This is a genomic window from Pseudothioclava nitratireducens, from assembly GCF_029210495.1.
GTDB lineage: Bacteria > Pseudomonadota > Alphaproteobacteria > Rhodobacterales > Rhodobacteraceae > Pseudothioclava > Pseudothioclava nitratireducens.
In genome coordinates, this window is record NZ_JARGDK010000004.1 from 113451 (window position 1) to 169918 (window position 56468).

Annotated in this window: 53 protein-coding genes (2 of these 53 cut by a window edge); 18 read left to right on the forward strand and 35 right to left on the reverse strand. The window is 65.5% G+C overall.

Features of this window, described 5'->3' with window-relative positions; genetic code table 11:
- From nuoG to P0X85_RS06255, 17 genes are all read right to left on the reverse strand, one after another.
- Window positions 1-1188, reverse strand: partial view of an NADH-quinone oxidoreductase subunit NuoG gene (nuoG, locus tag P0X85_RS06175; protein ID WP_275810137.1) — the 5' portion only. Its footprint begins 810 nt before the window's first position; only the first 1188 of its 1998 coding nucleotides appear in the window; its start codon is at window positions 1186-1188; its stop codon lies beyond the left edge, outside the window.
- 72 nt (window positions 1189-1260) lie between these two features.
- Complete coding sequence (locus P0X85_RS06180) at window positions 1261-1530, reverse strand: hypothetical protein (RefSeq protein WP_275810140.1); 270 nt, start codon at window positions 1528-1530, stop codon at window positions 1261-1263.
- 23 nt (window positions 1531-1553) lie between these two features.
- Window positions 1554-2849, reverse strand: a complete 1296-nt coding sequence (nuoF, locus tag P0X85_RS06185; protein WP_275810143.1) for an NADH-quinone oxidoreductase subunit NuoF — start codon at window positions 2847-2849, stop codon at window positions 1554-1556.
- 10 nt (window positions 2850-2859) lie between these two features.
- Window positions 2860-3075 (reverse strand): DUF5337 domain-containing protein, encoded by a 216-nt coding sequence (locus P0X85_RS06190; protein ID WP_275810146.1) that lies wholly within the window; start codon window positions 3073-3075, stop codon window positions 2860-2862.
- A 6-nt stretch (window positions 3076-3081) separates the two neighbouring features.
- On the reverse strand, window positions 3082-4026 hold the full coding sequence (locus P0X85_RS06195; RefSeq protein WP_275810150.1) for a hypothetical protein: 945 nt from the start codon (window positions 4024-4026) through the stop codon (window positions 3082-3084).
- Window positions 4027-4054: 28 nt separating this feature from the next.
- On the reverse strand, window positions 4055-5305 hold the full coding sequence (locus P0X85_RS06200; RefSeq protein WP_275810153.1) for an NADH-quinone oxidoreductase subunit E: 1251 nt from the start codon (window positions 5303-5305) through the stop codon (window positions 4055-4057).
- Window positions 5305-6546: an NADH-quinone oxidoreductase subunit D gene (locus P0X85_RS06205; protein WP_275810157.1), complete on the reverse strand. Its 1242-nt coding sequence runs from the start codon at window positions 6544-6546 to the stop codon at window positions 5305-5307. Before P0X85_RS06205 ends, P0X85_RS06200 begins: the two co-directional genes overlap by 1 nt.
- A gap of 54 nt (window positions 6547-6600) precedes the next feature.
- Window positions 6601-7200 carry an NADH-quinone oxidoreductase subunit C gene (locus P0X85_RS06210; RefSeq protein ID WP_275810160.1) on the reverse strand — a complete coding sequence of 200 codons (600 nt, stop codon included), beginning with the start codon at window positions 7198-7200 and terminating at the stop codon, window positions 6601-6603.
- A gap of 10 nt (window positions 7201-7210) precedes the next feature.
- Window positions 7211-7744, reverse strand: a complete 534-nt coding sequence (locus P0X85_RS06215) for a NuoB/complex I 20 kDa subunit family protein (protein ID WP_275810163.1) — start codon at window positions 7742-7744, stop codon at window positions 7211-7213.
- Entirely contained in the window at window positions 7735-8100 is a 366-nt protein-coding gene (locus P0X85_RS06220; protein WP_275810165.1) for an NADH-quinone oxidoreductase subunit A, read from the reverse strand. The genes P0X85_RS06215 and P0X85_RS06220 overlap by 10 nt, the downstream gene beginning before the upstream one ends.
- A gap of 257 nt (window positions 8101-8357) precedes the next feature.
- Window positions 8358-9140, reverse strand: coding sequence for a crotonase/enoyl-CoA hydratase family protein (locus P0X85_RS06225; RefSeq protein WP_275810167.1), 783 nt, complete (start codon window positions 9138-9140; stop codon window positions 8358-8360).
- A complete protein-coding gene (locus P0X85_RS06230; RefSeq protein ID WP_275810169.1) occupies window positions 9133-9996 on the reverse strand; it encodes a hydroxymethylglutaryl-CoA lyase in 864 nt (287 codons plus the stop codon). The genes P0X85_RS06225 and P0X85_RS06230 overlap by 8 nt, the downstream gene beginning before the upstream one ends.
- Window positions 9989-10639, reverse strand: coding sequence for a glutathione S-transferase family protein (locus P0X85_RS06235; RefSeq protein WP_275810171.1), 651 nt, complete (start codon window positions 10637-10639; stop codon window positions 9989-9991). Before P0X85_RS06235 ends, P0X85_RS06230 begins: the two co-directional genes overlap by 8 nt.
- Entirely contained in the window at window positions 10636-12555 is a 1920-nt protein-coding gene (locus tag P0X85_RS06240) for an acetyl-CoA carboxylase biotin carboxylase subunit (protein WP_275810174.1), read from the reverse strand. Before P0X85_RS06240 ends, P0X85_RS06235 begins: the two co-directional genes overlap by 4 nt.
- A gap of 124 nt (window positions 12556-12679) precedes the next feature.
- Window positions 12680-14284: a carboxyl transferase domain-containing protein gene (locus P0X85_RS06245; RefSeq protein ID WP_275810177.1), complete on the reverse strand. Its 1605-nt coding sequence runs from the start codon at window positions 14282-14284 to the stop codon at window positions 12680-12682.
- 9 nt (window positions 14285-14293) lie between these two features.
- Complete coding sequence (locus tag P0X85_RS06250; protein ID WP_275810180.1) at window positions 14294-14806, reverse strand: lysozyme inhibitor LprI family protein; 513 nt, start codon at window positions 14804-14806, stop codon at window positions 14294-14296.
- A complete protein-coding gene (locus P0X85_RS06255) occupies window positions 14803-15963 on the reverse strand; it encodes an acyl-CoA dehydrogenase family protein (protein ID WP_275810183.1) in 1161 nt (386 codons plus the stop codon). The genes P0X85_RS06250 and P0X85_RS06255 overlap by 4 nt, the downstream gene beginning before the upstream one ends.
- A gap of 117 nt (window positions 15964-16080) precedes the next feature.
- Between P0X85_RS06255 and P0X85_RS06260 the strand changes: the two genes are divergently transcribed.
- Window positions 16081-16557, forward strand: a complete 477-nt coding sequence (locus P0X85_RS06260) for a CreA family protein (protein WP_275810187.1) — start codon at window positions 16081-16083, stop codon at window positions 16555-16557.
- 157 nt (window positions 16558-16714) lie between these two features.
- Here the strand turns inward: P0X85_RS06260 and P0X85_RS06265 are convergent, their stop codons facing one another.
- A complete protein-coding gene (locus P0X85_RS06265; protein WP_275810189.1) occupies window positions 16715-17383 on the reverse strand; it encodes an HAD family hydrolase in 669 nt (222 codons plus the stop codon).
- A 107-nt stretch (window positions 17384-17490) separates the two neighbouring features.
- On the opposite strand from P0X85_RS06265, the gene glmU reads away from it, so the two are divergent.
- From glmU to P0X85_RS06280, 3 genes are read left to right on the forward strand one after another with little or no spacing between them, the layout of a single operon-like run.
- Window positions 17491-18840: a bifunctional UDP-N-acetylglucosamine diphosphorylase/glucosamine-1-phosphate N-acetyltransferase GlmU gene (gene glmU / locus P0X85_RS06270; protein WP_275810192.1), complete on the forward strand. Its 1350-nt coding sequence runs from the start codon at window positions 17491-17493 to the stop codon at window positions 18838-18840.
- Window positions 18841-20655, forward strand: coding sequence for a glutamine--fructose-6-phosphate transaminase (isomerizing) (gene glmS, locus P0X85_RS06275; RefSeq protein ID WP_275810196.1), 1815 nt, complete (start codon window positions 18841-18843; stop codon window positions 20653-20655). It abuts the gene before it with no gap.
- Complete coding sequence (locus tag P0X85_RS06280; RefSeq protein ID WP_338030515.1) at window positions 20655-21506, forward strand: DNA alkylation repair protein; 852 nt, start codon at window positions 20655-20657, stop codon at window positions 21504-21506. The genes glmS and P0X85_RS06280 overlap by 1 nt, the downstream gene beginning before the upstream one ends.
- Here the strand turns inward: P0X85_RS06280 and P0X85_RS06285 are convergent, their stop codons facing one another.
- The 4 genes from P0X85_RS06285 to P0X85_RS06300 all read right to left on the reverse strand — a co-directional run bounded on the left by P0X85_RS06285 (window position 21507) and on the right by P0X85_RS06300 (window position 25717).
- Window positions 21507-22193: a D-lyxose/D-mannose family sugar isomerase gene (locus tag P0X85_RS06285; protein WP_275810199.1), complete on the reverse strand. Its 687-nt coding sequence runs from the start codon at window positions 22191-22193 to the stop codon at window positions 21507-21509.
- Window positions 22190-22966 carry a gamma-glutamyl-gamma-aminobutyrate hydrolase family protein gene (locus tag P0X85_RS06290; protein ID WP_275810202.1) on the reverse strand — a complete coding sequence of 259 codons (777 nt, stop codon included), beginning with the start codon at window positions 22964-22966 and terminating at the stop codon, window positions 22190-22192. The genes P0X85_RS06285 and P0X85_RS06290 overlap by 4 nt, the downstream gene beginning before the upstream one ends.
- Window positions 22967-23135: 169 nt before the next feature.
- The gene (locus tag P0X85_RS06295; protein WP_275810205.1) at window positions 23136-23561 is read right to left on the reverse strand and encodes a GlcG/HbpS family heme-binding protein; all 426 of its coding nucleotides are present in this window, start codon (window positions 23559-23561) and stop codon (window positions 23136-23138) included.
- On the reverse strand, window positions 23561-25717 hold the full coding sequence (locus tag P0X85_RS06300; protein ID WP_275810208.1) for a malate synthase G: 2157 nt from the start codon (window positions 25715-25717) through the stop codon (window positions 23561-23563). Before P0X85_RS06300 ends, P0X85_RS06295 begins: the two co-directional genes overlap by 1 nt.
- Before the next feature lie 203 nt (window positions 25718-25920).
- On the opposite strand from P0X85_RS06300, the gene pepN reads away from it, so the two are divergent.
- From pepN to gatB, 3 genes are all read left to right on the forward strand, one after another.
- Entirely contained in the window at window positions 25921-28473 is a 2553-nt protein-coding gene (pepN, locus tag P0X85_RS06305; protein WP_275810211.1) for an aminopeptidase N, read from the forward strand.
- A gap of 178 nt (window positions 28474-28651) precedes the next feature.
- Entirely contained in the window at window positions 28652-29071 is a 420-nt protein-coding gene (locus P0X85_RS06310; RefSeq protein ID WP_275810214.1) for a hypothetical protein, read from the forward strand.
- A gap of 100 nt (window positions 29072-29171) precedes the next feature.
- Window positions 29172-30689 carry an Asp-tRNA(Asn)/Glu-tRNA(Gln) amidotransferase subunit GatB gene (gene gatB, locus P0X85_RS06315; protein WP_275810217.1) on the forward strand — a complete coding sequence of 506 codons (1518 nt, stop codon included), beginning with the start codon at window positions 29172-29174 and terminating at the stop codon, window positions 30687-30689.
- 158 nt (window positions 30690-30847) lie between these two features.
- On the opposite strand, the gene P0X85_RS06320 is transcribed toward gatB, so the two are convergent.
- Entirely contained in the window at window positions 30848-31375 is a 528-nt protein-coding gene (locus tag P0X85_RS06320) for a hypothetical protein (protein WP_275810220.1), read from the reverse strand.
- 156 nt (window positions 31376-31531) lie between these two features.
- On the opposite strand from P0X85_RS06320, the gene P0X85_RS06325 reads away from it, so the two are divergent.
- On the forward strand, window positions 31532-31909 hold the full coding sequence (locus P0X85_RS06325) for a DUF4177 domain-containing protein (RefSeq protein ID WP_275810223.1): 378 nt from the start codon (window positions 31532-31534) through the stop codon (window positions 31907-31909).
- Here P0X85_RS06325 and P0X85_RS06330 read toward each other — a convergent pair.
- Window positions 31906-32160: a BolA family protein gene (locus P0X85_RS06330; protein WP_275810226.1), complete on the reverse strand. Its 255-nt coding sequence runs from the start codon at window positions 32158-32160 to the stop codon at window positions 31906-31908. The genes P0X85_RS06325 and P0X85_RS06330 overlap by 4 nt on opposite strands.
- Window positions 32161-32295: 135 nt before the next feature.
- Here P0X85_RS06330 and P0X85_RS06335 point away from each other — a divergent pair, with 135 nt between their 5' ends.
- Complete coding sequence (locus tag P0X85_RS06335) at window positions 32296-32922, forward strand: DnaJ domain-containing protein (protein ID WP_275810229.1); 627 nt, start codon at window positions 32296-32298, stop codon at window positions 32920-32922.
- Between the two features lie 162 nt (window positions 32923-33084).
- Here the strand turns inward: P0X85_RS06335 and P0X85_RS06340 are convergent, their stop codons facing one another.
- The gene (locus P0X85_RS06340; RefSeq protein ID WP_275810232.1) at window positions 33085-34059 is read right to left on the reverse strand and encodes a DUF808 domain-containing protein; all 975 of its coding nucleotides are present in this window, start codon (window positions 34057-34059) and stop codon (window positions 33085-33087) included.
- A gap of 117 nt (window positions 34060-34176) precedes the next feature.
- The gene (locus tag P0X85_RS06345; RefSeq protein WP_275810235.1) at window positions 34177-34728 is read right to left on the reverse strand and encodes a fasciclin domain-containing protein; all 552 of its coding nucleotides are present in this window, start codon (window positions 34726-34728) and stop codon (window positions 34177-34179) included.
- A gap of 243 nt (window positions 34729-34971) precedes the next feature.
- On the opposite strand from P0X85_RS06345, the gene cobS reads away from it, so the two are divergent.
- On the forward strand, window positions 34972-35943 hold the full coding sequence (gene cobS, locus P0X85_RS06350; RefSeq protein ID WP_275810238.1) for a cobaltochelatase subunit CobS: 972 nt from the start codon (window positions 34972-34974) through the stop codon (window positions 35941-35943).
- Between the two features lie 69 nt (window positions 35944-36012).
- On the opposite strand, the gene P0X85_RS06355 is transcribed toward cobS, so the two are convergent.
- Window positions 36013-36588: an NADPH-dependent FMN reductase gene (locus tag P0X85_RS06355; protein ID WP_275810241.1), complete on the reverse strand. Its 576-nt coding sequence runs from the start codon at window positions 36586-36588 to the stop codon at window positions 36013-36015.
- A gap of 150 nt (window positions 36589-36738) precedes the next feature.
- On the opposite strand from P0X85_RS06355, the gene cobT reads away from it, so the two are divergent.
- Window positions 36739-38616 (forward strand): cobaltochelatase subunit CobT, encoded by a 1878-nt coding sequence (gene cobT / locus P0X85_RS06360; RefSeq protein WP_275810243.1) that lies wholly within the window; start codon window positions 36739-36741, stop codon window positions 38614-38616.
- Window positions 38616-40415, forward strand: coding sequence for an aminopeptidase P family protein (locus P0X85_RS06365; RefSeq protein WP_275810247.1), 1800 nt, complete (start codon window positions 38616-38618; stop codon window positions 40413-40415). The genes cobT and P0X85_RS06365 overlap by 1 nt, the downstream gene beginning before the upstream one ends.
- 129 nt (window positions 40416-40544) lie before the next feature.
- Here P0X85_RS06365 and P0X85_RS06370 read toward each other — a convergent pair whose 3' ends face one another.
- A complete protein-coding gene (locus P0X85_RS06370; protein WP_275810250.1) occupies window positions 40545-41708 on the reverse strand; it encodes an acetate/propionate family kinase in 1164 nt (387 codons plus the stop codon).
- A complete protein-coding gene (locus tag P0X85_RS06375; protein WP_275810253.1) occupies window positions 41708-43090 on the reverse strand; it encodes a bifunctional enoyl-CoA hydratase/phosphate acetyltransferase in 1383 nt (460 codons plus the stop codon). The genes P0X85_RS06370 and P0X85_RS06375 overlap by 1 nt, the downstream gene beginning before the upstream one ends.
- A gap of 167 nt (window positions 43091-43257) precedes the next feature.
- On the opposite strand from P0X85_RS06375, the gene P0X85_RS06380 reads away from it, so the two are divergent.
- Both P0X85_RS06380 and P0X85_RS06385 read left to right on the forward strand, forming a co-directional pair.
- Window positions 43258-44643, forward strand: coding sequence for an FAD-binding oxidoreductase (locus P0X85_RS06380; RefSeq protein ID WP_275810256.1), 1386 nt, complete (start codon window positions 43258-43260; stop codon window positions 44641-44643).
- A complete protein-coding gene (locus P0X85_RS06385; protein ID WP_275810259.1) occupies window positions 44640-45032 on the forward strand; it encodes an SgcJ/EcaC family oxidoreductase in 393 nt (130 codons plus the stop codon). The genes P0X85_RS06380 and P0X85_RS06385 overlap by 4 nt, the downstream gene beginning before the upstream one ends.
- A 163-nt stretch (window positions 45033-45195) precedes the next feature.
- On the opposite strand, the gene P0X85_RS06390 is transcribed toward P0X85_RS06385, so the two are convergent.
- The 6 genes from P0X85_RS06390 to P0X85_RS06415 all read right to left on the reverse strand — a co-directional run bounded on the left by P0X85_RS06390 (window position 45196) and on the right by P0X85_RS06415 (window position 49628).
- Window positions 45196-45627, reverse strand: coding sequence for a diheme cytochrome c (locus P0X85_RS06390; protein ID WP_275810262.1), 432 nt, complete (start codon window positions 45625-45627; stop codon window positions 45196-45198).
- 12 nt (window positions 45628-45639) lie between these two features.
- Window positions 45640-46032, reverse strand: coding sequence for a DUF1924 domain-containing protein (locus tag P0X85_RS06395; protein WP_275810266.1), 393 nt, complete (start codon window positions 46030-46032; stop codon window positions 45640-45642).
- Window positions 46029-47123: a cytochrome b/b6 domain-containing protein gene (locus P0X85_RS06400; protein ID WP_275810269.1), complete on the reverse strand. Its 1095-nt coding sequence runs from the start codon at window positions 47121-47123 to the stop codon at window positions 46029-46031. The genes P0X85_RS06395 and P0X85_RS06400 overlap by 4 nt, the downstream gene beginning before the upstream one ends.
- Before the next feature lie 86 nt (window positions 47124-47209).
- Entirely contained in the window at window positions 47210-48583 is a 1374-nt protein-coding gene (locus P0X85_RS06405) for a sensor histidine kinase (RefSeq protein ID WP_275810272.1), read from the reverse strand.
- Window positions 48580-49245 carry a response regulator transcription factor gene (locus P0X85_RS06410; protein ID WP_275810275.1) on the reverse strand — a complete coding sequence of 222 codons (666 nt, stop codon included), beginning with the start codon at window positions 49243-49245 and terminating at the stop codon, window positions 48580-48582. Before P0X85_RS06410 ends, P0X85_RS06405 begins: the two co-directional genes overlap by 4 nt.
- Window positions 49245-49628, reverse strand: a complete 384-nt coding sequence (locus P0X85_RS06415) for a PepSY domain-containing protein (RefSeq protein ID WP_275810278.1) — start codon at window positions 49626-49628, stop codon at window positions 49245-49247. The genes P0X85_RS06410 and P0X85_RS06415 overlap by 1 nt, the downstream gene beginning before the upstream one ends.
- A gap of 130 nt (window positions 49629-49758) precedes the next feature.
- Between P0X85_RS06415 and P0X85_RS06420 the strand changes: the two genes are divergently transcribed.
- The 4 genes from P0X85_RS06420 to cobN all read left to right on the forward strand — a co-directional run.
- Window positions 49759-49968 carry a hypothetical protein gene (locus P0X85_RS06420; RefSeq protein WP_275810281.1) on the forward strand — a complete coding sequence of 70 codons (210 nt, stop codon included), beginning with the start codon at window positions 49759-49761 and terminating at the stop codon, window positions 49966-49968.
- A 72-nt stretch (window positions 49969-50040) separates the two neighbouring features.
- The gene (locus P0X85_RS06425; protein WP_275810285.1) at window positions 50041-50415 is read left to right on the forward strand and encodes a hypothetical protein; all 375 of its coding nucleotides are present in this window, start codon (window positions 50041-50043) and stop codon (window positions 50413-50415) included.
- A 69-nt stretch (window positions 50416-50484) separates the two neighbouring features.
- Complete coding sequence (locus tag P0X85_RS06430) at window positions 50485-52833, forward strand: TonB-dependent receptor (protein WP_275810290.1); 2349 nt, start codon at window positions 50485-50487, stop codon at window positions 52831-52833.
- Between the two features lie 11 nt (window positions 52834-52844).
- On the forward strand, window positions 52845-56468 hold the 5' portion of the coding sequence (gene cobN / locus P0X85_RS06435) for a cobaltochelatase subunit CobN (protein ID WP_275810293.1). The gene runs 690 nt beyond the window's last position; 3624 of the gene's 4314 nt are visible here — the first part of the coding sequence; the start codon lies at window positions 52845-52847; its stop codon lies beyond the right edge, outside the window.

Genomic DNA, 56468 nt, shown 5'->3' on the forward strand with positions numbered 1-56468 from the left:
GACCTTGCGGATGCGCGCGTTCAGAACCGGCGCCTCGGCGCGCGGGTCGGTGCCGATCAGGATGATTTCCGAAGCGGTTTCAATATCTTCGATCGACGCATTGCCGACATAGGCCGAACGGTTGCCCGCCGGCAGGCGCGCGCCATCGGTGCGGCATTCGACGGTGCCGCCCAGACCCTCGATCAGCGACTTGAGCGAGAAGGCGGCTTCGGTCGAGGCGAGATCACCGACCAGACCCAGCACCTTCTTGCCCTTCATCGCCTCGGCGGCGCGGGCCAGAGCCTCACCCCAGCTGGCCGGGCGCAGCTTGCCGTTCTCGCGCACATAGGGGCGGTCGAGGCGCTGGCGGCGCAGACCGTCCCAGACGAAGCGCGACTTGTCGGCCAGCCATTCCTCGTTCACGCCGTCATGGTTGCGCGGCACGATCCGTTTCACTTCGCGGCCCTTGGTGTCCACACGGATGTTCGAGCCAAGCGCGTCCATCACGTCGATGGTCTCGGTCTTGGTGAGTTCCCACGGGCGGGCGGTGAAGGCATAGGGCTTCGAGGTCAGCGCGCCGACCGGGCAAAGGTCGATGATGTTGCCCTGAAGGTTACTGTCCAGCGTCATGTTCAGATAGGAGGTGATCTCGCTATCCTCGCCGCGCCCGGTCTGGCCCATCTGGGTGATGCCCGCAACCTCGGTGGTGAAACGCACGCAGCGGGTGCAGGAAATGCAGCGCGTCATCGTGGTGGCGACGAGCGGCCCCAGATCGAGATCGGTCGAGGCGCGCTTGGGCTCGCGGAAGCGCGAGAAATCGACGCCGTAAGCCATGGCCTGGTCTTGCAGATCGCATTCGCCGCCCTGGTCGCAGATCGGGCAGTCGAGCGGGTGGTTGATGAGCAGGAACTCCATCACCCCTTCGCGGGCCTTCTTGACCATCGGCGAGTTGGTTTTCACGACCGGCGGCTGGCCTTCCGGCCCCGGACGAAGGTCCTTGACCTGCATCGCGCAAGAGGCTGCGGGTTTCGGCGGGCCGCCGACGACCTCGACAAGGCACATCCGGCAGTTGCCCGCGATCGAAAGACGCTCGTGATAGCAGAAGCGCGGCACTTCGATGCCCGCCTGCTCGCACGCCTGGATCAGCGTGAGGTTGGGATCAACCTCGACTTCGTGGCCGTCGATGATGAGTTTGCGAAGGTTCGACATGGGTCCCGATCCGTCAGTTGGCAGGCGCGCGGTCGCCCGCGCTCGATTTCGTTTCAGTTTGGAGGCAGCGGCTCATGCACAGCCCCCCGGAAAGATCCAGGCCCCGGCCCGGAAGTTGTCTCTGGTGCCAGAGGCGACACCTGCGCCCCGGCAATAGGCATTGGCCGCACGCTTGGCCTCGGCGCCCTCGTCATAGCCGAATGCCATGGCGCTGCGCGTGACCATCAGCCCCTCCGCCCCCGCGACCACAGCGTAGCCCTCCGGCGCGTGCCGGGGGCCGATGCTGGCCGTGGTGTCGCCCGGCATCGCACAGGCGGCGAGCGCCAGCGTGCCGAACGTCATGGGAAGGGCTCCGTGCATGCGTTTCACTCCGCCGCCATCGCGCCCATACGACCCGTCTTGCGAGCCTTGATGCGGTCTTCGATCTCTTCGCGGTAATGGCGGATGAGACCCTGGATCGGCCAAGCGGCTGCGTCGCCGAGCGCGCAGATCGTGTGGCCTTCGACCTGTTTGGTCACGTCGAAGAGCATGTCGATTTCCTCGACCTCTGCCTCGCCGGTAACCAGACGCTCCATCACACGCATCATCCAGCCGGTGCCTTCACGGCAGGGCGTGCACTGACCGCAGGATTCGTGCTTGAAGAACTTGGAGAGGCGCCAGATCGCCTTGATGATATCAGTCTGCTGATCCATCACGATCATGCAGGCGGTGCCGAAGCTCGACTTCAGCTCGCGCATGCCGTCGTAATCCATGATCGCGTCTTCACACAGATGCGCAGGCAGGACCGGGCAGGATGCGCCGCCCGGAATGACGGCCTTGAGGTTCTTCCAGCCGCCACGGACGCCACCGCCATGCTTCTCGATGAGTTCCTTCATCGAGATCGACATCGATTCCTCGATGACGCAGGGGGTGTTGATATGGCCCGACATGGCGAACAGCTTGACGCCGGTATTGTTCGGACGCCCGAAGGAGGCATACCAATCCGCGCCGCGACGCAGGATGGTCGGCACAACGGCGATGGATTCCACGTTGTTCACCGTGGTCGGGCAGCCATAAAGGCCCGCGCCCGCCGGGAAGGGAGGCTTCATCCGGGGCATGCCCTTCTTGCCTTCGAGGCTTTCGATCAGGGCGGTTTCCTCGCCGCAGATATAGGCGCCGGCACCGTGGCTCAGGTAAACGTCGAAATCGACGCCCGACTTGCAGGCGTTCTTGCCGATCAGACCCGCGTCATAGCATTCGTCGATGGCGGCCTGGAGAGCCTCTTTCTCACGGACATATTCGCCGCGGATGTAGATATAGGCGGCATTCGCCCCCATCGCGAAACCGGCGATCAGCGCGCCTTCAACCAGCGTATGCGGGTCGTGACGCATGATCTCGCGGTCTTTACAGGTCGCGGGCTCGGATTCGTCGGCATTGATCACGAGGTAATGTGGACGGCCATCCGATTGCTTCGGCATGAAGGACCATTTGAGACCCGTCGGGAAGCCCGCGCCGCCCCGGCCACGCAGCCCCGAGGCCTTGACCTGATCGATGATCCAGTCGCGCCCGTTGGCGAGAATACCGGCCGTGCCATCCCATTGCCCGCGCTTCTTCGCGCCAGCGAGGGAGCGGTCGTGCATCCCGTAGAGGTTGGTAAAGATCCGATCCTGATCTTTCAGCATGTCAGTTCCCTCATGTGCCGGAGCCCCGGCGCCAGATGCGCCAGACCTGAGCCAGCGCGAAGATATACGCGGCCAAGGCCGCCAGATCGCCCAGAACCGCGTAGCGCGGTTCCAGACCCGTTTGCTTTCCGACCCATTGCAGGCCCAGCCAGAGCACCGTCGTCAGCGCGATCACAATGGCGGCCAGCCGCCCGTCTCGCTTATTCGCTTTCGATTGCTCCGACATTCACCCTCAATAGTCGTTCGTTTTTGCCTTCTCGAGGAAGACATCCATGCCCTCCTCGCAGATGATAATCGCCTGCGAGACCCATTTGTCGCGCGAGCAGCGGCCCTTGAAGCGCGGCACATTCGCATCGGCAAACGCCACCTCGGCGGCGCCCCATTTCGCGATCTGGTCGTAATGGAACACGCCCCAGCCGTTCAGAACGTCTTCGAGCTTCGGCCCGATGCCTTCGATCACCTTGAGATCGTCGGCCCCGGCCTTGCGCGGCGCCTTAAGGCCACGCGGTTTCTTGCCTTCGCCCGCAGCCGCGACATCGGCGTCGCTCGGGGCTTTCGGGGTCGCCTTAGCTTTGGGTTCCGCAGCCTTGGCCGCCGGTTTCGCAGCAGCTTTCTTCGCGGCGGGCGCCTTTTTGGCGGCGGGCTTTTTCGCTGCGGGCTTCGCCTCGGCCTTGGCGGCCGGAATATCCGCAAAGCCTTGGGCGGGCGCCGGGCTTACAGCGGCACCACCCGAGGCCACGGCAGCCGGAGCCTCGGTCGCGGCAGCCTTGGTCGCGGGCGCGCCCGAGGCGAGACCGGTCGGCTTGGCGCTATCCGGTGCGGCCCCTGCGGTCGTCGCGGCGGGTTTCACCGAGCCTGCGACGCTTGCGGTCGCATTGGCGCTCGGCGCGGGCGCCGCGGTTTTCGGTGCTTCAGCTTGAACCGGAGCCGGGGCCGCCGGAGCGGAGGCCGGGGTCGGCATGGCCGCGACACGGGCCGGTGCATGCGCAATATCGCTCCCGGTGCAGAACGCCCAAACGAGGAAACCGCCGAACAGGAGACAGGCCATCAGCCCGAGGAACAGCGCAGCGAGGAAGGACTGATGGCTCACCAGCAGCAGGAATGCCGCAACGAGCAGCCCCAAGGCCGCGCCGCCCAGCCAGGCCTTGCCCCGGCATCCAGTGTCTTGTCCCGCCATGTTCCTCTCCTATCCCTTGGTTCAATCGTTACTTTTTATAGATGTCGTCCTTCTTGGCGCGGGACGAGAATTCCGTCTCTTCGCCTGCAGCCAGTTTCGCGGCTTGCGAGACCCAATTGTCGCGGCTCGCGCGGCCCTTGAAGCCTTCGAGATTGTCATCGACCCAGTCGAGTTCCGCCTGCGACCATGCAGCCACCTGATCGAAATGGAAGAAGCCCAGCGAGTGCAGCAGCGCCTCGAGTTTCGGGCCAACGCCCTTGATCATCTTGAGGTCGTCGGCCTTGCCGCCGCGTGCCGCGCTGAGCGTGGCGGGCTTGGTGCCCTTGACCCCACCCTCGGCAGCCACGGTCTGGCCCGCATCGGCCTTCGCCGTGCCGCCCTTCGAGTTCTTGGTTTCGGCCGGTTTGCCCTTGGCGGTCGCGGTCGCTTCCTGCTTGGTCACGCCGGTCTTGTCGATGGGCTTCTTGGCCGAGGGTTTCGGCTCCGCCTTGGTCGCGGCCTTGGCAGCGGCAGCTTGTTGCACAGCCGATTTCGGGCGATCCGCGCCCATGATGCCGATCGGCGCGAACTGGTTCGCGGCCCAAGGAGCATGCAGCGGCACTTCGGTCCCGTCGATCCGTTTGATCGAGTCGCCAACCGACACCGCCAGCGCGACAGAACCGTTATAGTCTTCCTTGTCGCCCGCCGTTTCGGTGAGCGAGGTCAACCCATCCTTCGGTTCCGACGAGAAGCGACCGATCTGCGAGCCCGCCTTGGGCGTCTTGCCCGCGGCCATGTCGTCGATCAGCTTGGCGAGGCTCTCTTCGGTGAGGTCTTCGAAGTAATCCTTGCCGATCTGCGCCATAGGTGCGTTCGCGCAGGCGCCGAGGCATTCGACCTCTTCCCACGAGAACTTGCCATCCGCCGACAGCTCGAACGGATGCGCCGCGATCTTTTCCTTGCAGACCTTCATCAGGTCCTCGGCGCCGCAGATCATGCACGACGTGGTGCCGCAAATCTGGATATGCGCGACCGAGCCCACCGGGGCGAGCTGGAACATGAAGTAGAAGGTCGCCACTTCGAGCGCGCGGATATAGGGCATATCCAACATGTCGGCGACATATTCGATGGCCGGACGGCTGAGCCAGCCTTCTTGCTCTTGCGCGCGGAACAGCAGCGGAATGATCGCCGAGGCCTGACGCCCGACGGGGAATTTCGCGATCTGCGTCTGCGCCCATTCAAGGTTCGCGGGCGTGAATGCAAAGCTTTCGGGTTGCTCGTGATGAAGACGGCGAAGCATTAGCGGTCAATCTCCCCGAACACGACATCCATCGTGCCGATAATTGCGGACACATCCGCGAGTTGGTGGCCCTTGGCGACGTGATCCATGGATTGCAGGTGCAGGTAGCCCGGCGCACGGATCTTGGCGCGGTAGGGTTTGTTGGTGCCATCCGAAACCAGATAGACGCCGAATTCGCCCTTGGGGGCCTCGACGGCGGCGTAGGCTTCGCCCGCCGGGACGTGGAAACCCTCGGTGTAGAGTTTGAAATGGTGGATCAGCGCTTCCATCGAGGTCTTCATGTCGCCGCGCTTCGGAGGCGTCATCTTGCCCCGTGCCAGCACGTCGCCCTGCCCCTCAGGCGCGCGCAGCTTGGCGATCGCCTGATGGATGATCTTCACGCTCTCGCGCATCTCGGCCATACGGCAGAGGTAGCGGTCGTAGCAGTCGCCATTCTTGCCGATCGGGATCTGGAACTCGAACTCGTCGTAGCATTCGTAGGGCTGCGCGCGGCGCAGGTCCCATGCAAAGCCCGAACCGCGCACCATCACACCCGAGTAGCCCCAGTCGAGGATCTCTTTCTCGGTGATGATGCCGATCTCGGCGTTGCGCATCTTGAAGATGCGGTTCTCGGTCAGCAGCCCTTCGATATCGTCGAGCACGAGGGGGAATTCGTTCGCCCACGTCTCGATATCGTCGATCAGCTTCGAGGGCAGGTCCTGATGGACGCCGCCCGGACGGAAATAGTTGGCGTGCAGGCGCGCACCACAGGCACGCTCGTAGAACACCATCAGCTTCTCGCGCTCTTCGAAGCCCCAGAGCGGCGGCGTCAGCGCGCCCACGTCCATGGCCTGCGTGGTCACGTTCAGCAGGTGGTTCAGGATGCGGCCGATCTCCGAGTAGAGCACGCGGATCAGGCTGCCGCGACGCGGCACTTCGGTGCCGGTCAGCTTCTCGATGGCGAGACACCAGGCATGCTCCTGGTTCATCGGCGCCACATAGTCGAGGCGGTCGAAATAGGGCAGGTTCTGGAGATAGGTGCGGCTCTCCATCAGCTTCTCGGTGCCGCGGTGCAACAGCCCGATATGCGGGTCCGCGCGCTCCACGATCTCACCGTCGAGTTCGAGCACCATCCGCAGCACGCCGTGTGCCGCCGGGTGCTGAGGCCCGAAGTTGATGTTGAAGTTCCGGATCTGCTGCTCACCCGTCAGAACGTCTTTGGAGCCGTCATCGTAGGTGTTTTGCCGGATATCGCCGTCCATGGTCGTACCTCTGTGTTGCCGATGCTGCCGGGGCCTCTCGGTCCCGACACTGGCTCAGCCCTGCTTTTCGTCGCCGGGAAGAATATATTCCGCGCCCTCCCAGGGGCTCAGGAAGTCGAATTGCCGATATTCCTGCGTCAGCTTCACCGGCTCGTAGACCACGCGCTTCTCGGCCTCGTCGTAGCGCAGCTCGACATAGCCGGTGGTCGGGAAGTCCTTGCGCAGCGGGTGGCCGCGGAAGCCGTAATCGGTCAGGATGCGGCGCAGGTCCGGGTGGCCCGAAAACAGGATCCCGAACATGTCGAAAATCTCGCGCTCGAACCAGTTGGCCGAGGGGTGCACGTCGACGATCGAGGGCACCATCTCTTCCTCGCGGATCGCGGCCTTCACGCGGATGCGCTGGTTGCGATACATCGACAGGAAGTGCCAGACGACATCAAAGCGCGCGGGACGGCTCGGGTAGTCGACGGCGGTGATATCGACCAGCGTCGAGAAACGGCAATTCGCATCCTCGCGCAGGAATTCGACGAAATCCACGATCGAGGAGGCGGTGACGGTCACGTTCAGTTCGCCATAGGCGATCTCGGTCGAGACGACATCGGCGCCACGTTTCAGTTCGATATGGGCGGCAAGCTCTTGCAGGTCTTGGCTCATGATCCCCTCCTCAGCGCACCAGCGTGCCGGTGCGGCGGATCTTCCGCTGCAACTGCAAGATGCCATACATCAGCGCCTCGGCCGAAGGCGGGCAGCCGGGAACGTAGATATCGACCGGAACGATCCGGTCGCAGCCGCGCACCACCGAGTAGCTGTAGTGATAGTAGCCGCCGCCATTGGCGCAGGACCCCATCGAGATCACGTAGCGCGGCTCGGGCATCTGGTCGTAGACCTTGCGCAGCGCGGGCGCCATCTTGTTGGTCAGCGTGCCGGCGACGATCATCACGTCCGACTGACGGGGCGAGGCGCGCGGCGCGAAGCCGTAGCGCTCCACGTCGTAGCGCGGCATTGCGGTGTGCATCATCTCCACCGCGCAGCAGGCGAGACCGAAGGTCATCCAGTGCAGCGAGCCATTGCGCGCCCAGTTGATGATGTCTTCGGCGGAGGTCAGGATGAACCCCTTGTCCTGCAGATCACGGTTGAGCGCCTGCGTCGCCACTTCCATATCGGCCGCGGCGGTATTTTGCCCGGTCATCACGCCCATTCCAGCGCCCCTTTCTTCCATTCATAGGCAAAGCCTACGGTCAGCACGCCCAAGAACACCATCATGGACCAGAAGGCGGTCATGCTCAGATCCCCGAAGGCCACGGCCCAGGGGAACAGGAACGCCACTTCGAGGTCGAAGATGATGAACAGGATCGAGACGAGGTAGAAACGCACGTCGAATTTCATCCGGGCATCGTCGAACGCGTTGAAACCGCATTCATAGGCCGAGACTTTCTCAGGATCGGGGTTCCGAACCGCGAGAACAGCCGCTGCAAGGATGAGCACGAGGCCCAACGCAACAGCCATGGCAAGGAAGATGAGGATGGGAAGGTATTCACGCAGCATGTCGTGCACTGGTTGGCTCCTTCATGACGCGACGAGATGTCGCGCAGGTTCCGGCTGTGCCGACCTTTAGACCCGCGCCCGGCCCGGGTCAACCGAGTGCGGGGTGGATTTTGCCCGTTTCGGGGGCAAAAAGCGCAAATTGTATACCAGTGCACACCGGAACCGCCTGCAACACCCAAGGCGAAGGGGGCGCGGACAGGCTCCGCCCGTCCCCGCCTTGATCGAAGTCAAACCCATCCGGATATTTTTTCGGCCCTGAGCCGGTTTCAACGCCGCCAGGACGGGGGGCGCTTCTCGAAAAAGGCGCTGATTCCCTCTTGCGCCTCGGGGCTTTCCCAGCGCGTCACCAAGGCCCCGATGGTCGCGTCGATCACATCCGAATCGAGCCGCGGCCCCAGCATCCGCACCAGCGCCTTGGCCTCGGCCACCGCACCGGGGGCGCAGTTCAGATAGGGCGCAACCTCGGCCTCGATGGCCGCGTCGAGTTCATGCGGCTGCACGACTTTGGCGAGCAGGCCAAGGCGTTCGGCCTCTTGGGCGTCGAACAGCCGCGACGACATGAACACCCGACGCGCCCGCGCCTCGCCCATGCGCGCCACCACATAAGGCGAGATCGTCGCGGGCGTCAGCCCGAGCCGCGTTTCCGTCAGCCCGAAAGTCGCGCCCTCGACCCCGACCGCCACATCGCAGACCGACATCATCCCGATGCCGCCGCCGAACGCATTGCCATGCACGCGCCCGATCACCGGCTTGGGACAGGTGTTCAGCGCGTTGAGCATGCCTGCAAGCTTGCGCGCCGCCGCGGCACGGGTCGCGCCATCGGCCTCGATCTGCGCCTGCATCCATTTGAGGTCGCCGCCTGCGCAAAAACTCGCGCCTTCGGCATCGAGGATCACCACGCGCACGACCGCGTCGGCGCCCAGCGCCCCGATCGCCTCGGTGATCTCATCCATCATCTGCGCGCTCAGCGCGTTATGCTTGTCGGCCCGCGCCAGCGTCAGCCGCGCGACTCCGCGTGCGTCCACCTCTGTCTTGATAAGGTCAGCCATCCGCCCCCTCCCTGATCTTGCGCGCGAACGCACCCGCCGCAGCCAGACGTTCCGCGTCCAGCCCGGTCTCATATCCCAGCGCCGCGAGCCGCGCGGCCACGGCCTCGGTCGCCACATTGCCCGCAGCGCCCGGCGCATAGGGACAGCCGCCCAATCCGCCCACCGCCGCGTCAAAGACCCGGATGCCCTGCGCGAGGCTTGCCTCGATATTCTCAAGCGCCCGACCGCCCGTGTCGTGATAGTGTCCGGCCAACGCGTCGGCGGGCACCGCATCGCAAACCGCGCGCAGCATTGCGGTGATGCTTTCGGGCGTCGCGCGCCCGACCGTGTCGCCAAGGCTCACCTCATAGCAGCCCATCTCACGCAGCTTGGCGGCCACCTCGGCCACCTTGCCCGGCGGCGTCGGCCCATCGAAAGGACAATCCGTCACCATCGAGACATAGCCGCGCACTTGCAGATTATCGGCCCGCGCGGCCTCCATGATCGGCTCGAACCGCGCAAGGCTTTCACTTATCGAACAATTCAGGTTGGCCTGCGAAAACCCCTCGGACGCTGAAGCAAAGATCGCCACCTCATCGGCGCGCGCGGCACGGGCGGCCTCGTAGCCCTTCATGTTTGGGGTGAGAGCCGTGTAACGAACGCCGGGCCTGCGTGCGATGCCGCCCAGCACCTCAGCCGAATCCGCCATCTGCGGCACCCATTTCGGGCTTACGAAAGAGGCGACCTCGATCCGGCGGAACCCCGCCGCGCTGAGCATGTCCACCAGCGCGATCTTCTCTGCGGTAGGGATCAGGCGCTTTTCGTTCTGCAACCCGTCGCGGGGGGCCATTTCAAAGATTTCAACCGTCTCAGGCATCGGGCAACTCGTAAAAATCCTGCGTGTAGATCGCATCGCCCCCGGCCTTCGCCAGCGCGCGCTGATAGGCGGGACGTGCTTTCACCCGATCACGATAGGCGACGATGGCGGGGAAGCTCTCGGGGCGCACGAAACGGAACATCGCGTCGATATTGAAACCCAGCATGCAATCGGCCGCCGAGAAGTCCGACAGCAGCCAATCCCGCCCCGCCAGATGCCGCTCCAGCGCCTTCATCGTGACCGTCAGGCGCTTGGTATCGAGCGCCATCAGGGGCGCCGAGCGCGCGCTTTCAGGCCGCAGGAAGATATGGTGGATGTTGAGGGCCTGAAGGATATTAGCCTGCGTCTCGGCGAAATGCACCCACGAGAGAAAGGCCGCCCGCTCTGCTTCGCCGGGCTTGGGCGCGAGCTGGCCTTGGACCTCGGTCAGATATTCGACGATCGCCCCCGACTCAAAGATCACCTGCCCGTCGATTTCGAGCGCGGGGATGCGCCCGGCCGGGCTCAGCGCGAGGAATTCAGGCGCGCGGAGGCTCCCATCCGTAAGGCTGTAGCTTCGCACCTCGCAGTCCAGCCCCATCTCTTCCAGGAGCCACAGGATTCGCATCGAGCGCGAGCCGGGTGTGTGATGCAGACGGATCATGCCTCTTCCTCCTCAAGGCGGATCAACGCGGCCCCGGCTTCAACCTGAGCGCCTTCGGTGACCAGCACCTCTGCGACGACCCCGTCGCGGGCGGCCAGCATGGTATGTTCCATCTTCATCGCCTCCATGATCGCCAGCGGCGTGCCCGCCGCGACCTCCTGCCCGGCGGTGACGAAGACAGCTTTGACCAGCCCCGGCATCGGCGCAAGGGTGAGGTCGGTCGCGGTTTCGGCCCCGGCACTGGCCAGCGGATCGACCCGCTCGAAGCGCCACGCCCGATCGGTGAAGACGGTGATCGCGGCAGCATCCGTATGGAAGCGCGCGCCGGTTTTCGCCCCATCGACCCACCAGCCATCGGCGCGGCGTTCGCACAGATGACGTCGCCCCTCGATCTCGACCGTGATCCGGCCCGGCGCTTCGACCTCGACGACCGCCACCGGCTCGAACGGCACGGGCCGGCGCAGCGGCGCCCAAAGGCTAAAGCCCGCGCCCTGCCCGTTCTCCAGCCCCGCTGCCGCGATGACGGCGAGCGCCTCGACGGCGGGCGGCACCGCGCCTTCGGCGGTCAGCGCGTCGATCTCGCGCCCGATCAGGCCGGTATCGACATCCCCCGCCGCAAAGCCTGCATGACGGGCCAGCGCGCCGAGGAAGCTCAGGTTGGTCACCGTGCCCGCCACCTCGGTCTCTTCGAGCGCTCGGGTCAGTTGCGCGAGCGCCGCGCCGCGCGTGGGGCCGTGCGTGATGATCTTCGCGATCATCGGATCATACCACGGGCTAATCGTATCGCCCGCCCGCACCCCGGTATCGGCGCGGCACCCATCCGCAAAGCGCAGATGCGAGAGCGTCCCGGTCGCGGGCAGGAAGCCCGCAGGCACGTCCTCGGCATAAAGGCGCGCCTCGAACGCATGGCCGGTGATCGAGAGGTCCGATTGCGCGCAGGGCAGGCTCTCGCCGCTCGCCACGCGCAGTTGCCACTCCACAAGGTCGATCCCGGTGATCGCCTCGGTCACCGGATGCTCCACCTGAAGGCGGGTGTTCATCTCCATGAACCAGAAGCGATCCGGACGCAGACCCTCGGAGCCGTCGACGATGAATTCGACCGTGCCCGCGCCCTTGTAGCCGATCGCCTCGGCGGCGCGCACGGCGGCCTGCCCCATGGCGGCGCGCATCTCTTCGGTCATGCCGGGCGCAGGGGCCTCTTCGATGACCTTCTGGTGGCGGCGTTGGAGCGAGCAATCCCGCTCGAACAGATGCACCGCATGGGAGCCGTCGCCGAAGACCTGCACCTCGATATGGCGCGGCTTTTCCACGAATTTTTCGATCAGCACGGCTGCGTTGCCGAAGGCGGTCTGCGCCTCGCCCTGAGCGGACTTGAGCGCCGCCATGAAAGCGGAGGGATGCTCGACCATACGCATGCCCTTGCCGCCACCGCCCGCAACCGCCTTGATCAGCACCGGATAGCCGATGCTGTCCGCCGCCCCCGAGAGATGCTCGGGGTCCTGATTGTCGCCGTGATAGCCCGGCACCACGGGCACGCCCGCCTTGCTCATCAGCGCCTTGGCGGCGTCCTTGAGCCCCATCGCGCGGATCGCAGACGCCGATGGCCCGATGAAGACCAGCCCCGCCGCCTCGACCGCATCGACGAAATCGGGGTTTTCGGAGAGGAACCCGTAGCCCGGATGAATCGCCTCGGCCCCGGTGTCGAGCGCGGCCTGAATGATGGCATCGCCGCGCAGATAGCTGTCTTTCGGCGCGGGGCCGCCGATGGCGATGGCCTCATCGGCGAGGCAGACATGGGCCGCGCCCGCATCGGCCTCGGAATAGACGGCGACCGTCGCCACGCCCAGCTTGCGCGCGGTCTTGATGACGCGAGCGGCGATTTCGCCTCGGTTGGCGATCAGGATCTTGCGAAACATCGGCTTCTCCCAGTCTCGGATCGCAGGGGGCTCGCCCCCCGCTCCTTCGGAGCCTCCCGGAGCATTTTCGGCTTAATGAAAGCGGCCTTCATCAAGCGCCAAATACTCCTGCCGGAGGCAAATCTTACATGCGGAACACGCCAAAGCGCGTGGGTTCGATCGGGGCGCAGAGGCTAGCGGAGAGCGAGAGTGCCAGCACATCGCGCGATTTGCGCGGGTCGACGATGCCGTCATCCCAAAGCCGCGCCGAGGCGTAGAGCGGGTGCGACTGACGTTCGAACATCTCGATGGTGGGGCGCTTGAACTCGGCCTCCTCCTCGGGTGACCAGGTGCCGCCCTTGCGCTCGATGCCCTCGCGCCGAACCGTGGCGAGCACCCCCGCCGCCTGTTCGCCGCCCATCACCGAGATGCGCGAGTTCGGCCATGTCCAGAGGAAGCGCGGCCCGTAGGCGCGGCCTGCCATGCCGTAATTCCCCGCCCCGAAGGAGCCGCCCACCAGCATGGTGATTTTCGGCACGTTGGTGGTGGCCACCGCCGTCACCATCTTGGCGCCATGGCGCGCGATGCCCTCATTCTCGTATTTGCGACCGACCATGAAGCCGGTGATGTTTTGCAGGAAGACAAGGGGCGTGCCGCGCTGCGAGCAAAGCTCGATGAAATGCGCGGCCTTCTGCGCGGCCTCGGAGAAGAGCACGCCGTTATTGGCGATAATCCCCACGGGGCAGCCTTTGACATGGGCGAAGCCGGTCACGATGGTCTCGCCGAAGCGCGGTTTGAACTCGTCGAAGCGCGAGCCGTCGACCAGCCGCGCGATCACCTCGCGGATGTCATAGGGCGTGCGCAGGTCGGCAGGCACGACGCCAAGGATTTCCTCTGGGTCGTAGGCGGGCTCTTCGGGGCTTTCCCAGACCACGGATTGCGGCTTGCGCCGGTTCAGGTGGCTGACGGCACGCCGGGCCAGCGCCAGCGCATGGGCGTCATTGTCGGCCAGATAATCCGCCACGCCCGAAAGCCGCGTATGCACGTCGCCCCCGCCCAGGTCCTCGGCGGTGACGACCTCGCCGGTCGCGGCCTTGACCAGCGGCGGACCCGCCAGAAAGATCGTCCCCTGCTCGCGCACAATGATCGTCACATCGGACATGGCGGGCACGTAGGCGCCGCCCGCCGTGCAGGACCCCATCACCACGGCAATCTGCGGGATGCCTTTGGCGGACATGCGCGCCTGATTATAGAAGATGCGCCCGAAATGGTCGCGATCCGGGAAAACCTCGTCCTGATTGGGCAGGTTTGCGCCGCCACTATCCACAAGATAGATGCAAGGCAGTGCGCATTCCTCGGCGATCTCCTGCGCGCGCAGGTGTTTCTTGACGGTCATCGGGTAATAGGTGCCGCCTTTAACGGTGGCGTCGTTGGCGACCACCATGACCTCCTGGCCATGCACGCGACCGATCCCGGCGATCACGCCCGCACAAGGCGCCGCGCCGTCATACATGCCATGCGCCGCCGTTGCGCCGACTTCGAGAAACGGCGAGCCCGGATCGAGGAGTCCCGCCACGCGCTCACGCGGGGCAATCTTGCCGCGTGACAGGTGACGCTCGAGCGCTGCCGCACCACCGCCCGCCGCCGCCATATCCGCGGCCTCGCGGATCTGCGCCAGCGCATCGAGATGGGCCGCGCGATTGCGCGCCGCCGCCTCGGAGCCGGCCATGAATGAGGAAGAGAGTTTCATCGTCCGATCCTACCTGTTCTTGTCGCCAAGGCGCCCGATCAACTCGATCGCCTGCTCGCCTGTCAGCCGCATCGTGCAGGCCGACCAGGCCGGACTGCCGCCCGAACCGCCGCCCCATTGCGTCACTTCGTAATCGCAAGCCGCATCCCGAAACGCGATCCAGGCGCGCTGCATCTCGCGCAGCGCCGGCGCGGATTGCGGGGCCGAGCTGACCTCGGCCATCGCCTTGTCCAACGCCTCCTCGATCTCGAGCAGGTTCTGATAGGCCGCGTTCAGTCGCGCATCCCAATCGTCGCGCTCCGCACCAAGGCAAAAGCCCATACCCGCATTGGAGCCGCCCGCATCCGAGGCCTGCATGCAGTGATTGGCGGCAATCCCGATACAGTCGCGCCGGGTGTCGCCCGATTTGGCGGCGAGACACGCCTCAAGCACCGAGGCGTCATACGCCACCGGCAGGTCGCCCTGCCCCCAAGCTGCGGACCCGGCCAGCATCGCCGCCAGAAGCGCCACCCTGCGCATCATGCGCGCTCCATGATCTCGCGGCCAATGAGCATCCGGCGGATTTCCGACGTGCCCGCACCGATCTCCATGAGCTTGGCGTCACGGAACAGACGGCTGACCACGCTGTCTTGCAGGAAGCCCGCGCCGCCAAGGGCCTGAACCGCCTGATGCGCCTGCACCATCGCCTGCTCGGACGCATAAAGCACCGTCGCCGCCGCATCCTGACGCGTGACCTGCCCCTTGTCGCACGCCTTCGCCACCTCATAGGTGTAGGCGCGCGCGGTGTTCATCGCGACATACATATCGGCGATCTTCGCCTGCATGAGCTGGAAATTCCCGATCGGCTGGCCGAATTGCTGACGCTCTTTCGAATAGGGCACGACCTCGTCGAGGCAAGCCGCCATGATCCCCGTGCCGATACCCGAAAGCACCACGCGCTCATAATCGAGGCCGGACATCAGGACGCGCACGCCCTTGCCCTCGGCCCCCAGCACATTCTCCTCGGGCACTTCGCAATTGTCGAAGAACAGCTGCGCCGTGTTCGAACCCCGCATGCCGAGCTTGTCGAAATGCTGAGAGGTCGAGAAGCCCTTGAAATCCTTCTCGATGATAAAGGCGGTGATGCCCTTCGAACCCGCTTCCGGGTCGGTCTTGGCATAGACCACGAGCGTATCGGCGTCCGGCCCGTTGGTGATCCAGTATTTATGGCCATTGAGGACGTAATAACCGTCCTTCTTCTCGGCGCGCAGCTTCATGCCGACAACATCCGAGCCTGCACCCGATTCCGACATGGCCAGCGCGCCGACCTTGGCACCCGATACGAGATCGGGCAGATATTTCGCGCGCTGCGCATCATTGCCATTCAGCTTGAGCTGATTCACGCAAAGGTTGGAATGCGCGCCATAAGAGAGCGAGATCGAGGCCGAAGCCCGCGCGATCTCTTCAGTAGCGATCACATGCGCCAGATAGCCCATGCCCGCGCCGCCATATTCCTCGGAAACGGTGATGCCCAACAGGCCCAACTCGCCCATCTCGGCCCAAAGCTCATTCGGGAATACGTTATCGGCGTCCACCTTGGCCGCCAGCGGCTTCACCCGCTCCTGCGCCCAGGCATGCACCATATCGCGCAGCGCGTTAACGTCTTCGCCAAGATCGAAAGTCATGGATGCGCCGAACATGGGCCCCCTCCCTTTATTGAACACTTGTTCATTTAATGCCGTCGAAATCGAGTCGCGTCAAGTCTTGTGGAACCGACGTTGCGTCCACACTGTTGAGACGTGAAACAGGAGGTCGCCATGAACCGCTCTTTTCTTGCCCCGCTCGCTCTGGCCGCCAGCCTCACCGGCGCGACCGCCGTCCCTGCCGAACAGGTTGGCGAAGTCGGCGTGGACTGGGTCGGCAACGACATCATCATCGAGGCCATCGAAGACCCGAAGGTCTCGGGCGTGACCTGCCACATCGCCTATTTCGAGCGCTCCCTCTTCGACCGGGTCACCCAAGGCAACTGGTTCGAAGACCCGTCGAACGCGTCGATCGCCTGCCGCCAGACGGGACCGATCACCATCGGCGATATCGAACGGGGCGATAAAGGCGAGCGCGTCTTCTCGGAAGGCCGCTCACTGATCTTCAAGAAACTCAAGGTCACCCGCATCTTCGACGAGGCGCATCGGACACTTGTCTACCTGACACATGCGACCGAGGTGACCGAAGGCTCGGCCAAAATGTCGATCTCGACCGTGCCGCTCTACGGGGCCGACATTTCCGCCCAATAGCGCGTAAAGGGGGCAGTCTGCCCCCTCTGGCCTGCGGCCATTCACCCCCGAGGATATTTCGCGCGATTGGAACGGCAAGACGCCGCCCTTCCTCCAATCGCGTCAAATATCCCGGGGGGGAGGGCAAAGCCCGAGGGGGGCAGCGCCCCCCTCACCCTCAGCCCAGCAAGCGCACGGCGAGGCCCGGCAGATCGCCGTAATGATCAAGGAGCGCCTCAGGCGCGAGCCGCTCGATGGCGCGGCCTTCGGGACCAAAGCTGACGAGCACGCTTGGGACACCGACGGCGGCAGCGGTCTTGCGGTCTGTCTCGGTGTCGCCGATCAGGATTGAGCGCGCCACCTGCCCGCCCACGGCTTCGACAGATGCGCGGTAGGGGGCGGGATCGGGTTTGCGCACCGGCAGGGTATCGGCACCGATCAGAGCGCCAAAGAGATCGGCAACGCCGAGCTGCGCCACGAGATCTCGGGCTAGTCCCTCGGGTTTATTGGTGCAGATGGCGGTCGCAAACCCTGCCCGGCGCAACGTCTCGACCGCCTCCGCCGCCCCCGGATAGAGCACGGTATGAACACAGATGTTCTGCGCGTAGTGATCCAATAAAGCCGGGTAGTCCGCCTCGATCAGCGCATCGCCCTCGGAATGCGCAATCCGCTCATAGCCCGCGCGCAACATCGCCCGCCCGCCGTGAAACGCGATTAACGCATCCGCCACGGGATCAAGCAGCGCACCAAGACCGCGCGCCTCGAAACAGGCATTGGCCGCCGCGATCAAATCCGCAGAGGTATCCGCCAAGGTGCCATCCAGATCGAAAACCACGGTGCGCGTCATCTGTTTCCTGCTCATATTACGGCCCCGAAAGATTGTGTGAACTCTGCTCTCTTGCGGCCAGATATGGTATGGGTAAAACGGGTTCGAGCAGAAGAAAAGGCACCCACATGGCGATTGCGCTGATTGTTTTGGCCGCGGGACAGGGCACCCGCATGAATTCGGACCTTCCTAAAGTGTTGCACGAGGTGGGCGCGGCCCCGCTGGTCGGTCATGCACTGGCCGCCGGGCGGGCGCTTGATCCGGAGCGGGTGATCGTGGTCGCGGGTCATGGCGCAGAGCAGGTGACCAAGGCTGTCGCGGGGCTCGACCCCGACGCGCAGACCGTGCTCCAAGAGGAACAGCTCGGCACGGGCCACGCGGTCGCGCAGGCACTTCCCGCGCTGGACGGGTTCGAGGGCCGGGTGATCGTTCTTTACGGCGACACGCCCTTCATCCGCCCCGAGACCCTTGAAGCCCTCGCAGAGGCGCGCGCGGATGTGACGGTGCTTGGCTTCGAGGCCGAAGACCCGGGCCGCTACGGGCGACTGATCGCAGATGGATCGGCGCTTGAGCGGATCGTCGAATTCAAGGACGCTAGGGATAAAGAACGCGCCATAAGCCTTTGTAATTCCGGCGTCATCGCCTGCGATGCCGCCCTTCTGGCAGAGCTTGTCGCGGGCTTGGGCAATGACAATGCCGCCGGGGAGTATTACCTCACCGACATCGTGGCGGCCGCCCGCGCGAAGGGGCTTTCGGCCGAGGTCGTGACCTGTGATGAGGCCGAGACGCTGGGCATCAACACCCGCGCCGAACTTGCCCGCGCGGAGGCGCTGTTCCAGAGCCGGATGCGTGCCGAGGCGATGGAGAACGGGGTGACCATGGTCGATCCCGAGACCGTCTATTTCGCGCTCGACACCTATATCGGGCGCGACGTGGTGATCGGCCCCAACGTGGTCTTTGGGCCCGGTGTCACCATCGAATCCGGCGCCCGGATCGAGGCCTTTTGCCACCTGACCGGCTGCCACATCTCGCGCGGCGGCACCATCGGACCCTTCGCCCGGCTGCGGCCCGGCGCGGAACTGGCCGAGGACGTGCATATCGGCAATTTCGTCGAGGTGAAGAACGCGATCCTTGGCGAAGGCGTCAAAGTCGGTCACCTGACCTATCTGGGCGATGCCGAGATCGGCGAGGGCACGAATATTGGCGCGGGCACGGTGACCTGCAACTATGACGGCGTGATGAAGCACCGCACGGTGATCGGCGCGAATGCCTTCATTGGCTCGGACACCATGCTGGTGGCCCCTGTGACCATAGGCGACAATGCGCTGACCGGCTCGGGTTCGGTGATTACCGAGGATGTGCCCTCGGGCGCAGTCGCCATAGAGCGAACGAAGCAGGTGGTGAAGCCCGGCCTTGCGGTGAAGCTCTTTGAACGTTTGCGCGCCGAAAAGGCCAAGCGCATGAAGAAAGGCTCTTAAATGTGCGGAATTATTGGCGTCCTCGGAACGCATGAAGTTGCGCCGCTCTTGGTCGAGAGCCTCAAGCGGCTGGAATATCGCGGCTATGACTCGGCGGGGATCGCGACGATCAACGAGGGTCGGCTGGACCGTCGGCGCGCGGTCGGCAAGCTGGTGAACCTGTCGGACCTGCTGGTCCACAACCCGCTCGCGGGCAAATCGGGGATCGGCCATACCCGCTGGGCGACGCATGGCGCGGCGACCGAGACCAATGCGCATCCGCATCGCTCGGGACCGGTGGCGGTGGTGCATAACGGCATCATCGAGAATTTCCGCGAATTGCGGGCCGAACTGGCCGAGGCGGGCATCCATCCAGAGACCGAGACCGACACCGAGACCGTGGCGCTGTTGACGCGGCTTCATATGGATCGCGGCCTGCCCCCGCGCGAGGCGGCGGTTGCGACACTCAAGCAGCTTGAGGGCGCGTTTGCCCTTCTGTGGCTCTTCGAGGGGGAAGGTGACCTGATGATCGCCGCCCGTAAGGGCAGCCCCCTGGCCATCGGCCATGGTGACGGCGAGATGTTTGTCGGCTCGGACGCCATCGCTCTGGCACCGATGACTTGCGAGATCACCTATCTCGAAGAGGGCGACTTCGCCTTTGTCACCCGTGCGGGCGTCGAGATTTTCGACGAGGCCGGGCGGCGTGCGAACCGTGACCGTCAGGTCATCGACGCGGGCGCAGTGCAGGTCGAGAAGGCGGGCTTCAAGCATTTCATGGCCAAGGAGATCGCCGAGCAGCCCGCCGTTCTGGGCGATGCGATCAACCATTACGTCAAGAAAGACGGGCTGGACCTGCCCGAGGGGATCGACTTTGCCGGGCTGGACCGGCTGACGCTGGTCGCCTGTGGCACCGCCTATTACGCCTGCGCCGTGGCGAAATACTGGTTCGAGAACCTTGCGCGACTGCCCTGCGAAATCGACGTGGCCTCGGAATTCCGCTACCGCGAGCCGCCGATGCCCGCGAAAAGCTGGGCGATTTTCGTCAGCCAGTCTGGCGAGACCGCAGATACGCTGGCCGCGCTGCGTTACTGCAACGAGAAGGTCGAAAAGACGCTGGCCGTGGTCAACGTCCCGACGTCTTCCATGGCGCGCGAGGCCGATCTGGCCCTGCCGATCCATGCCGGGGTCGAAGTGGGCGTGGCCTCGACGAAGGCCTTCACCTGCCAGCTTCTGAGCCTTGCGGTTCTGGCGCTGAAAGCGGGCGTCGACCGGGGCCATATTACCGAGACGCAGCTTGCGGCCCATCTTGAAGGGCTGCGCGCATTGCCCGGCCTGATGAACACCGCGCTTGGCACCGCGGACGAGATCGCGGGCCTCGCCGAGAAGCTGGCCGAGGCGCAGGATATCCTCTTCCTCGGGCGCGGGCCGCTCTATCCTCTGGCGATGGAAGGCGCGCTGAAGCTCAAGGAAATCAGCTACATACACGCCGAAGGTTATGCGTCAGGCGAACTGAAGCACGGGCCGATCGCGCTCATCGAACGCACCGTTCCGGTGATTGTCTTCGCGCCGCATGACCGGCTTTTCGACAAGACCGTGTCGAACATGCAAGAGGTCATGGCGCGGCACGGCAAGGTGCTTCTGGTGTCCGATGCACGCGGGCTGCGCGAAGCGAGTGAAGGCACGTGGGCCACGCTCAAGATGCCTGAAGTGGCCGAGCCTTTCGCGCCGATCCTCTATGCCCTGCCCGCCCAGCTTCTGGCCTATTACACCGCCGTCGCGAAGGGCACGGATGTGGACCAGCCGCGCAATCTCGCGAAGTCGGTGACGGTCGAATAATGGCGCGCAAACGCGGCAAGAAGCGGATCGCGCTAGTCAGACCTGAGGATCACGCCCCCCTTCCGCCCGAGGAGGAGGCGCGGCTTCACGCCGAGGTTGAGGCCTATGCGGCTTCGAACGCCGATTACGAGAGCTACCACGAGTTCGAAACGGTAGCCGAGGATCTGGGCCCGCCGCCGACGCTTGAGGATGCGCTTTATGCACTCGAGGCGTGGGAAGACCCCGAGAAGGCCGCAGAAATGGCGGCCTATCACAAGGCGGAACGGCGCTATCTGGGCATCGCGATGGCGGGAATCGACGACATGGTCGAGATGTGGCGCGAGCGGCTGGACGTGCCCGGTCGCGTGGATCTCGCCCGCGGGCTCTGGGATAGCGACATCCACGAAGCCCGCATCGCGGCGGCGAAACTGCTGACGCAAGCGCGGCTACGCCCGGATGAGGCCGCTTGGGAGCTGATCGCGTCTTGGGTGCCGCAGTTCGACGCTTGGGCGATTGCGGATCACGCGTGCAAGGCAGGCTCGAAACGCGTGCAAGCAGACCCCGCTCGGCTCGATCAGGTCGAGGCGTGGACGCGCTCCGAACACATGTGGACCCGCCGCGCCGCGCTTGTCATCACGCTGCCCTGGACAAAGCTGCGCAACCCCAAGCCCGACGAGATCGCCGAGCGCGAGCGGGTGCTCGGCTGGGCCGCAGAACTGGTGCCGGATCGTGACTGGTTCATCCAAAAGGCCATCGCATGGTGGCTGCGCGACCTCTCGCGCCACGACCCGGACCGGGTGCGAGATTGGCTGGCGACGCATGGCGAAGGGCTCAAGGCCTTTGCCCGCAAAGAGGCGAGCAAATACCTGTAATCAGGCAAGAAACCTGTCGTAGTCGCTGACCAGAAGATGACGCGGCGGCTCGTCTTCCTCGATCTCGGCGAAACGTCCGATCGGATCGCGAAAGATGTTGTCGGTCAGGTCGTCATTGACGGTCGAGACCTCGCCGATCAACACATCCCCGCCCTCGCCCCAGAACGCATGCCAATCGCCGGGGCGCAGTGTCACACTCTCGCCGGGTCGCAGAACGATCACCTCGCCGGGGTGGAAATCGCGGGCGATCCCGTCGCACATGACGCGCCCACCCGCTTCCGGGTCAAACCGCCCCTCCGGGTCCGAGCCGTAAAGCTCGATCGCCAGCCCCGCGCCGCCGCGATTGATGATATCCTCGGCCTTGAGGACATGGGTGTGCATCGGACTGATCTGATCGCGCCGCGAGATCAGCAGCTTCTCGGCATAGGCCATCCCGCCGCCCGCCTGTAGATCCGACAGCTCGCCATTGCGCAACGTGAACAGGAACAGCCCCAGCCGCTCGAAATCGCCCTGCCCGTAATCGGTGATGTCCCAGCCCATCCGGGCGTCGATCAGCCGCTGCGCCGCAGGCAGGTTAGCTCGAAATTGCGCGAGGTCCCACCACGCGAACGGCGGCAATACAAAGCCGAACCGCGCGATCATCTCCTCCGCTTCGGCCATGATCGCATTGACGCGGGATCGTTTCACGAAGCCACCCGCACCGCGCCGCGCTTGTGCAGCGCCCAATCGCGCACGGCCTTCCCGAACGCCTCGAAGAGCGGGCGCGAGACCGGGTCATCCTCGGCGCGCCACTCAGGGTGCCACTGCACCGAAAGCGTAAAGCCCGGTGCGTCACGCACATAGAGCGCCTCGGGTGTGCCATCCTCGGCCCGCCCTTCGATCACGATCCGTTCGCCGGGGCGACAAATCCCCTGCCCGTGCAGCGTGTTGGTTTCGACCACGTCCGAACCAAACAACCGAGAAAACCGCCCGTTCGGCTCCAGATGGACCTTGTGCATCCGCGAGAACGCCTCTTCAAGCGTGCCTTCGGGCGGCATCCGGTGGTTCATCCGGCCCGGCAATTCGCGGATTTCGGGATGCAGCGTGCCGCCCATCGCGACATTGACCTCCTGAAAGCCCCGACAAATCCCGAGAAACGGCTGGCCGCGCGCGACACAGGCCCGGACCAGCGGCAGCGTGATGGCATCCCGTGCCCGGTCAAAGGTCCCATGCTTGTCGGTCTCGACCTCGCCATATTCGGACGGGTGCACATTCGGCCGCCCACCGGTCAGCATGAACCCGTCGCAGACCTCCATCAGCTCCTCAACCGACACGAAGTCAGGGTCGGCCGGGATCAGCAGCGGAATGCAATCGGCCACCTTACTGACCGCTTCCGAGTTCAACTGCCCGCCCTCGTGAACCGGGTAGCGGTCATTCACGAGGCCACGGTTTCCGATAATGCCGACGATGGGTCTGGTCATGCGCGCTCCTTTTGAGCGAAGCCTAGGCCAGCGCACCCCCCGTTGAAAAGCCCCGCAAATGCGCAAGGCCCTGTGCACGCCTGCGCGTCCAATCGCGTCAAATATCCCGGGGGTGAATGGCGCAAAGCGCCAGAGGGGGCAGCGCCTCCTCCGCGCAACTCTTTTTGGCTTACGGCTCGGGGGTGTAGCCGACAGCCGTGATCCCAGCGCAAGCGGCCTCCGCATCATTGTCCGAGCTGTCGCCCGTCACGCCGACCGCACCGATCACCGCACCGTCAAGATCACGCACCAGAACGCCACCCGGAACCGGCAGCACCTTGCCGCCGAAGACCCCGTTCACCGTGCCCATGAAATAGGCCTGCGCTTCCGCCCGCGCCATCTGCGCGCGCCCGCCCATGCCAAGCATGATCGCGCCGTAAGCCTTGGCCTCGGCAATCGCATAGCGCCCGGGGCTTGCACCATCCGATCGCGCAAAGGCGATCGGATGCCCGCCCGCGTCCAGCACCACAGCCGAGAGCGGGTTCCACCCGGCATCACGCCCGTGGTTGAGTGCGATCGAGACGATCCGCTGTGCTTCGTCGAGTGTGAAAGCCATCACTTCTCCCCCTTCACTTGCAAACGGCGCTGATGCAGCACCGGCTCGGTGTAGCCCGAGGGTTGAACCCGCCCAAGGAACACCAGATCACAGGCCGCCTGGAAGGCGAGCCCGTCATAGCCCGGAGCCATCGGCTTGTAGGCCGCATCGCCTGCATTCTGTCGATCCACGACCACGGCCATCTTGCGCAGCGCCTCCATCACGCGGCCTTCGCTGACCACGCCGTGATGCAACCAGTTCGCCAGCGCCTGAGAACTGATCCGGCAGGTCGCGCGGTCTTCCATCAGACCGACATCGTGGATGTCCGGCACCTTGGAGCAGCCAACCCCCTGATCGACCCAGCGCACGACATAGCCGAGAATGCCCTGAGCGTTGTTCTCGATCTCTTCGGTGATTTCCTCGTCGGAATAGTTCCGCCCCGCCGCAAGCGGGATCGTCAGCAGGTCATCGAGCCGCGCCGGACGGTTCATCGCCGCAATCTCGGCCTGACGCGCCTGCACATTGACCTTGTGATAATGCGTGGCGTGGAGTGTCGCCGCCGTCGGCGATGGCACCCAGGCGCAATTCGCACCGGCCATCGGGTGAGCGATCTTCTGCTCCAGCATATCGGCCATCCGATCGGGCATCGCCCACATCCCCTTGCCGATCTGGGCCTTGCCAGCCAGTCCGCAGCGCAGGCCGATATCGACATTGCGATCCTCGTAGGCCTGAATCCAAGGCTGCGACTTCATCTCGCCCTTGCGCAGCATCGGCCCGGCTTCCATCGCGGTGTGGATTTCGTCGCCGGTGCGGTCGAGGAAACCGGTGTTGATGAAGGCCACCCGGTTTTTGGCCGCGCGTATGCACTCCTTGAGGTTGGCGCTGGTGCGGCGCTCCTCGTCCATAATACCCAGCTTGACGGTGTAGCGCGGCAGGTCCAGCACCGCCTCGACATGGTCGAAAATCTCGCAGGCGAACGCGACCTCGGCGGGGCCGTGCATCTTCGGCTTCACCACATAGACAGAGCCCGTGACCGAGTTACGCGCGCCCGTCTCTTTGCGCAGATCGTGCATGGCGCAGAGCGTGGTCACCATCGCGTCCATGAGCCCTTCAAAGACCTGATGCCCATCACGGTCGAGGACGGCCGGGTTGCGCATCAAATGGCCCACATTGCGCACGAGCATCAGCGCGCGCCCCTTGAGCGTGGCCTCTCCGCCCTCGGGCGCGGTGAAGGTAAGGTCAGCGTTCAGCGCACGGGTGAAGCTCTCACCACCTTTGCTCACCTCTTCCGCAAGGTCGCCCCTCATCAGGCCGAGCCAGTTGCTATAGGCCAGAACCTTGTCCTCGGCATCGACACAGGCCACCGAGTCCTCGCAATCCATGATTGAAGAGAGCGCGGATTCGAGCCGAATGTCGGAAATATGGGCCGGGTCGCTTGCCCCGATCGCATGGCTCGCATCCACGTCAATAATGACATGCAGGCCATTGTTTTTCAAAACAATCGCGGCCGGCGCATCGGCGCCCCCCGCAAAACCGACGAATTGTGCAGGGTCGCGCAGGCCCGTCTGCTCCGAGGTCTGCACGAATAGCCCGCCATTCTCGATTCGCATCGCGCTCACATCGGCCCAAGACCCCGCCACCAGCGGCGCGGCCTCATCGAGGAACGCCTTGGCCCGCGCGATCACCCTCGCGCCGCGCGCCGCATCGTAGCCCTTTCCCTCCGGCAGATCGCCCAGCGCATCGGTGCCATAAAGCGCGTCATACAGGCTCCCCCAACGCGCATTGGCGGCGTTGAGCGCATAGCGGGCATTGGTGATCGGCACCACAAGCTGCGGGCCGCACACGCGCGCAAACTCCGGGTCGGTCGCCGGGGTCTCAATGCTGAAATCCGGGCCTTCAGGCTGTAGATAGCCGATCTCTTCGAGGAAGGCGCGATAGGCTGCCGCGTCATGCCCCTGTCCGCGATGATGCAGATGCCAGTCGTCAATCCGCGCCTGAATCGCCTCGCGCTCCGCCAAGAGCGCCTGATTGCGCGGCCCGAATTCATGCACCAGATCAGCAAAGCCCGCCCAGAACTCCACCGGATCGACACCGGTGCCGGGCAAGGCCTGCGTTTCGATGAAGTTCACCAGCTCGGCTGCAACCTGCAAGCCATTGCGTTCGATCCGTTGCGACATAGGCACCTCCCATTTCGGCGTAGATTTGGCGTATAGCGCGCGCCTGTCCAGTCGAAAACGCAACAAACTGGAAAAATTGGTATGTGAAAATTACCAAAAATGCCAATTCTTGCCCAACAGAGCCGTTAGGGGACCGCTTGAACCTGCGTCCGCACCTGCCTAACGTCCGCGAGCATCAACGGGTTTCCGCCAAAGGAGCAGTCATGGACGGCACGATCCGCCTCGCCGATTATACGCCTTACCCTTTCACGCTGGAGCGTGTGACCCTGCGAGTGCGGCTTGCACCGCGCGCCACCCGTGTCTCGGCCCGGCTTGAACTGGCCCCGCAGGTGGACGGCGCAGCCTTGGTGCTTGACGGCGAGATGCTACACCTGATTTCGGTGGCGATTGATGGCGCGCCGCTCGGTCCGAACGACTATCGCGTGACTCCGACCGGTCTCACCATTCACCCGGCGGCGCTGCCCGAGGGCCCCTTCTCCCTCGAAACCGACGTCGAAATCGCGCCAGAGGCCAATACCGCGCTTGAGGGGCTGTATATGTCGAACGGCATGTATTGCACGCAATGCGAGGCCGAAGGTTTCCGCAAGATCACCTATTACCCCGACCGCCCCGATGTGATGGCCCCCTTCCGGGTGCGGATCGAGGGCGACCTGCCGGTGCTTCTGTCGAACGGCAACCCAGTCGCCTCGGGGCCGGGCTGGGCGGAATGGGACGACCCGTGGCCGAAGCCAGCCTATCTCTTCGCATTGGTCGCGGGCGATCTTGTCGCCCATTCCGACAGCTTCACGACTCAGTCAGGCCGCGAGGTCGCGCTGAATATCTATGTCCGCCCCGGCGACGAAGATCGCTGCGCCTTTGCGATGGAGGCGCTGAAGCGCTCGATGCGGTGGGACGAGACCGAATACGGCCGCGAATATGATCTCGACCTGTTCAATATCGTGGCGGTCGATGACTTCAACATGGGCGCGATGGAGAACAAGGGGTTGAACATTTTCAACTCCAAGTGGGTTCTGGCCAGCCCCGAGACCGCGACCGACAAGGACTATGAGCGGATAGAGGCGATCATCGCGCATGAGTATTTTCACAACTGGACCGGCAACCGGATCACCTGCCGCGACTGGTTCCAGCTTTGCCTGAAGGAAGGGCTGACGGTGTTCCGCGATCAGTGCTTCACTGCCGATCTGCGGCTGGGTCCGGTCAAGCGGATCGAGGATGTCATGACGCTGCGCGCACGTCAGTTCCGCGAGGATCAAGGCCCGCTCGCGCACCCGCCGCGCCCCGATCACTACAAGGAAATCAACAACTTCTACACGGCAACCGTCTATGAGAAAGGTGCCGAGCTTGTCGGCATGCTCAAGCGGCTCGTCGGCGATGAGGGCTATCGCAAGGCGCTCGACCTCTATTTCGCGCGCCATGACGGGCAGGCCTGCACGATTGAGGATTGGCTGGCGGTGTTCGAGGAAGCGACCGGGCGCGATCTTGCACAATTCAAACATTGGTATACCGATGCGGGCACCCCGCGCGTCACCGTGTCGGAGGATTGGGCGGATGGCCGATATACATTGACTTTCGAACAATCGACCCCGCCCACGCCCGGCCAGCCCAAGAAGCCGCCGCGCCATATTCCGATCACGGTGGGGCTTCTGTCGCCCAATGGAGAAGAGATCGTTTCGAGCACCGTTCTGGAACTGACGAAAACGCGGGAGAGCTTCACGTTCGAGGGGCTGGGTGCGAAACCCGTGGCCTCGATCCTGCGCGATTTCTCGGCGCCAGTCGTGCTTGATCGCAAGGTGAGCACGACCGAGCGCGCCTTCCTGCTGACCCACGATACTGACCCGTTCAACCGCTGGGAGGCGGGGCGCATGCTCGCGCGCGAGTGTCTGATGGCGCGGGCAACGGCAGGAACCGCAGAGCCCGGCTATCTCGAAGCGCTCGGGCCGGTTCTGGCGGATGACGATGCCGACCCCGCGTTCCGGGCGCTCTGCCTGAGCCTGCCTGGAGAGGATGAGATCGCGCAGGCCCTCTTCGACGCGGGCCAGACGCCTGACCCCGATGCGATCCACGAAGCGCGCGAGACGCTCGCTAAGGATCTGGCGCGGGCGCATGAGGACCGGCTGGCGGCGCTATATGATGCGATGGCCGTGCCAGGCCCCTATCAGCCCGACGCAGGACCAGCTGGGCAGCGGTCACTGCGCCTCGCGGCGCTTGGGCTCCTCTCCCGTCTCGATGGCGGCGCTCGGGCCGAGGCCTTGTTCGCCAGCGCGCACAACATGACGGAAAGCCTCGGCGCGCTGTCGAGCCTGATCGCACAGGGCCGCGCCGAGGCCGCGTTGGCAACCTTCCGCGCCCGCTGGCAGGGCGACAGGCTGGTGATGGACAAGTGGTTCATGACGCAGCTTGCCCTCTGCCCGCCCGAGACCGCGCCCGATCTCGCGCGCAAACTCGCTGACGATCCGCTCTTCGACTGGAAGAACCCGAACAGATTCCGTGCGCTCATGGGGGGCTTGGCAGCCAATCACGCGGGCTTTCACCGGCGTGACGGGGCCGGGTATCGGTTCTATGCGGACTGGCTGATCCGGCTCGACCCGGTCAACCCGCAGACCGCCGCGCGCCTTTCGACCGCCTTCGAGACATGGCGCCGCCTTGACCCGGCGCGACAAGCGCTTGCCCGCGCCGCGCTCGAGCGCATTCTTGGGCAAGAGGGGTTGAGCCGCGATCTGGCGGAAATGACGGGGCGGCTTCTGGGCATCGACTGAACAAGAGTGATTCCGGGGGGCGCGGGGAAGCAACGCCACCGCCCTCCGCCCCTACGCTGTTTGGGTGGTCCAGACACAACAATAGGACAGTCGCACGCGCACTGTTTCGACTTCTGCGCGACGTCGCCCAATTCTGTCCCAAGTCTTTCACAGTTCGCACAAAATCCGGGGCTAAATCGTGGCCATCATGATCCGCGATTTCGAATATCACAGCCAAGCGCGCCGCCCCGGAACCTATCTGGCGTTGTTTCTGGGGATGGTCTCCGCCTATGCGGTTTATGTGACCGGCGCGGCAGGCTGGGCGTGGTGGCCGGTCTCGGCCTATCTGGCGATCGTGCTCTGGCTGCTGTTGATGAACCCGTCGGGCGGGCTGAAGCTCAGCGCCGGGCGGCTTGAAGTCTATCGCAACATGCAAAGCCTTGGGATCTATCCTCTGGCCCGGATCGAGCATGCCAAAGTGCGCAGCGGAGTCTTCGCCCCCGACCTGTGCACGCTGTTCATGATCGACGGCGCGCGGGCCGACCTGCACCCCAATTGCCTGCCGCCCGCCCGCTGCCTGCGGATGGAGTTGCACAAGCGCGGCGTGCCCATTCTCTGAGGCACGGTTGAGGGCATGCCGCCAACTGGCACCCGCCCCCTTGCCCCGCCCGCGCCCCTGTCCTAGAAGCATCGCAAGCCTCATCAGACAGGATCAGGACATGCTCGACCATCTCGATTACAAATCCCCCGAGCCCAAGGTTATCTCCGGCGCGAAGGAGGACTGGGAACTCGTGATCGGGATGGAGGTCCATGCACAGGTCGCCTCCAAGGCCAAGCTGTTCTCGGGCGCCTCGACCACCTTTGGCGCAGAACCCAATTCCAACGTCGCCTTCGTGGATGCGGCTATGCCGGGAATGTTGCCCGTTATCAACGAGTTCTGCGTGGCGCAAGCGGTGCGCACCGGGCTGGGCCTGAAGGCGGAAATCAACCTCTTCTCGGCCTTCGACCGGAAGAATTACTTCTACCCCGACCTGCCGCAGGGCTACCAGATTTCGCAGCTCTACCACCCGATCGTGGGCGAGGGCGAGATCATCGTGGACATGGGTCCGGGTGTGGCGCGCAAGGTCCGCGTCGAGCGGATTCACCTCGAGCAGGACGCGGGCAAGTCGATCCACGACATGGACCCGCATATGTCCTTCGTGGACCTCAACCGCACCGGCGTCGCCCTGATGGAGATCGTCTCGCGCCCCGACATCCGTGGGCCCGAAGAAGCCGCCGCCTATGTCGGCAAGCTGCGCCAGATCCTGCGCTATCTCGGCACCTGCGACGGCAACATGCAGAACGGCAACCTGCGCGCGGATGTGAACGTCTCGATCTGCCGCCCCGGAGCCTATGAGAAATACCGCGAGACGGGCGATTTCTCCTATCTGGGCACGCGCTGCGAGATCAAAAACATGAACTCCATGCGCTTCATTCAGGCCGCCATCGAATACGAGGCACGCCGCCAGATCGCCATCGTCGAGGATGGCGGCAAGGTCGTGCAGGAGACCCGCCTCTACGATCCGGACAAGAACGAGACCCGCTCGATGCGCTCCAAGGAAGAGGCGCATGATTACCGCTATTTCCCCTGCCCGGACCTGCTGCCTCTGGAAATCGAGCAGGCTTGGGTGGATGAGATCGCGGGCACGATGCCCGAACTTCCGGACGAGAAAAAAGCGCGCTTTGTCAAAGAGTTCGGCCTGTCGGAATATGATGCTTCGGTGCTGACCGCCGAGGTCGAGAATGCCGATTACTTCGAGGGCGTGGTGGCGACCGGGGGCGACGGCAAGCTCGCTGCCAACTGGGTCATCAACGAGCTGTTTGGCCGCCTGAAGAAAGAGGGCCATGACATCACCGAGACCCCGGTCAGCCCCGAGCAACTGGGCGGGATCGTGGCGCTCATCAAGTCGGGCGACATCTCGGGCAAGATCGCCAAGGACCTCTTTGAGATCGTCTATACCGAAGGTGGCGACCCGGCCCAGATCGTCGAGGCGCGCGGCATGAAACAGGTCACCGATACCGGCGCCATCGAGGCCGCCGTGGACGAGGTGATCGCCGCCAACCCGGCGCAGGTCGAGAAGGCCAAGGCCAACCCGAAACTGGCAGGCTGGTTCGTCGGTCAGGTGATGAAAGCGACCGGCGGCAAGGCCAACCCCTCGGCAGTGGACGCGCTGGTCAAGGCCAAGCTCGGCCTCTGAGGCGCCCCCTCAACGGGACAAAAGATCGCCCCCCGTGCCGCCCCGCGGCGCGGGGGGTTTTCGTTCTGAACCTCCCCGCGTGAAAGCTGGCTTTCGTCTGGTTTTGCGCTGGATTTGCGCTGGCAGGTCTGCCGGAACCCCAGACCGCGTTTAGCCCGTCAGGAGACGGGGTCGATGAGGGCGGCGATCTCGTCACGCAGCCGCTCGAGCGCGGCTCTTTGGTCGGCATCGCTCCCGATCAGCGCGCGCCGCTCCAGTCGCTGCCCGTCGGGCAGGACCAGATCGAGCCGCCAGTAGCCCCCCGTGACCTTGTCACTGTCGCTAACCCAGACCACCTCTGGGGGGCGCAGCGCGCTCAGTTGGTAATGCCGCAGCCGCGTGATCCCGAACGGGTAGCCAAGCGTCAGCTCGGCACTGCCCCGTCCCGGATCGAGGCGCAGCTTCTTTTCGGGGATGAAGAACGCCCACACCAGCGCGCCACCGATCCCTGTAAAGCCAACCGCGATCACCAGCCCAAGTGCCAGACTGCCCTCGATCTGCCCGCCCCCAAGGAGGAGGAAGATCGCCCCGAGACAGCGATAGGCCGCCAGCAGGCCGACCAGCGCAAGCGGCAGGCCGATAAGCGCAAACGCGATCCGCAGTCCAGAGGGCGGACGGTGCATCTCAAGATCGAGTGGCTCGGGCATAGGCGCTCCTGTCTCGCGGGGTCAAGCACCCGGCGCTATCGGGCGCAAGTGAAGCAGAGCCGCGCCGGGCGGGCAATCGCGATATTGCCCTCACGCCCTCGTTCCTTGACCCACGCCCCCCGTCCTTTATGAAGGCGCCAAGATGTGAGGTGAGCGATGCAGCATTACGAATACACGGTCATTCCCGCGCCGGGCCGGGCCGAGAAGCACAAGGGCGCGAAGACCGGCGCGGATCGCTATGCGGCAACGCTGGCCGATCTGATCAACGCCAAGGCCGCCGAGGGCTGGGAGTTCCAGCGCGCCGAGACCCTGCCCGCTGAAGAGCGCACCGGGCTGACCGGCAAGACCACGGTCTATCATAACCTGCTGGTGTTTCGCCGCGCCCGCGATCTGGAACCCGCACAAGAGGCGGGCCAGCCCGTCACCGGGCACGCCGCGCCCGCGAATGAGGACGCGCCCGCAGGCAAAAAGACGATTCTGGTCGAGGCGCCCGAAGGCGCTGCGCCGAAGCTGCGGGCCTCGCGCGGGGATTAATCCTCGATCTCGATGGCGAGCGCGTGGATACGCGCGATCAGCGCCGGGCCTAAGGCCGCGTGAACCGCGCGGTGGCGCGCAAGGCGGCTTTGCCCGAGCAGGATCGGCGCGCGCATACGGATGCGGAAATGGCTCTCGCCGCCCGGACGCGCGCCCGCGTGGCCCGCATGCTGCGCGCTCTCGTCAATGATCTCGAGATGCGAGGGCCCAAGGCTTTGCAAACGCTCGCGCATCTCATCGACAATCGCCATTTTTTCCCCTTTCCGGCCCGGTCAAGACCTTTCCCCTCGCGCGAAATAGCCTAAACTGCGTGACCCGAGTCGGCCAAGGCCGTCAAGGCGGCCCGCCTGAGAGCCGCCTGTCGCAGCAGAACAAAGAGGCGTGTGATGAGCACCAGCGATCCTTTCGGTTTCAACATTTCGGCCGCCGCCGACAAGAAGCGCCGCCAGAAAGGCAAGCGCGGGATGTCAGGTGCGTTCGAGACTTCGACCCGGATTTGCGACAAGCAGGGCTGTGAGGAACCGGGGCAATACCGCGCGCCCAAGAGCCCGAAGGTGCTCGACGACTATTTCTGGTTCTGCAAGGACCATGTGCGCGAATACAATCTGAACTGGAACTATTTCCAGGGTCAGTCCGAAGAGGAATTCCAGGCGTTTCTGGACAATGCGACCGTGTGGGAGCGTCCGACCAAGCCCTTCAACCGTGCCAATGACGAGCGCCTCGGCTGGTCGCGCCACGGGATTACGGACCCGATGGAGCTTTTGGGCGAGAATGCCACGAAGAACGCGGGCCGCACCGTTGTCGGGCGCAAGCTGCCTCCGACCGAGCGGCGCGCGCTGGAGATTCTCGACGCGAAGGATACGATGACCAAGACCGAGATCCGCAAGAGCTACAAGGCGCTGATCAAGGTTCTGCACCCGGATATGAACGGGGGCGACCGCTCGCAGGAAGAGATGCTGCAAGAGGTGGTCTGGGCTTGGGATCAGCTCAAGGACAGCCGCAACTTCAAGTGACGGGCGGGGAGAGGGGCGCTGCCCCTCGGCCTTGCGGCCTCACCCCGGGATATTTCGGGCGATTGGACATGGAAGGCTCCTCTCGTTCCAATCGCGTCAAATATCCTCGGGGGTGAATTTGGCCTTGGCCAAAGAGGGGGCAGACAGCCCCCTGCCCCTGTCTCAATGTGCGCTTTTCTTGCCGGTCAGCGCGGCGATGGCCGGGTCGATCACCTTGGCGACGATGGGGATCAGGAAGAGGCCGTAGATCAGCCCGAAGATCCCGTCGAAGAAGGCCGTCGTCGCCCATGCGGTGAAGCCTGCGAGGGCGGGCGGGACGGCGTGGGCCGCCGCTTCGGCCATATGGTGAATCCAGTCATAGGGGCCGTGCCAGCCGAGTTCTCCGAGCCCGTGCAGCACGATCGAGCCGCCGACCCAGATCATCGCCGCCGTGCCGACGATCATCAGCAGTTTCATGAAACCCGGCATGATGCGGACAATGCCGCGCCCAAGGGCGCGCGTGGTGCCGAGTCTGCCCTTGGCCGCGAGCCAGAGCCCCACATCATCGGCTTTCACGATCAGTGCCACGCCGCCATAGACCGCGATGGTGATCCCGATTGCCACGAAGGCGAGCGCAATGGCCTGCATCCAGACCGGCTGGCCCGCGGGCAGCGCCGAGAGCGCGATGGTCATGATCTCGGCGGAGAGGATGAAGTCGGTTTTCACCGCGCCGGCCACTTTTTCGGCTTCGAGATGGGTCGGGTTGCCTTCGCCCTCGACATGGCCATCGGCATAGGGTTCGTGCGGGTAGAACAGGTGGTAGACTTTTTCCGCCCCCTCAAAACACAGATAGCTCCCGCCCAGCATCAAGAGCGGCATGATGAGCCAGGGCGCGAAGGAGGAGAGCAGCAGCGCGGCGGGCAGCAGGATCAGCAGCTTGTTGCGGATCGAGCCGAGCGCGATCTTGCCGACGATGGGCAATTCGCGGGCGGGTGCGAAGCCGTGCACGTATTTCGGCGTCACCGCCGCATCGTCGATCACGGCACCCGCGGCCTTGGCTCCAGCCTTGGCGGCCTGCCCCGCGATGTCGTCGACCGAGGCCGCCGCCACTTTGGCGATGCCCGCCACGTCATCCAGAAGTGCTAACAGACCACTCATATCGAACCCCTTTGCCGTTCAGGGCAACCTAGGCGGAGTGGCCGCGTGTGGCAAGGCGCGGACGCCTTGCCAACGGGTTATGCATGGATGCGGGTCACGCCCCCACGCGCCGGAGGATTACATCTTGGGCAGAAGCACCGCGTCGATCACATGGATCACGCCGTTCGACTGATCCACGTCGGCAATGGTCACGGTGGCAGTGGTCCCGGCCTCATCCGAGATTTTGACCATGCCGTCCTCGATGGTGCCGGTGAGCGTGCAGCCGCCGACCGTGGGGATCGGATGCGCGCCGCCATCATCGGCGATCATCTTGACCAGAGCCTCCGAGAACACCTCTTGCGCGACGACGTGGCAGGTCAGGATGGTGGTCAACTGATCCTTGGCCTCGGGGGCAAGGAGGCCCTCGACGGTGCCTGCGGGCAGTGCCTCGAATGCCGCGTTGGTGGGCGCGAAGACGGTGAACGGACCCGCCGAATTGAGCGTATCGACAAGACCCGCGGCCTGCACGGCGGCGACGAGAGTGGTGTGATCGGCGGAGTTCACGGCATTCTCGACGATGGTCTTGTCGGCATACATCGCCGCCCCCCCGACCATCGGATTGTCGGAAGCCAAGGCGGCGGTGCCCAGAAGGCCAGCGGTCAGAGCGGCAGTCAGAATGGTCTTTTGCATCACGTATCTCCCTTGAGTGATTTCGGATGTCGCCCTGTTGCGAGCGGACATGCCCAGACACGCAAGGCCGGCGCAGGGAGTTTCACGCCTGCCGATAACGTGTGCGTGAGCGGCTGGCATGGGCATGTGGCGCGGAACGCTCTGCGCAATGATCGTGCGCGGGGCCTTGAACACGCCTGCCCGATAGTCCACAAATCGCCTTGGCGCTGCGCGCGCCGCCTGACAGTCAGAAGGGTCTTCATCATGCTCGACGCCACCGCAAAACCGACCGAAGATATCGACGTCCGCGAGGTGTTCGGCATCGACTCGGACATGAAGGTCAAAGGTTTCGCCGAGCGCACCGACCGGGTGCCGGATATCGACACGACCTACAAGTTCGACCGCGACACCACGCTCGCGATCCTTGCGGGCTTTGCCTATAACCGCCGGGTGATGATCCAGGGCTATCACGGCACCGGGAAATCGACCCATATCGAGCAGATCGCGGCGCGGCTGAACTGGCCGGCGGTGCGGGTGAACCTCGACAGCCACGTGTCGCGGATCGACCTGATCGGGAAGGATGCGATCAAGCTGGTGGATGGCAAGCAGGTCACCGTGTTCCACGAGGGCATCCTGCCCTGGGCGCTGCGCAACCCGACTGCCATCATCTTCGACGAATACGATGCGGGCCGCGCGGATGTGATGTTCGTGATCCAGCGGGTTCTGGAGGCAGACGGCAAGCTGACGCTTCTGGACCAGAACGAGGTGATCACGCCGAACCCCTATTTCCGGCTGTTCGCAACGGCGAACACGGTGGGTCTGGGCGATACGACGGGGCTGTATCACGGCACGCAGCAGATCAACCAAGGCCAGATGGACCGCTGGTCGCTGGTGGCGACGCTGAACTATCTCAGCCACGATGCCGAGGCCGCGATCGTTCTGTCGAAGAACCCCAATTACAATACCGAAGCGGGCCGCAAGACGATCAGCCAGATGGTGCATGTCGCGGACCTGACGCGGACGGCCTTTATGAATGGCGATCTGTCCACCGTGATGAGCCCGCGGACCGTGATCGCATGGGCGCAAAACGCGCGCATCTTCAACAATGTGGGCTATGCGTTCCGGCTGACCTTCCTGAACAAATGCGACGAGCTGGAGCGTCAGACCGTGGCCGAGTTCTATCAGCGGCTGTTCGACGAGGAACTGCCCGAGAGCGCGGCGAGCCTTGCGGGCTGAGCCTGTCAGATAGTTATCGAAAGGCCCGCCAGATCGGCGGGCCTTTTGGTTTCTCTGGCGCTTTGTTTCTCAGGCGCGGGCGGCTTTGGTGATCTTGCCCCACCACGCGATGTCGTCGAGCAGCGCGCCCAGCGATTTGTCGAGGTGATCGCCAAGCGACTGCGGGTCGCGCGTTTTCGAGAGCGTCATGAAATCCGCCCCGCCGATATGGACGGCGCCCGCAACCGGAACCATGCCGAAATTCACGCCGATGAGGCGCAGGTGCTCGACCGCGCGGGCCGCGCCCACGCCGCCATAGCCGACCGCGCCCAAGGGTTTGCGGACCCAGCCGCGATAGCCGTAATCGAAGGCGTTTTTCAGCGCCGCCGAGATCGAGTGGTTATATTCGCAGGTCAGCACGATGAAGCCGTCATAGCCCTGAATCGCCTCTTCCCATGCGCGCGCGGCGGCATGTTCGGGGGTTTTGGCGGCGGGCGGGGCGTCTTCGTCGAAGAAGGGCAGATTCGCCTCGCGCAGGTCGAGCAGGCCAAACGCCATATCCTCGCGCTCGCGGGTTTTCAGCGCGAACCAGTCATGGACGACCTCGGCCATTCGGCCCTTGCGGGTGGAGGAGAGGATGACGCCGATCTTCAGTTTATCGCTCATGGGGGACTCCTTTGCTGTGATCTGTAGTTAGGGGAGAAACGCAACGCGGCGAGGCCCTGTTCCGCAGAGGCCCTGCGCGTGGGCGCACAGGCGCGCGAGCGCGATGCGACTCGGCTTGCCGGGAGGCTGGCGCGGTGCTTTAACGGTGCCATGAGCAAGCCCAGCGACAACCCCGCCGATCCGTTCAAGAAAGCCCTGGCCGAGGCCACGAAGACGCTTGCGGATGCGCCCGAGATGACCGTGACCTACACGGTCGACCCGTCCGGCCAGTCCGGCGACGTGATGCGGCTGCCGCAGGTCTCGCGCCGGATGACGCGCGACGAGGTTCTGCTGGCGCGCGGCACGGCGGATGCGCTGGCGCTGCGCCACCGCTATCACGATGCCAAGACCCATGGGCGCTATGCGCCGGGCGGCGAGATGGCGGCAGCGCTGTACGAGGCGATGGAAACCGCGCGCTGCGAGGCGCTTGGCGCGCGCGACATGCCGGGCACGCTGTCCAATATCGACGCGAAGATCGCCCATGAGGCGGCGCGCAAGGGCTATGGTCAGGTGCGCGCCCGCGATCAGGCGCCCTTGGCGGTGGCGGCGGGCTATCTGGTGCGGCAACTGGCGACCGGGCGCCCGCTTCCGGCGGATGCGCAGAACGTGCTCGACCTGTGGCGGCCCTTCATGGAGCAGACGGCGGGCGCGGATCTGGCGGATATTTCGGAAACGCTGGCCGATCAGACCGCCTTTGCCAAGCTGGCCCGTAAGGTGATCGCGGATCTGGGCTATGGCGACCAGCTGGGCGACGACCCGGACGAGCAGATGGATGACGAGGCCGACCCCGAAGAGGCCGAGGTCGATCCCGAAAGCTCGGACAATCAGGATCAGGATCAGGAAAGCGACGAACAAGAGACCGAGGCCAGCCCCGAGTCGACGCAGGAGCAACAGCAAGACCCCTCGCAGACGACGGTCAGTTCGGATGACCTTGCCGATCAGGAACTGGGCGAAGAGGTGGAGATGCCGCAGGCGGATGCGCCGCTCGAGCCCCCCGCCCCTGCCCCCCATTCGGCGGCGGACCCGAATTACACGGTCTTCACCACCGAATTCGACGAGGAAATCCTCGCCGAGGAGTTGGCCGAACCGGCGGAGCTTGAACGGCTGCGCGCCTATCTCGACCAGCAGCTTGAACCGCTCAAGGGGGCGGTGTCGCGGCTGGCGAACAAATTGCAACGCCGGCTTCAGGCCCAGCAGAACCGCTCGTGGGAGTTCGACCGCGAAGAGGGGATGCTCGATGCCGGGCGGCTGGCGCGCGTGGTGGCAAACCCGACCACGCCGCTGTCGTTCAAGATCGAGAAGGATACCGAGTTCCGCGACACGGTGGTGACGCTGCTGCTGGACAATTCCGGCTCTATGCGCGGACGGCCGATCTCGATCGCGGCGATCTGTGCCGATGTTCTGGCGCGCACGCTGGAGCGCTGCTCGGTCAAGGTCGAGATCCTCGGCTTCACGACGCGGGCGTGGAAGGGTGGCCAGAGCCGCGAGAAATGGCTCGGCGAAAACCGTCCGCAACAGCCCGGTCGCCTCAACGATCTGCGCCACATCATCTACAAGCAGGCCGATGCGCCGATGCGCCGGACGCGGGCCAATCTGGGCCTGATGATGAAGGAAGGGCTGCTGAAGGAAAACATCGACGGCGAGGCGCTGGAATGGGCGCATCGGCGGATGCTGAACCGGCCTGAAGCGCGGAAAATCCTGATGGTGATCTCGGACGGGGCGCCGGTGGACGATTCAACTTTGTCCGTCAACCCTGCGATTTATCTGGAAAAACACCTGCGCGACGTGATCGCCATGGTGGAGAAACGCCGCGCGGTGGAACTCATCGCCATCGGGATCGGCCATGACGTGACACGCTATTACCAGCGCGCCGTGACGATCACCGATGCCGAGCAACTGGCGGGCGCGATGACCGAGCAGCTGGCGTCGCTCTTCGACAGCGACCCGCGCGCGCGGGCGCGGGTTCTCGGGATCAGAAAGGTAGGCTGATGTTTCAGGATTTCACGGTCAAGTCGCGGCCCCATGACGGGCCGCCGCGTCTGGCGGCGCTGCGGGCAAAGATGGCGCTTGAGGGGCTTGCGGGCTTTATCGTGCCGCGTGCGGACGCCCATCAGGGTGAATATGTCGCCGAGTGCGACGCGCGGCTGGCATGGCTGACGGGGTTCACCGGGTCTGCGGGATTCTGCATCGCGCTGATGGACCGGGCGGGCGTCTTCGTGGACGGGCGCTACCGGTTGCAGGTGCGCGCCGAGGTGGACACGCAGGTCTTTACCCCGGTCGATTGGCCCGAGACCCAGCCGGGGCCGTGGCTTGTCGTGGCGCTGCCCGAGGGGGGGCGCGTGGGGTTCGACCCGTGGCTGCACACCCCCGACGAGATCGCCCGGATCGAGGCGGCGCTCGCGGGCAGTGGCGTGGAGCTGGTGCCGGTCGACAATCTGGTGGACGCGATCTGGGCCGAACGCCCTGCCCCGCCCTGCGCGCCCGCCCGCGTGCACCCGGCGGAACTTGCGGGCGAAGAGAGTGCTGCGAAACGCGCGCGGATCGGTGCGGGTCTGGCCAAGGCGGGCGCGGCGGCGCTGGTGCTCACGCTGTCCGACTCCATCTGCTGGCTGTTGAACATTCGGGGCAATGACATCGCGCGCAATCCGCTGGTGCAGGGCTTTGCGGTGCTGCATGCCGACGGGCATCTGACGCTCTTTGCCGATGGGGACAAGTTCGATGCGGCGCTGCGCGCGCATCTGGGGCCAAAGGTCACGCTGCGCCCGCAGGCGGCTTTCGCGCCGGGACTTCGGAGCCTCACCGGGCCGGTTCAGGTCGATCCGGCGAGCGCGCCGGTTGCGGTGCTTCTGGAGTTGGCCCAATCGGGAACCGAGGTGATCCGCGCGACCGATCCCTGCCTCATGGCCAAGGCCCGCAAGAACCCGGCCGAGATCGCGGGCATGGAGGCGGCGCATCACCGCGACGCGGTGGCGATGGTGGAATTCCTGTGCTGGCTCGACGCCGAGGCCCCCAAAGGCACGCTCACCGAGATCGACGTGGTGACGCGGCTCGAAGCATTCCGGGCGGCCTCGGGCTGTCTGATGGATATCAGCTTCGACACGATTTGCGGGGCGGGGCCGAATGCGGCGATCATGCATTACCGGGTCTCGGAGGCGAGCAATCGCGCGGTGCGTCCGGGCGAGGCGCTGCTGGTCGATAGCGGCGCGCAATATCCCGATGGGACGACCGATATCACGCGGACCATGGCCGTAGGGCCGGTGCCGGAGGCCATCGTCGACCCATACACACGCGTGCTGCAAGGGCTGATCGCGATCAGTCTGGCGCGCTGGCCGCGTGGGCTTGCGGGGCGCGATCTCGACCCGCTGGCGCGGGCGGCGCTGTGGCGGGCGGGGCTCGACTTCAACCACGGGACCGGGCATGGCGTCGGCGCGGCGCTGAGCGTGCATGAGGGACCGGTGCGTCTGGCACGGATCTCGGAACTGCCGCTGGAGCCGGGGATGATCCTGTCGAACGAGCCGGGATATTACCGCGATGGCAGCTTTGGCATCCGGCTGGAGAACCTTGTGCTGGTGGTGGAGGCCGCGCCCTTGGGTGACCGGCGCGACCAGTTGGCGATGCAGACGCTGACCTGGGTGCCCTTCGACCGCCGCCTGATCGATGTGGGCCAATTGGCCCGGCATGAGCGCGACTGGGTCGACGCCTATCACGCCGAGGTTCTGGCGCGGGTGGGGTCCGATCTCTCAGCACCCGCGCGCGATTGGTTGGAGCTGGCCTGCGCGCCGCTTTGAAGCGCGTCTTGGCGAGCGCGGATGCCTCCGGCGGGGATATTTAAGGCAGAATGAGGGGGGCTGCCCTCCCTGTCAGTCTGCTGCAAATATCCCCCGCGGAGCGTCCCGAACGGGCCACGCGCGCGGCGCTCAGGGGCTCAGCACCGCATGGGCCGCCCGCGCGATCACCAGTTCTTCGTTGGTGGGGATCACCATGACCTCGACCGGGCCGATCGAGATATGGCGCGCATTCGCCGCGTTCTTCCCGGCATCGAGCGTGATGCCGATCCAGCCCATCCCCTCGCAGACGCGGGCGCGGATATGGGCGGAGTTCTCGCCGATGCCACCGCAGAAGACGAGCGCGTCGAGCCCGCCGAGAGCGGCAGCGAGTGCGCCGAGTTCGCGCCGGATGCGGAAGGTGAAATAGTCGATCGCCTCGGCGGCGTGCGGATCGTCCGAGGCTTCGAGTTCGCGCATGTCGTTCGAGAGACCGGACATGCCCTTGAGGCCGCTTTCCTTGTAAAGCAGGTCGGAGATCTCGCCGCTCGACATGCCCTCCTGATCCATCAGGTAGAGCAGCACGCCCGGATCGAGTTGCCCCGAGCGGGTGCCCATCGGCAGGCCGTCCAGCGCCGAGAAGCCCATGGTGGAGGCGATGGATTGCCCGCCCTGAAGCCCGCACATCGACGCGCCCGAGCCCAGATGCGCGACCACGACGCGGCCTGCGTGGAGCTTGGGCTCGGTCGTCGCGAGTTCGCCCGAGATGTAGTCGTAGCTCAGCCCGTGGAAGCCGTAGCGGCGCACGCCCTTTTCGTAGAACCGGCGCGGGAGTGCGAAAGTGTCGTTCACGAAGGGGTGGTTGCGGTGAAAGGCGGTGTCGAAGCAGGCGATCTGCGGCGCGTCCGGGAAGGCGTCGAGCGCGGCGCGCACGCCCGCAAGGTTATGCGGCTGATGGAGCGGCGCGAAAGGCGCGAGTTTGGCGAGTTCGGCCATCAGGTCGTCGGTGATGCGCTCGGGCGCGGCATGGTCGATGCCGCCATGCACGACCCGGTGCCCGACCGCGATCACCTCGAGCCCCGGAAAGCCCGCGTGAAAGGCGGCCAGCGCGGTGGCGAGGGCCTTGGCATGGGTCTCGAAATCCTCCGGGCGGGTGTCGGGGATCGGCAATGTCTGCCCGGCCCCATCGACCACGCGCAGCGCCCCCTGCCCGCCGATCCGATCGACATGGCCGAAGCCCAGCGTCTCGAGCGTCTCGGAGAACAGCCCGAGCTTGAGCGAGGACGACCCCGCGTTGAGCGTCAGGATCGCGCGCATCAGCCCCTCCGGACCCGGTTCTGGTGGATCGCGGCGACGGCAGCCGAGGCCAGACGCGCCATGGCGCTGTCGGAACGTGAATTGAGGATCACCGGCACGCGCGCGCCCAGCACCAGCCCCGCGCCTTCGGCATGGCTGATATAGGCGAGTTGCTTGGCGAGCATATTGGCGGCGTCGATGCCGGGCGCGACCAGCACCTCGGCATGGCCCGCCACCTCGCCGCGCAGGCCCTTGGTGCGCGCCGCCCCGATATCGACCGCGTTATCCATGGCGAGCGGGCCATCGACGATGCCCCCCTTGATCTGCCCGCGCTCGGCCATTTTCGACAAGAGCGCCGCATCGAGCGAGGACGGGATCGAGGGGTTCACCGTCTCGACCGCGCTGAGCACGCCGACCTTGGGCACCTCGATCCCGATCGAGATCGCCAGGTCGATCGCGTTCTGCACGATATCGACCTTGGTTTCGAGATCGGGCGCGATATTGATCGCCGCATCCGTCACCAGAAGCGGGTGCGGCACCCCCGGCACATCCATCACGAAGATATGCGTAAAGCGCCGCCCGACGCGCAGGCCCGTCTGCTTGTCGAGCATCGGCTTGAGCAGGTCATCGGTATGCAGATGACCCTTCATGATACATTCGGCGCGCCCGTCATGGACGAGCTTGACCGCCATATGCGCCGCATCCCGATGGGTCAGCGCGGGAATGATCTCATAGCGCGAAATATCGTGGCCAATCTCGGCAGCGGCGGCCTCGATCCGGGCGGGATCGCCGATCAGCAGCGGCGCGATGATCGAATGCTCTGCCGAGAGCAGCGCGCCTTCGAGCGAGTGGCCGTTCTCGGGGCAGACGACGGCGGTATCGAGCGCGGGCAAGGGTTCGGCGCGATCGAGCAGTTTTTCGAAATGGCGGTGGCGCTGCGAGATCAGGCCGGGCACTTCGAGCGCGTCGAATTTGAGGTGTCGTTTCGGCGCGATCACGCAGGCCTCACCCGAGACGATCAGCGCCTCATCGGCGCAGCGGCGCACCTCGGTGCGCAGGCGCACGACATTGTCGGGCAGTTTTTCGAGCACCTCGACGCGGGCGCACAGTTCCTCGCCCGCATTGGCGCGGGCGTGAAACTGGAGCGACTGGCTGCGATAGAGCGTGCCGGGGCCGGGCAGGATATTGCCCAGAACGGCGGTGATGAGCGAGGCCACGAACATGCCGGGCGCATAGGCTTCGGTGACGCCATCGCCGTCGCCATCCTCGGCCTCGAGATGGACCGGGTTATGGTTGCCCGACGCGGCGGCGAAGACGTAGAAATCATCGGCGGTGCAGAGCCGTTTCATCTCGGCATTCATTCCCGGTTGCAGCTCCTCCCACATCCGGCTTTCGAAAATCATTCCTGGCTCCTTGCATGTGATGCCGCGTTGCGGCGTAATCTGCCGCATGGATAAGGCGCAATCATGACGATTGCCTTGATCAGCGACAAGCTGCCCCGGAAAAAATGCCCCCCTTTCCTGTCGTGACCCCACGTCCTAGAAGGGGTGCGCAACAAAAGGACGATCCAATGCCATTCGAAGCGGCAGTTGAGGCGCTGGCGGCGCTGCTGGGGGACCGGCTGAGCCGGAGCGAGGCCGAGCGGCGCCTGCATGGGCAGAATGAAACCTGGTTTCCCGAAACCCCGCCCGATGCGGTGGCATGGCCCATAAGCACCGAGGAAGTCTCGAAAATCCTTGCGATCTGCCATGCCTATCGGATGCCGGTCGTGGCTTGGGGCACGGGCACGTCGCTTGAGGGTCACGCGCTAGCGGTCAAGGGCGGGCTGAGCCTTGATCTGGGGCGGATGGACAAGGTGCTGGAGGTCCGGCCCGAGGACATGCTGGCCGTGGTTCAGCCGGGTGTGACCCGTGAGGCGCTCAATGCCGACCTGCGCGCGACGGGGCTGTTCTTCCCGGTCGATCCGGGCGCGAATGCGAGCCTTGGCGGGATGGCCGCGACGCGGGCGTCGGGGACGACGACGGTGCGCTATGGCTCGATGCGCGACAATGTCGCCGCGCTGGAGGTCGTGCTCGCGGACGGCACGGTGATCCGCACCGGGTCGGGGGCGCGCAAATCGGCCGCTGGCTACGATCTGACGGCGCTGATGCTCGGCTCCGAGGGGACGCTTGGGATCATCACGGAACTGACGCTGCGGCTGCATGGTCAGCCCGAGGCGGTGTCTTCGGCGGTCTGCGCGTTTGAGAGCTTTGAGGCGGCGGTCGAGACCGTGCAGATGACGATCCAGATGGGTATTCCGATGGCGCGGATCGAGTTCGTGGACGAGCAGGTCGCCCGGATGTTCAACGCGGCCAACGGGACGGAGCTGCCCGAAAAGCCCCATCTGATGATCGAGTTTCACGGCTCCGAGCAGGCGGTGGCCGAGCAATCCGAGCGCTTCGGCGAGGTGGTCGCCGAGATGGGCGGGGCGGATTTCGCCTGGGCTACGACGACCGAGGATCGCAACCGGCTGTGGAAGATGCGCCACGGGGCTTACCCTGCCTGCCTCGCTGCGCGGCCCGGCTGCATGGGGCTGGTGACGGATATCTGCGTGCCGATCTCGCGGCTGGCCGAAGCGGTGGCCGAGACCCGTGCCGATATTGCCGAGGCCGGTCTGCAAGGGCCGATCCTTGGCCATGTGGGCGACGGGAATTTCCACGCGATCCTGCTGCTCGACCGCGATGATGCCGAGGAACTGGCGCGCGCGAAAACCGTCGCCGGGCGGCTTGCAGAACGCGCGTTGCGGCTGGGGGGCACGGTCACCGGCGAGCACGGCGTGGGGCTTGGCAAGCGCGGCTATATGGAGGCCGAACACGGGGTCGGCTGGCAGGTGATGGGCGCGATCAAGACGGCGCTCGATCCGCTGGGCATCCTGAACCCCGGCAAACTCATTCCCGGCGCGGAGACAGACGCATGAGCCTTGACGACCCGACCCAACTGCCCCGCGCCTTCGCGCAAGCCTGGGGCGCGCGCGACGCCCGTGCGCTGGCCGAGTTCTTTGCCGAGGACGCGGATTTCCTGAGCCTGACCGGAGGCTTGGCCGAGGGGCGCGCGCAGATCGCAGAGCTTTTGGCGGGGGAGTTGGCCGGGGCTTTTGCCCGCGCGCGGCTCGTGACCGGGAAAACCAGGCTCCGCCCCGTCGGCCCCGAGGCGAGCGTGCTCACGCAGCGCTTCGTCCTGACCGGGATCGTTCATGCCGATGGCAGCGATGCGGGCCGGATCGGCGCCATCCTGGCCGCGACGATGGGGCTTGGCGCGACTGGCTGGGAGATCGTTTCGGCGCAGTTCGTGGTCGAAGCCGCCTGAAGAAGGGGGCTGTCCGCCCCCTCTTTGGCCAAGGCCAAATTAACCCCTGAGGATATTTGACGCGATTGGAAATCTCATATGTTTCCAATTGCCCGAAATATCCCCGGGGTGAATGGGCGAAGCCCAGAGGGGGCAGAGCCCCCTGCCCGGGTTCCCTCGGTGCTCAGTCGTCCTCGAAATAGCCGCGTTCGGCACCGCGATGGCAAGCCGTGCAATTCGCCATGGAGCCTGCTTTTTCGAGTGCGCGCCGGGACACTTCACCCTCATGCTCGCGTTTGAACCATGGCAGTTCGGTGATCCGCAGCGGCGGGGTTTCGGGGTCTGCGCGCATTTGCGCGGCGGGGCGCGTCTGGCCGGTAAGATAGGCCTCGATTGCCGCCGCATCGGCCTCGGGCAGGCTTGCGTCTTCGCCGAAGTGATCTGACAGCGATGTCATGATCTTGTGCCAGCTCTCAGCCGGCAGGAGGCTTGGCGGGTAAGCCATGTGGCAGGCCGAGCATTCGGCTTGGGTGAGCGGGTCCGTCACCGGGGCGATATAGTCGCTATCGGCCAGGGCGGGCGTCGCAAATGCGATGAGGATCAGGAATTTACGCATGGTTTCTCTCCTTCAGAGGCCGGTGAGCCAGGTGATGATGTCGGATTTCTCGGCGGCTGTGCAGTCCCGACCGAGCACGGAGTTGCAATTGCGTCCGAACCATTTCTCGACATGGGCGGTATCGGTGAAGCGGGCGGGGTTGGCGCGCGGGGCGAGCGGCTCGATTGCCTTGCCGGTGCGGGCCTGACCTGCGCGGGTCGGATCGGCCGTGTGACAGGTCGTGCAGGACGGCGTGTCCGGTTTGCCGCCCCCGGTCTCGGCGAGGAACAGGGCCTCTCCGCGTGCGGGATCGGCGGGCTGGCCGGCCTCGGCGCTATAGGTGGCGATGAGCGCCTCGGGCGTGGTGTCCCCGGCGAGGGCGGGCGTGGCCGCGAGCGCGGCAAGGCACAGGATCAGAGGTTTCATTGCAAGGTCTCCTTGGGGATTGAGATTTGGAAGGGGCTGAACCAGCCGGTCTCCGCATCCGCGTGGCAGGCGCGGCAATTGGCGCGGCTGAGGACGGGTTTGCGGGTGAACGTGGCGTCCGGGATGTCGCGGTGGGTGCGTTTCCAGAAGCGGGTTTCGGTGAGGCGAAGCGTGCTCTCATCCACCCCCAGCCCGAGGCGGTGCGCGGGAAGCGTGTCGGCGGTTTCGGCGGCATGGGCTTCGAGCCAGTCCGTGATCTGCCCGGTGGCATCGGCGGGCAGGCTGGCATCCTCGCCGAAATGATCGTCGAGCCCGGCCATGAGCGCGCGCCAGTTCGTACGCGGCAAGAGCGAGGGGTGATAGGTCATGTGGCAGGCGCTGCATTCGTCTTGGGTGAGCGCGTCCCATTCGGCGACCGGAGCGCCGGGCACGGGGCGGTTCGTCGCGGCGATGGCGAGCCCGCCGAGGCCGAGGACGAGGGCGGCACCGAGGGCAAGGGCGGCGCGCGGGTGCGCCTTGCGGGGCGCGTCCGGGTGATCGCCCGAGCGGCTTGGCTTGCGGCCCGTCACCATGGCGCGGGCGAGGTTTTCGCGGCTGCGCAGGCTCTCGAAGATCACGCCGCCCAGATGCAGGCCGATCAGCACCAGAAGGCCGGTGGCGAGCAGTTCATGCCCCTCGCGCAGGGTGCGACCGAGTTCGAAGGAGAGGCCCGAGAGTGGCCCGGTCTTGAGCGTGCCGCCGAGAACCGCAAGCCCGCTCAGGCCGATGCCGAGGATGGTGGCCAGCAGCGCCAGCACCATGAGCGCGCCCAGCGGGTTGTGGCCCAGATGGCGCACGCCGCCGCCGCGCAGATGCGCCAGCACATCACGCGGGCGCGGCGTGAAGCTCGAAAATCGCGCATAGGTGCCACCCAGAAAGCCCCACACGATCCGGCTTGTCACAAGGATCACGGCGAGCGTTCCGGTGACGATGTGGATCAGGAGCGCCTCGGCGCCCATCAGGAAGCCGGTCACCGCCGCGCCCGCGATGGTGGCGACGAGGCCCCAGTGGAAGAGCCGGATATAACGGTCCCAGACGATTTTCTGTGCCATGTCGGTCCTCATGCGAAGGATTCGCGTTGGGCCCTTTATGGCGGGGCGTTGCTGACACTGACCTGACAGTGTCTGTCAGGGACTGGTCAGGCCGCGGGGAGGCTCAGGTCGATGCGCAGGCCGGGGTTGGCGTTGCCAAGGTCCATCGCGCCGCCGAGCGCCGCGATGATCTCATCCGCGATGCCGAGGCCGAGGCCGTGGCCGCGTGTATCGGCGCGCGCGCCCCGGCTGCGGAGTGTGGCAATGCGGTCGGGCGCGATGCCCGGCCCGTCATCGCGGATCGTGAGGCGGATACGTCCGGCCTCGGCCCGCGCCGAGAGGTGGATCTCGTGAAGCGCGTGGCGGGTGGCGTTTTCCAGAAGCGCACCAAGGGCTTCGGTCAGGTCGGCGGGATCGGCGGCAACCCTGAGAACCGCCGGAAGATCGGTCTTGAAGGCCCGTTCCGCCCCATCAGGGGTGCGCCGGATCACCGAGATGATCCGGGTCACGACCTCGGACAGATCGGCGCGCCCGTGGCGGTCCCCCGAAGCGATGCGGGCGCGGATCAGCTCGTGTTCGACATGGCGGCGCATCGCGCCCGCGATCTCGTCGATGGCTTCGGCGGCCGTGGTCTGGCCGCCCTCGCGCAGCCGGCCCGCCTCGCCCAGAAGCGCCTGAAGCGGGGTTTTCAGCCCATGCGCGAGGTCGCCCGCCCGGTTGCGTGCGCGGGTCAGTTCGGCCTCGCGCTGACCGAGAAGGGCGTCGATCTCTTCGGCGAGCGGGCGGATTTCGGCGGGCAGGTCGGTGCCGAGGCGCGCGGCCTCGCCCGAGCGGATCGCAGCGACGCGTCGGCCGATATCGGAGAGGGGCCGCAGGCCGATGGTCACTTGCGCCCAGCCGGCTGCGATCAGGATGGCGGCGAGGCCGGCCAGATAGGGGGCGATGTCGCGCAGAAAGGCTGCGCGGGCCGCCAGCAGATCGGCGGCATCCATCGCCACGGCCAAGCGCACGCGCCCGCCCCCCAAGGCTTGGGGAAGGGTCACCATGCGCTCGCTGACCAGAAGCTGGGTCCCGCTCAGCGCGTCCATCTTGTGCACATGCTCGGCCCCATCCGCGAGCGTATCGGCAGGCAGAGGCAGCGAGGCGTCCCACAGCGAGCGCGAGCGCAGGAGCGTGCCGTCGGGGGCGGCGATCTGCCAGTAACGCCCGCCAAAGGGCAGATCGAAGCGCGGATCGCCCGGCGGCGCGGTCTGGATCAGCGCGCCGCTGGCGGGGTCGGTTTCGAGCCCCGCGATGAGGTGGTCGAGCTGGACGGAAAGCTCGGCCACGGCCAGCCGCTCGGCATGGGCGCCAAAGAGCGCGACCAGCATCCATCCCGCAAGCGCCAGTGCCATGCAAACCGCCACGGCCCCCGCGAGGATGAGCCGAAGGCGGAGGCTCTGGCGGCGCGAAGCGGCGGGCGGCAGGTCAGGCTGGCTCACGGGGCGGCCTCTTCGAGGAAATACCCAAAGCCGCGCCGCGTGCCGATCACGCCGGGCCCCAGCTTGCGCCGGAGCCGCGCGATCATCGCTTCGAGCGCGTTGGCCTCGCGGGCGTCCTCGTCGCCATAGATATGGTCGAGCAGTTCGGTGGGCGGCACCGGGCGGTCAGGGTGATGTATGAGATAGGACAGCAGCCGGTATTCGAGCGCGGTGACCGCGAGCGGCTGGCCCGAAAGGGCGACCTGTTTGCGCACCGTGTCGATTTCGAGTGACCCCGCACGCAGAACGGCACTGGCCGCGCCCGCCGCCCGGCGCACCAGCGCGCGGGCACGGGCCACGAGTTCTTCCATGCGGAAGGGTTTGGGCAGGTAATCGTCCGCGCCCGCGTCGATCCCCTCGACCCGCTCGGTCCAGGCGCCTCGCGCGGTCAGCACCAGAACCGGCATGTCGCGCCCGTTCGCGCGCCAGCGTTTGAGCACGCTCAGCCCGTCCAGCCCCGGCAGGCCCAGATCGAGCACGACGAGGTCATAGTCCTCGGTATCGCCCAGGAACCACGCCTCCTCGCCATCGTCGCAGGGTTCGGCGCGAAACCCGGCGGCGGTCAGCGCGGCGAGCACGTCGGCTTGAATCCGCGGGTCATCCTCGACCACGAGGGCGCGCATCAGTCGTCCTCCCGATCGTCGTCGTCGTCATCGTCATCGTCGCGGCGTTCTTTGCGGTCACCGTCGCGGCGGTCGAACCGTTTGCGCCCCTCCGGCCCCTCGACCGAGAGCACCACCCCGGTCGCGGCCTCCACCTCGATCTCGCTCAGGCCGCCATCGGGGGCGATCAGCTTGAACTCGTAGATATAGCCCTCGTCCTCTTCCTCGAACTCAACCTTGATGACGCGGCCGCCGAACTCGCGCTCGATCCGGGGGAGGATGTCCGAGAGCGGCAAGGCGCGCGCCGATTCGCGCGCGGCCCGCGCGGCATCGTGGTCGCGGCCATCGCCCCATGCCGCGAGCGGCAGGGCACAGGCGAGAAGAAGAGAAAGATAGAGGCGCATGGGCCGATCCTTAGCCCCTCATGGCTGACAGTTCGCTGACAGCCGCCGTCAGCGGGCGGTCAGCCTCCTTATGCAATCCTAATCGGGTCGCCGGGGCAAGCCCGGCGCAGCAATCCGAAGGAGACCGCAGATGAAACGAACCCTTCTTTTTACCGCTGGTTGCCTGCTTGCGGCGGCCTGTTTCGCAATCGATGCGCAGAGCCCGACGCCGAGCCTGATCCTGCATCCGCGCGCGCCGAAAAGTTGCGCGCCGAGCGCTTGCGCGGTCCCGGTCGAGGGGGATCGGCGCATGGCCGAGGCTGGCGTGTGGCGTAACGTCGCACTTGATCCAAGCCGTTGACGGTTTGCTCCGATTTTCGCAAGTCACGGGAGTGTGAGCGCGCATTGTCGCCCACCGCCCGAGGAGATTTGCATGCGTCTGATGCTGACGGTTCTGACTTTGCTGGCCATTCTGGCCCGCGCTGTCGTGCCCGGCGGCTATATGGTGCAGGCCTCGGAGGAGGGGCGCTTCGAGATCGTGATCTGCACCGAATACGGGACCGATACGATCTGGCTCGACGCGGACGGCAACGCGGTAAGCGAAGCTGGACAAGGCGGGAGTGAGGGCGCGGATGGCACCTGTCCCTTCGCCATCGGCGCAACCACCGTGCTGAGCGACCTGTCGAACGCGGCCCCCGATTTCGAGCGTGTGCCGCAACGCTTTACCCCGAGCGAAAGCTCTGACCAGCGCGTCCGCATCGCGATTCTTGCGATCAATGCCGCGCGCGCGCCCCCATCGCTGATCTGACGTTCCCTTGATCGGGTGCGGCGCTGAAGCGCCTGCCCGCGAAACGACTTCAGACAGTGGATGACCTTTATGAAACGCTCTTCCTGCGCGCCTTTCGCGGCGCATCTGCGCACGGTTATGGCCTGCGCGCTCTGCACGACCACCCTCACCCTTCTGCCCGCGACCGCGGGCCATGCCCAGGATGTTGCCTGCGATCCGGCGGTGAGCGATTGCCCGCCCGAAGCGGTGCTGCCGATCCTGCCCGAAACCGCGGCCCCCGAGGAGGCCGCCGCGGAGGCCGGGGCCGATCTGGTCCTGCCGACGGTCGAGGTCTCGGCCGAAGCGCCCGCCCCTGCCCCGGCGGCCCCACGTCCGCGCGCCCCCGCTCCGCGTCGGGTCGCGGCCCCGGTTCCCGCCCCTGCGCCCGTCGCCGCCCTCGCCCCGGTCATCGAACCGGTCGCGCCGATCAATCCCGAAAGCCGCTTTGCCGCGCGCCCGACCCGTGTGCAGGACCGCACCATCCTTGGCGAGCTCAGCGTCGATGCGCCCGTGGCGGGCACCGCGCTCGCGCGCGAAACGCTGGAAACGGTCGGCTCTGTGTCGGCCGAGACGGATCTTTTGCTCCGCGTGCCGGGCATTTCGATGGTGCGCAACATCCGTATTCCAACGGGCGGCAAGGGCTATACGAACAACCTCGTGGACGGGTTCTCGGTGCGCTCGCAATCGCTTGGCAAGTTCGGCTTCCTCGATGAGGTGAACCTCTGGGATGCCGAGCGGGTCGAGATCACCCGTGGCCCGGCGTCGGTGCTGTATTCGTCGAAAGCGGTGGGCGGCACGGTCAATGTGATTTCGCGCGATGTGCCCGAGACCCGCGAGGGGCAAGTGAGCCTTGAGGCCGGGGCCGATGGGCATCGCCGGGGCGCGCTTAACATGGCGGGGCCGATCGGCTCGGCGGGCAATCTGGGCTATACGTTCAGCGCGACGACGCTTGATCTGGACGGCTGGCGCGACCGCAGCGCGAAGGAGCGCGACGCGGTGAGCGGCAAGCTGGTCTGGTCGCCCACCGATGACACCGAGGTCACACTGCGCGCCGAGCGGCTGTGGCTTTACGAGGAGCACCCCGGACGCCTGACCCAAGAACAGTTCGACGCGGATTGGCAGCAGGCGCAGTATCGCAACCTCTATATCGACACGGTCTCCGACACGCTTTCGGCCTCGGTCACGCATCGGATTTCACCCGATGCAAAGGTCGAGCTGAGCTATGGCTATTCGAACGTCACCGGGACAGATGCCTGCCCCTCGGGCTGTTCCTCGATCATCGCTTCGCTGCGGCAGGTCGAGGTCGATCACACCAGCCACAATCTGCGCGGGCTGTATACGCTGGACCTCGACCCGATGGACTCGCGGCTGAGTTTCGGCGTGGACGCGTTCAAGTCGCGCAAGATCGACGAGACCTATAGCCGCCGCCCGAACAGCCTTACGCGCGGCTCGCTGGTCAGCGCCTACACGATCGACGAGACCTCGATCGCGCCCTTCGCGCAATGGGAGTTCAGCCCGATCGAGGACCTCCGCTTTAGTCTGGGTGCGCGGTGGGAAAACTACGATCTGGACGTGGATGACCGCTCGCCGCTGACCGATCTGGATGGCTCGAAGAGCTATTCGGAACTGGTGACCAAGGCGGGCGCGACGTGGGAATATGCGCCCAACAGCCTGTTCTGGGCCTCGGTCGCGGAGGGGTATTTCGTGCCTTCGACGACCGCCACGATCACCTCGGAAAATGCGCGTGACCTTCCGGCGGAAAGCTCGCTGACCTATTCCTTCGGGCTGCGGGGCGAGTTGGCACAGGGCGCGTTCGGCTATGATCTGGGGCTCTATCGCTCGACGATCAACGATCAGGCGGTATCGCTTGAATGTGGGGGCGACGCGACGCTCTGCCCCGGCGATCCGACCGGGAGCTATTCGGTGGCGGCGGGCAAGGTGCGCTATCGCGGGCTGGAGACGCAGCTTTACTGGCGTGCGTCCAAAGCATGGCGGTTCGATCTGTCGCACACGTTCGCGCGCAATACCTATGTCGATTTCGTCACGGATGAGGGGGATTTCTCGGGCAAGACCGCTTCTGCCAGCCCCAAGCATCACCTGAACCTGCGCGCTACCTACAGCCCGAACGAACAGCTTTCGCTGGAGGCCGAGGCGGACTGGATTTCGTCCTACTACACCAACGAAAGCAACACCGACAGCTATCAGCGTCCGTGGCTTGTGAACCTGCGGGCGAATTACGCGGTGAATGAGCGGGTTGGGCTCTATGCGGCGGTCGAGAACGTGTTCGACGTGAAATACGCCAAGCGCGTTTCGGCCACCGAGGACCCGGTTCCGGTGCGCGGCTATAACGAGGGCTACGCGGAGCGTACCTTCCGCGTCGGCCTGAGCGCCAAGTTCTGAGGAGCGGGCCGATGACCCAAGCGAGCAAGGGGCTGCGGCCCCGACATCGCGCGTCGTTTGGCGCGCGGATCACGGCACGGGTGGCGGTATTTCTGGGGGCGGTGCTGTTTGCGCTGGCCCCGGTCGCCTCTCCGGCGCGGGCGGATCAGGATCGGCCCAAGCTGGCGGTGGTCTCGACCTCTTTCGTGCTGCCCGCCAAGTTTCGCCTGATGCGCGAGGCGGCGGCGCGCGAGGGGGTGGAGTTCGCCTTTGTCTATGCCGACACGTCGAGCGAGGCCGAGGTTGCGGCCGCGCTTGCGGGGGCGGATCTTCTGGTGGTCGATGCGCCGCGTGAGAACGATCAGGCGGTGGTCGAGGGCGCGCTTGGGGCTGCGTTGCGTGCGGCGGGTCTGCCGGGTGTGCGGGTCTCGGTGATGAGCAATCCGCGCAGCGTGGCGATGGGGGCGATTGCGCCGGAGCGGGCTGAGCGGCTCTTTGGCTATTGGGTCGCGGGCACGCGCGAGAACCATGAAAACCTTGCGAAATATGTGGCGGCGATGGTGCGGGGCGAAGACCTTGCCGCGATCGCGCCGCCGGTCGATCTGCCCAATGGCGGGATTTACCATCCGGGTGCCGCGCGGGTCTTTGCCGACCTGCCCTCCTATCTGGACTGGTATGAGGCCGCGCATAGGGCCCGTGGCGCGCGCCCGGTGATCGCGATGGAGTTTTCGTCCTCCTATATCTCGGACGGGCAGACGCTTATGCTCGATCAGATCGTGGCGGGGATCGAGGCGAAGGGCGCGGTGCCGCTCGCCTTTTACCGGGCTTCGCGGCTGGCGCGTGCTGGCAGCCAGAGCCGGACCGAAGCGAATAGCGATGCCGCCGAAGCGCGGGGGGGGCAACCCTCTGGCGGGCGGCCCGAGGGCGGCAAACCCGCTGCCACCGGACGCCCCGAAAGTGGCACACCGCAAGCCTCGGGGCGACCGGGTGGCTCTGGCCGTCCGCAGGGGGCCGGAGGCAAGCCCGCCTCGGCAGGCGGTCCTCCGCCCGGCTTTGGCTCGAGCCCCTTCGATGTCGGCACCGCGCCCGAAGATGGCGCGGGCAGCTTCCCGAACCCGCGCGCCTATGGCCGCGAGGTGACCGAGGAACCGCTGGTCACGCTGAACGGCGCGGTTCTGCCCGATGTGCTGTTGGTGAACACCTTCATCGGCGGCAATCCCGATGGGCGCAAGGCGTGGCTGCAATCCATGGGCCGCCCGGTGATCCATCTGATGAGCTACCGTGACGGCGACCGCGCCGCCTATCTCGCCGATCTGGCGGGGGTGGATGCGTTCTCTTTACCGTTCACGCTCACCAATGCGGAATATATCGGGATGCAGGACCCGGTGATGCTCTCGACGGTCGAGGATGGGGTGATCACGCCGATGCCCGAACAGCTTGAGCTGGCGCTGGCCAAGGCGATGCGGCTGGCGGCGCTGCGGCAGATGCCGAATGCCGAGAAGCGGGTGGCGATGGTGTATTGGAACACACCCGCGGGCGAGACCAATATGGGCGGCTCGAACCTGAACCTGCCGCGCTCGATGGTCGATTTGGCGGGGGCGATGCGGGGGGCGGGATACGACATCGCGCCCTTCACCGAAGACGAGGTGATCGCGCGGGCACATGGGATGATGGCGCCGCGCTACCGCGCCGAGGCGATGGGGCGCCTTGTGCAGAGCGAGGATTGGGCGTTTCTGCCGCTTACCGAGTATCACGCGTGGTTCGATGCGCTGCCCGTCGCGGTGCAGCTTCGGATCAACCGGGGCTGGGGCACACCCGAGGAAAGCCAGTGGCTTGCCATGCGCGAGGGCGAGATGGGCTTCATCATCCCGCGCCTGCAACTGGGCAACCTCACGATCCTGCCGCAACCGCCGCGCGGCATGATCGTGATGGACGGCATGGAGGAGATGGAGCACGACCTGTTCCATGACGATCAGGTCCCGGTGAACCACCCCTATCTCGCGGCCTATCTGTGGCTGCGCAAGACGCAGGACGCGCTGATCCATTACGGCACGCACGGGTCGCAGGAATGGACGCCGGGCAAGGAGCGCGGGCTTTGGGCCTATGACGATCCGCAGCTTTTGGCGGGCGATGTGCCGATCCTTTACCCATATATCGTCGACAATATCGGTGAGGCGATCCACGTCAAACGTCGCGGGCGGGGCGTGGTGGTGAGCTACCAGACCCCGGCTTTCGCGCCGGCGGGGCTGTCGCCGGACCTGACCGCGATCAACGATCTGTTCCGCGAATATCACAACGTGGTCGAAGGCCCCGCGCGTGAGGCGCTGCGCCAGCAGATCACCGAGAAGGCCGTGGCCGTGGGCTTCGACAAGGATCTGGGGTTGGCCGAAGGCGATTTGGCCGCCGATTTCGAGGCCCATGCCCGCGATCTGGAGACCTTGCTCGAAGATCTGGGCGGGCAGATGCAGCCCTTGGGTCTGCACACGTTCGGGACCGGGCCGGACACGCAGGTCTCGATGGCGGCCAATGTGATGCAGATGATGGGGGCGCCCTTCTACGAGGCGCTTGGCGTCGATCCGGGCGAGGTCTTCAAGGCCGGGTTCGAGACGCTAGAACAGACCGTGCCGATGCAATTCGTGATCCAGCATGTGCTGGGTGACGCGCCCGCCGATCCGGCCATGGCCGAGTGGGTCGAAAAGGGGCGGCAGTATCGGGACATGCTGGACGGCTCGGGCGAGGTCGCGGCGGTGCTGACCGGGCTTTCGGGCGGCTGGATCGACCCGTCTTATGGCGGCGACCCGATCCGCAACCCCGACGCGCTGCCCACGGGGCGCAATGTCTACGGGTTCGACCCCTCGCGCATCCCGACCCGTAACGCCTATGTGGCGGGGCAGAAGGCGATCGAGGAGCTGATCGAGAGCCACAAGGCCGAGCATGGCGCGGCGCCGAAGAAGCTCGCCTTCACGATGTGGAGCACGGAAACCATGCGCCATCTGGGGATGCTGGAGGCGCAGATCCTCTATGCGATGGGCGTGCGCCCGATCTGGGATGAGGGCGGGCGCGTGACCGGCATGGAGGTGATCCCGCTCGAAGAGCTGGGTCGCCCCCGGATCGACCCGGTCATCTCTTTGACGGGGCTCTATCGGGACCAGTTCCCGAATGTGATGGAGCGGTTCAACGAGGCCATCGTCATGGTCAATGCGCTGGACGAAGGCCCCGAGGACAACCCCTTGCGCGCCAACACCGCCCGGATCGCCGATGCGCTGCGCGCGCAGGGCGTCGAGGGGGGCGTGGCCGAAAACTACGCGCTGACCCGGATGTTCGGCACGGAAAGCGGCGACTATGGCACGGGGCTGCCCGACGCGGTGATGATGAGCGGCGATTGGGAGGAAGATGACGGGCAGTTGTCTGCGGGCTACCTGATGCGGATGGGCTGGGCCTATGGGCCGGACAGCGCGCAATGGAGCCAGAAGCTGGGCGATGGCATCCCCGGTGCGCCCGATGCCTTCGCGCTGCAACTGGCAGGCACGGATGCGGCGGTGTTCTCACGCTCGTCGAACCTGCGCGGGCTTTTGGATACCGACCACCCGTTCGAATATCTGGGTGGGCTGAGCCTTGCGATCCGGGCAATCGACGGGGAAAGCCCTGCGCTTTAC

Bases quoted from the DNA above. Each gene is read 5' to 3' on its own strand.
- P0X85_RS06295 (WP_275810205.1), bottom strand. From the start codon at position 23,561: ATGGCTTTCACACTCGACGAAGCACAGCGGATCGTCTCGATCGCACTC.
- P0X85_RS06345 (WP_275810235.1), bottom strand. From the start codon at position 34,728: ATGCAAAAGACCATTCTGACTGCCGCTCTGACCGCTGGCCTTCTGGGC.
- P0X85_RS06245 (WP_275810177.1), bottom strand. From the start codon at position 14,284: ATGAAACTCTCTTCCTCATTCATGGCCGGCTCCGAGGCGGCGGCGCGC.
- P0X85_RS06265 (WP_275810189.1), bottom strand. From the start codon at position 17,383: ATGACGCGCACCGTGGTTTTCGATCTGGATGGCACCTTGGCGGATACC.
- P0X85_RS06300 (WP_275810208.1), bottom strand. From the start codon at position 25,717: ATGTCGCAACGGATCGAACGCAATGGCTTGCAGGTTGCAGCCGAGCTG.
- P0X85_RS06410 (WP_275810275.1), bottom strand. From the start codon at position 49,245: ATGCGCGCCCTCGTGGTCGAGGATGACCCGCGGATTCAAGCCGACGTG.
- P0X85_RS06365 (WP_275810247.1), top strand. From the start codon at position 38,616: ATGTTTCAGGATTTCACGGTCAAGTCGCGGCCCCATGACGGGCCGCCG.
- P0X85_RS06190 (WP_275810146.1), bottom strand. From the start codon at position 3,075: ATGTCGGAGCAATCGAAAGCGAATAAGCGAGACGGGCGGCTGGCCGCC.
- P0X85_RS06415 (WP_275810278.1), bottom strand. From the start codon at position 49,628: ATGCGCCTCTATCTTTCTCTTCTTCTCGCCTGTGCCCTGCCGCTCGCG.
- P0X85_RS06425 (WP_275810285.1), top strand. From the start codon at position 50,041: ATGCGTCTGATGCTGACGGTTCTGACTTTGCTGGCCATTCTGGCCCGC.
- nuoF (WP_275810143.1), bottom strand. From the start codon at position 2,849: ATGCTGAAAGATCAGGATCGGATCTTTACCAACCTCTACGGGATGCAC.
- P0X85_RS06280 (WP_338030515.1), top strand. From the start codon at position 20,655: ATGGCGCGCAAACGCGGCAAGAAGCGGATCGCGCTAGTCAGACCTGAG.
- P0X85_RS06225 (WP_275810167.1), bottom strand. From the start codon at position 9,140: ATGGCTGACCTTATCAAGACAGAGGTGGACGCACGCGGAGTCGCGCGG.
- P0X85_RS06240 (WP_275810174.1), bottom strand. From the start codon at position 12,555: ATGTTTCGCAAGATCCTGATCGCCAACCGAGGCGAAATCGCCGCTCGC.
- P0X85_RS06320 (WP_275810220.1), bottom strand. From the start codon at position 31,375: ATGCCCGAGCCACTCGATCTTGAGATGCACCGTCCGCCCTCTGGACTG.
- P0X85_RS06340 (WP_275810232.1), bottom strand. From the start codon at position 34,059: ATGAGTGGTCTGTTAGCACTTCTGGATGACGTGGCGGGCATCGCCAAA.
- P0X85_RS06380 (WP_275810256.1), top strand. From the start codon at position 43,258: ATGCCATTCGAAGCGGCAGTTGAGGCGCTGGCGGCGCTGCTGGGGGAC.
- P0X85_RS06395 (WP_275810266.1), bottom strand. From the start codon at position 46,032: ATGAAACCTCTGATCCTGTGCCTTGCCGCGCTCGCGGCCACGCCCGCC.
- P0X85_RS06200 (WP_275810153.1), bottom strand. From the start codon at position 5,305: ATGCTTCGCCGTCTTCATCACGAGCAACCCGAAAGCTTTGCATTCACG.
- P0X85_RS06230 (WP_275810169.1), bottom strand. From the start codon at position 9,996: ATGCCTGAGACGGTTGAAATCTTTGAAATGGCCCCCCGCGACGGGTTG.
- P0X85_RS06420 (WP_275810281.1), top strand. From the start codon at position 49,759: ATGAAACGAACCCTTCTTTTTACCGCTGGTTGCCTGCTTGCGGCGGCC.
- P0X85_RS06215 (WP_275810163.1), bottom strand. From the start codon at position 7,744: ATGGGCGTGATGACCGGGCAAAATACCGCCGCGGCCGATATGGAAGTG.
- P0X85_RS06210 (WP_275810160.1), bottom strand. From the start codon at position 7,200: ATGAGCCAAGACCTGCAAGAGCTTGCCGCCCATATCGAACTGAAACGT.
- P0X85_RS06370 (WP_275810250.1), bottom strand. From the start codon at position 41,708: ATGCGCGCGATCCTGACGCTCAACGCGGGGTCGTCCTCGCTCAAGCTC.
- P0X85_RS06235 (WP_275810171.1), bottom strand. From the start codon at position 10,639: ATGATCCGTCTGCATCACACACCCGGCTCGCGCTCGATGCGAATCCTG.
- cobT (WP_275810243.1), top strand. From the start codon at position 36,739: ATGAGCAAGCCCAGCGACAACCCCGCCGATCCGTTCAAGAAAGCCCTG.
- cobS (WP_275810238.1), top strand. From the start codon at position 34,972: ATGCTCGACGCCACCGCAAAACCGACCGAAGATATCGACGTCCGCGAG.
- P0X85_RS06400 (WP_275810269.1), bottom strand. From the start codon at position 47,123: ATGGCACAGAAAATCGTCTGGGACCGTTATATCCGGCTCTTCCACTGG.
- P0X85_RS06325 (WP_275810223.1), top strand. From the start codon at position 31,532: ATGCAGCATTACGAATACACGGTCATTCCCGCGCCGGGCCGGGCCGAG.
- pepN (WP_275810211.1), top strand. From the start codon at position 25,921: ATGGACGGCACGATCCGCCTCGCCGATTATACGCCTTACCCTTTCACG.
- P0X85_RS06355 (WP_275810241.1), bottom strand. From the start codon at position 36,588: ATGAGCGATAAACTGAAGATCGGCGTCATCCTCTCCTCCACCCGCAAG.
- P0X85_RS06205 (WP_275810157.1), bottom strand. From the start codon at position 6,546: ATGGACGGCGATATCCGGCAAAACACCTACGATGACGGCTCCAAAGAC.
- P0X85_RS06255 (WP_275810183.1), bottom strand. From the start codon at position 15,963: ATGTTCGGCGCATCCATGACTTTCGATCTTGGCGAAGACGTTAACGCG.
- P0X85_RS06390 (WP_275810262.1), bottom strand. From the start codon at position 45,627: ATGCGTAAATTCCTGATCCTCATCGCATTTGCGACGCCCGCCCTGGCC.
- P0X85_RS06385 (WP_275810259.1), top strand. From the start codon at position 44,640: ATGAGCCTTGACGACCCGACCCAACTGCCCCGCGCCTTCGCGCAAGCC.
- P0X85_RS06195 (WP_275810150.1), bottom strand. From the start codon at position 4,026: ATGGCGGGACAAGACACTGGATGCCGGGGCAAGGCCTGGCTGGGCGGC.
- glmS (WP_275810196.1), top strand. From the start codon at position 18,841: ATGTGCGGAATTATTGGCGTCCTCGGAACGCATGAAGTTGCGCCGCTC.
- P0X85_RS06430 (WP_275810290.1), top strand. From the start codon at position 50,485: ATGAAACGCTCTTCCTGCGCGCCTTTCGCGGCGCATCTGCGCACGGTT.
- P0X85_RS06180 (WP_275810140.1), bottom strand. From the start codon at position 1,530: ATGACGTTCGGCACGCTGGCGCTCGCCGCCTGTGCGATGCCGGGCGAC.
- P0X85_RS06250 (WP_275810180.1), bottom strand. From the start codon at position 14,806: ATGATGCGCAGGGTGGCGCTTCTGGCGGCGATGCTGGCCGGGTCCGCA.
- P0X85_RS06290 (WP_275810202.1), bottom strand. From the start codon at position 22,966: ATGACCAGACCCATCGTCGGCATTATCGGAAACCGTGGCCTCGTGAAT.
- P0X85_RS06335 (WP_275810229.1), top strand. From the start codon at position 32,296: ATGAGCACCAGCGATCCTTTCGGTTTCAACATTTCGGCCGCCGCCGAC.
- P0X85_RS06260 (WP_275810187.1), top strand. From the start codon at position 16,081: ATGAACCGCTCTTTTCTTGCCCCGCTCGCTCTGGCCGCCAGCCTCACC.
- gatB (WP_275810217.1), top strand. From the start codon at position 29,172: ATGCTCGACCATCTCGATTACAAATCCCCCGAGCCCAAGGTTATCTCC.
- glmU (WP_275810192.1), top strand. From the start codon at position 17,491: ATGGCGATTGCGCTGATTGTTTTGGCCGCGGGACAGGGCACCCGCATG.
- P0X85_RS06330 (WP_275810226.1), bottom strand. From the start codon at position 32,160: ATGGCGATTGTCGATGAGATGCGCGAGCGTTTGCAAAGCCTTGGGCCC.
- P0X85_RS06375 (WP_275810253.1), bottom strand. From the start codon at position 43,090: ATGATTTTCGAAAGCCGGATGTGGGAGGAGCTGCAACCGGGAATGAAT.